The 54621-nt window shown below is 55.9% G+C and carries 64 protein-coding genes and 4 tRNA genes (1 of these 68 only partly in view); 59 read left to right on the forward strand and 9 right to left on the reverse strand.

Translation table 11 applies throughout. The features are described 5' to 3' along the window. Positions 1–259: 259 nt before the first annotated feature. The 49 genes from birA to bfr all read left to right on the forward strand — a co-directional run bounded on the left by birA (position 260) and on the right by bfr (position 35687). Positions 260–1207, forward strand: coding sequence for a bifunctional biotin--[acetyl-CoA-carboxylase] ligase/biotin operon repressor BirA (birA, locus tag WG29040_RS21410; RefSeq protein WP_010655447.1), 948 nt, complete (start codon positions 260–262; stop codon positions 1205–1207). Then, positions 1197–1940, forward strand: coding sequence for a pantothenate kinase (locus WG29040_RS21415; protein WP_127196855.1), 744 nt, complete (start codon positions 1197–1199; stop codon positions 1938–1940). Before birA ends, WG29040_RS21415 begins: the two co-directional genes overlap by 11 nt. Positions 1941–1947: 7 nt before the next feature. After that, the gene (locus WG29040_RS21420) at positions 1948–2391 is read left to right on the forward strand and encodes a hypothetical protein (RefSeq protein WP_003444401.1); all 444 of its coding nucleotides are present in this window, start codon (positions 1948–1950) and stop codon (positions 2389–2391) included. 143 nt (positions 2392–2534) lie between these two features. After that, a tRNA-Tyr gene (locus WG29040_RS21425) sits at positions 2535–2619 on the forward strand. Between the two features lie 25 nt (positions 2620–2644). Next, positions 2645–2718, forward strand: a tRNA-Gly gene (locus tag WG29040_RS21430). Between the two features lie 26 nt (positions 2719–2744). Next, positions 2745–2820 (forward strand) — tRNA-Thr (locus WG29040_RS21435). 249 nt (positions 2821–3069) lie between these two features. Continuing rightward, positions 3070–3145 (forward strand) — tRNA-Trp (locus WG29040_RS21440). A 45-nt stretch (positions 3146–3190) separates the two neighbouring features. Next, entirely contained in the window at positions 3191–3559 is a 369-nt protein-coding gene (gene secE / locus WG29040_RS21445; protein WP_003444399.1) for a preprotein translocase subunit SecE, read from the forward strand. Positions 3560–3568: 9 nt separating this feature from the next. Beyond that, positions 3569–4102 carry a transcription termination/antitermination protein NusG gene (gene nusG, locus WG29040_RS21450; RefSeq protein WP_003444397.1) on the forward strand — a complete coding sequence of 178 codons (534 nt, stop codon included), beginning with the start codon at positions 3569–3571 and terminating at the stop codon, positions 4100–4102. Between the two features lie 116 nt (positions 4103–4218). After that, on the forward strand, positions 4219–4650 hold the full coding sequence (gene rplK / locus WG29040_RS21455; RefSeq protein WP_003444395.1) for a 50S ribosomal protein L11: 432 nt from the start codon (positions 4219–4221) through the stop codon (positions 4648–4650). After that, the gene (gene rplA, locus WG29040_RS21460; RefSeq protein WP_003444394.1) at positions 4650–5345 is read left to right on the forward strand and encodes a 50S ribosomal protein L1; all 696 of its coding nucleotides are present in this window, start codon (positions 4650–4652) and stop codon (positions 5343–5345) included. The genes rplK and rplA overlap by 1 nt, the downstream gene beginning before the upstream one ends. A 195-nt stretch (positions 5346–5540) precedes the next feature. Then, on the forward strand, positions 5541–6041 hold the full coding sequence (gene rplJ, locus WG29040_RS21465) for a 50S ribosomal protein L10 (RefSeq protein ID WP_127196856.1): 501 nt from the start codon (positions 5541–5543) through the stop codon (positions 6039–6041). Between the two features lie 80 nt (positions 6042–6121). Continuing rightward, complete coding sequence (rplL, locus tag WG29040_RS21470; RefSeq protein WP_003444390.1) at positions 6122–6487, forward strand: 50S ribosomal protein L7/L12; 366 nt, start codon at positions 6122–6124, stop codon at positions 6485–6487. Positions 6488–6707: 220 nt separating this feature from the next. Next, the gene (gene rpoB / locus WG29040_RS21475) at positions 6708–10781 is read left to right on the forward strand and encodes a DNA-directed RNA polymerase subunit beta (protein ID WP_003444388.1); all 4074 of its coding nucleotides are present in this window, start codon (positions 6708–6710) and stop codon (positions 10779–10781) included. A 64-nt stretch (positions 10782–10845) separates the two neighbouring features. Then, positions 10846–15045: a DNA-directed RNA polymerase subunit beta' gene (gene rpoC / locus WG29040_RS21480; protein WP_127196857.1), complete on the forward strand. Its 4200-nt coding sequence runs from the start codon at positions 10846–10848 to the stop codon at positions 15043–15045. A 216-nt stretch (positions 15046–15261) separates the two neighbouring features. After that, positions 15262–15633: a 30S ribosomal protein S12 gene (rpsL, locus tag WG29040_RS21485; protein WP_002555494.1), complete on the forward strand. Its 372-nt coding sequence runs from the start codon at positions 15262–15264 to the stop codon at positions 15631–15633. Positions 15634–15756: 123 nt separating this feature from the next. Further along, a complete protein-coding gene (gene rpsG / locus WG29040_RS21490; RefSeq protein WP_003444383.1) occupies positions 15757–16227 on the forward strand; it encodes a 30S ribosomal protein S7 in 471 nt (156 codons plus the stop codon). Positions 16228–16257: 30 nt separating this feature from the next. Beyond that, positions 16258–18363, forward strand: coding sequence for an elongation factor G (gene fusA, locus WG29040_RS21495; protein ID WP_003444381.1), 2106 nt, complete (start codon positions 16258–16260; stop codon positions 18361–18363). A 35-nt stretch (positions 18364–18398) separates the two neighbouring features. Further along, the gene (tuf, locus tag WG29040_RS21500) at positions 18399–19592 is read left to right on the forward strand and encodes an elongation factor Tu (protein WP_003444379.1); all 1194 of its coding nucleotides are present in this window, start codon (positions 18399–18401) and stop codon (positions 19590–19592) included. Between the two features lie 143 nt (positions 19593–19735). Then, positions 19736–20047, forward strand: coding sequence for a 30S ribosomal protein S10 (rpsJ, locus tag WG29040_RS21505; protein WP_003186070.1), 312 nt, complete (start codon positions 19736–19738; stop codon positions 20045–20047). 81 nt (positions 20048–20128) lie between these two features. Further along, positions 20129–20764 (forward strand): 50S ribosomal protein L3, encoded by a 636-nt coding sequence (gene rplC, locus WG29040_RS21510; RefSeq protein WP_003444377.1) that lies wholly within the window; start codon positions 20129–20131, stop codon positions 20762–20764. Positions 20765–20776: 12 nt separating this feature from the next. Then, entirely contained in the window at positions 20777–21379 is a 603-nt protein-coding gene (gene rplD, locus WG29040_RS21515; RefSeq protein ID WP_003444376.1) for a 50S ribosomal protein L4, read from the forward strand. Further along, complete coding sequence (gene rplW, locus WG29040_RS21520; RefSeq protein WP_003444375.1) at positions 21376–21675, forward strand: 50S ribosomal protein L23; 300 nt, start codon at positions 21376–21378, stop codon at positions 21673–21675. The genes rplD and rplW overlap by 4 nt, the downstream gene beginning before the upstream one ends. Positions 21676–21689: 14 nt before the next feature. Then, the gene (gene rplB / locus WG29040_RS21525; protein WP_003444374.1) at positions 21690–22514 is read left to right on the forward strand and encodes a 50S ribosomal protein L2; all 825 of its coding nucleotides are present in this window, start codon (positions 21690–21692) and stop codon (positions 22512–22514) included. 16 nt (positions 22515–22530) lie between these two features. Then, on the forward strand, positions 22531–22806 hold the full coding sequence (rpsS, locus tag WG29040_RS21530) for a 30S ribosomal protein S19 (RefSeq protein ID WP_003232420.1): 276 nt from the start codon (positions 22531–22533) through the stop codon (positions 22804–22806). 13 nt (positions 22807–22819) lie between these two features. Beyond that, the gene (rplV, locus tag WG29040_RS21535) at positions 22820–23152 is read left to right on the forward strand and encodes a 50S ribosomal protein L22 (RefSeq protein ID WP_003444373.1); all 333 of its coding nucleotides are present in this window, start codon (positions 22820–22822) and stop codon (positions 23150–23152) included. 13 nt (positions 23153–23165) lie between these two features. Then, positions 23166–23852 (forward strand): 30S ribosomal protein S3, encoded by a 687-nt coding sequence (rpsC, locus tag WG29040_RS21540; protein WP_003176422.1) that lies wholly within the window; start codon positions 23166–23168, stop codon positions 23850–23852. A gap of 12 nt (positions 23853–23864) precedes the next feature. Then, positions 23865–24278: a 50S ribosomal protein L16 gene (gene rplP / locus WG29040_RS21545; RefSeq protein WP_003444372.1), complete on the forward strand. Its 414-nt coding sequence runs from the start codon at positions 23865–23867 to the stop codon at positions 24276–24278. After that, entirely contained in the window at positions 24278–24469 is a 192-nt protein-coding gene (gene rpmC / locus WG29040_RS21550; RefSeq protein WP_003444371.1) for a 50S ribosomal protein L29, read from the forward strand. Before rplP ends, rpmC begins: the two co-directional genes overlap by 1 nt. Positions 24470–24471: 2 nt before the next feature. After that, positions 24472–24738, forward strand: coding sequence for a 30S ribosomal protein S17 (rpsQ, locus tag WG29040_RS21555; protein ID WP_003444370.1), 267 nt, complete (start codon positions 24472–24474; stop codon positions 24736–24738). 23 nt (positions 24739–24761) lie between these two features. Next, the gene (gene rplN, locus WG29040_RS21560) at positions 24762–25130 is read left to right on the forward strand and encodes a 50S ribosomal protein L14 (protein WP_002555479.1); all 369 of its coding nucleotides are present in this window, start codon (positions 24762–24764) and stop codon (positions 25128–25130) included. An 11-nt stretch (positions 25131–25141) separates the two neighbouring features. Further along, positions 25142–25456, forward strand: a complete 315-nt coding sequence (gene rplX / locus WG29040_RS21565; RefSeq protein WP_003444369.1) for a 50S ribosomal protein L24 — start codon at positions 25142–25144, stop codon at positions 25454–25456. Positions 25457–25478: 22 nt separating this feature from the next. Then, a complete protein-coding gene (gene rplE / locus WG29040_RS21570) occupies positions 25479–26018 on the forward strand; it encodes a 50S ribosomal protein L5 (RefSeq protein ID WP_003444368.1) in 540 nt (179 codons plus the stop codon). A gap of 13 nt (positions 26019–26031) precedes the next feature. Next, on the forward strand, positions 26032–26337 hold the full coding sequence (gene rpsN / locus WG29040_RS21575) for a 30S ribosomal protein S14 (RefSeq protein WP_003444367.1): 306 nt from the start codon (positions 26032–26034) through the stop codon (positions 26335–26337). A 212-nt stretch (positions 26338–26549) separates the two neighbouring features. Further along, positions 26550–26942, forward strand: a complete 393-nt coding sequence (gene rpsH / locus WG29040_RS21580; RefSeq protein WP_003444366.1) for a 30S ribosomal protein S8 — start codon at positions 26550–26552, stop codon at positions 26940–26942. A 12-nt stretch (positions 26943–26954) separates the two neighbouring features. Continuing rightward, the gene (gene rplF, locus WG29040_RS21585; RefSeq protein ID WP_003444365.1) at positions 26955–27488 is read left to right on the forward strand and encodes a 50S ribosomal protein L6; all 534 of its coding nucleotides are present in this window, start codon (positions 26955–26957) and stop codon (positions 27486–27488) included. 10 nt (positions 27489–27498) lie between these two features. Then, the gene (rplR, locus tag WG29040_RS21590) at positions 27499–27849 is read left to right on the forward strand and encodes a 50S ribosomal protein L18 (protein ID WP_003444364.1); all 351 of its coding nucleotides are present in this window, start codon (positions 27499–27501) and stop codon (positions 27847–27849) included. 3 nt (positions 27850–27852) lie between these two features. After that, the gene (gene rpsE / locus WG29040_RS21595; RefSeq protein WP_003186035.1) at positions 27853–28353 is read left to right on the forward strand and encodes a 30S ribosomal protein S5; all 501 of its coding nucleotides are present in this window, start codon (positions 27853–27855) and stop codon (positions 28351–28353) included. Between the two features lie 2 nt (positions 28354–28355). Further along, positions 28356–28532 carry a 50S ribosomal protein L30 gene (rpmD, locus tag WG29040_RS21600; RefSeq protein ID WP_003444363.1) on the forward strand — a complete coding sequence of 59 codons (177 nt, stop codon included), beginning with the start codon at positions 28356–28358 and terminating at the stop codon, positions 28530–28532. 3 nt (positions 28533–28535) lie between these two features. After that, on the forward strand, positions 28536–28973 hold the full coding sequence (gene rplO / locus WG29040_RS21605) for a 50S ribosomal protein L15 (RefSeq protein WP_003444362.1): 438 nt from the start codon (positions 28536–28538) through the stop codon (positions 28971–28973). Next, the gene (secY, locus tag WG29040_RS21610; RefSeq protein WP_003444361.1) at positions 28974–30302 is read left to right on the forward strand and encodes a preprotein translocase subunit SecY; all 1329 of its coding nucleotides are present in this window, start codon (positions 28974–28976) and stop codon (positions 30300–30302) included. Positions 30303–30330: 28 nt separating this feature from the next. Beyond that, complete coding sequence (gene rpmJ, locus WG29040_RS21615) at positions 30331–30447, forward strand: 50S ribosomal protein L36 (RefSeq protein WP_002555468.1); 117 nt, start codon at positions 30331–30333, stop codon at positions 30445–30447. Positions 30448–30576: 129 nt separating this feature from the next. Then, on the forward strand, positions 30577–30933 hold the full coding sequence (rpsM, locus tag WG29040_RS21620) for a 30S ribosomal protein S13 (protein ID WP_003444360.1): 357 nt from the start codon (positions 30577–30579) through the stop codon (positions 30931–30933). A gap of 30 nt (positions 30934–30963) precedes the next feature. Then, complete coding sequence (rpsK, locus tag WG29040_RS21625) at positions 30964–31353, forward strand: 30S ribosomal protein S11 (RefSeq protein ID WP_002555466.1); 390 nt, start codon at positions 30964–30966, stop codon at positions 31351–31353. 18 nt (positions 31354–31371) lie between these two features. Beyond that, a complete protein-coding gene (gene rpsD, locus WG29040_RS21630; RefSeq protein WP_003444359.1) occupies positions 31372–31992 on the forward strand; it encodes a 30S ribosomal protein S4 in 621 nt (206 codons plus the stop codon). A gap of 22 nt (positions 31993–32014) precedes the next feature. Continuing rightward, a complete protein-coding gene (gene rpoA / locus WG29040_RS21635) occupies positions 32015–33016 on the forward strand; it encodes a DNA-directed RNA polymerase subunit alpha (RefSeq protein WP_003176403.1) in 1002 nt (333 codons plus the stop codon). A gap of 42 nt (positions 33017–33058) precedes the next feature. After that, positions 33059–33445: a 50S ribosomal protein L17 gene (gene rplQ / locus WG29040_RS21640; RefSeq protein ID WP_003444357.1), complete on the forward strand. Its 387-nt coding sequence runs from the start codon at positions 33059–33061 to the stop codon at positions 33443–33445. A gap of 173 nt (positions 33446–33618) precedes the next feature. Then, positions 33619–35067: a catalase gene (locus WG29040_RS21645; protein WP_003444355.1), complete on the forward strand. Its 1449-nt coding sequence runs from the start codon at positions 33619–33621 to the stop codon at positions 35065–35067. 155 nt (positions 35068–35222) lie between these two features. Then, a complete protein-coding gene (bfr, locus tag WG29040_RS21650) occupies positions 35223–35687 on the forward strand; it encodes a bacterioferritin (protein ID WP_003444336.1) in 465 nt (154 codons plus the stop codon). A 122-nt stretch (positions 35688–35809) separates the two neighbouring features. Here the strand turns inward: bfr and uvrA are convergent, their stop codons facing one another. Then, the gene (gene uvrA, locus WG29040_RS21655) at positions 35810–38644 is read right to left on the reverse strand and encodes an excinuclease ABC subunit UvrA (RefSeq protein WP_003444334.1); all 2835 of its coding nucleotides are present in this window, start codon (positions 38642–38644) and stop codon (positions 35810–35812) included. 197 nt (positions 38645–38841) lie between these two features. On the opposite strand from uvrA, the gene WG29040_RS21660 reads away from it, so the two are divergent. From WG29040_RS21660 to WG29040_RS21680, 5 genes are all read left to right on the forward strand, one after another. Further along, a complete protein-coding gene (locus WG29040_RS21660) occupies positions 38842–40233 on the forward strand; it encodes an MFS transporter (protein WP_003444333.1) in 1392 nt (463 codons plus the stop codon). A 9-nt stretch (positions 40234–40242) separates the two neighbouring features. Next, positions 40243–40779, forward strand: coding sequence for a single-stranded DNA-binding protein (locus WG29040_RS21665; protein WP_003444330.1), 537 nt, complete (start codon positions 40243–40245; stop codon positions 40777–40779). 293 nt (positions 40780–41072) lie between these two features. Then, complete coding sequence (locus WG29040_RS21670; protein WP_003444328.1) at positions 41073–43181, forward strand: mechanosensitive ion channel family protein; 2109 nt, start codon at positions 41073–41075, stop codon at positions 43179–43181. A gap of 150 nt (positions 43182–43331) precedes the next feature. Beyond that, a complete protein-coding gene (locus WG29040_RS21675) occupies positions 43332–44216 on the forward strand; it encodes a sugar nucleotide-binding protein (RefSeq protein WP_003444326.1) in 885 nt (294 codons plus the stop codon). After that, positions 44209–45138, forward strand: a complete 930-nt coding sequence (locus tag WG29040_RS21680) for an NAD-dependent epimerase/dehydratase family protein (RefSeq protein WP_003444324.1) — start codon at positions 44209–44211, stop codon at positions 45136–45138. The genes WG29040_RS21675 and WG29040_RS21680 overlap by 8 nt, the downstream gene beginning before the upstream one ends. 60 nt (positions 45139–45198) lie before the next feature. Here WG29040_RS21680 and WG29040_RS21685 read toward each other — a convergent pair whose 3' ends face one another. From WG29040_RS21685 to WG29040_RS21705, 5 genes are all read right to left on the reverse strand, one after another. Continuing rightward, complete coding sequence (locus WG29040_RS21685; RefSeq protein WP_003444322.1) at positions 45199–45897, reverse strand: OmpW family protein; 699 nt, start codon at positions 45895–45897, stop codon at positions 45199–45201. A gap of 149 nt (positions 45898–46046) precedes the next feature. Then, the gene (locus WG29040_RS21690) at positions 46047–46565 is read right to left on the reverse strand and encodes a DUF3299 domain-containing protein (RefSeq protein WP_003444320.1); all 519 of its coding nucleotides are present in this window, start codon (positions 46563–46565) and stop codon (positions 46047–46049) included. 16 nt (positions 46566–46581) lie between these two features. Next, positions 46582–47847: an ABC transporter permease gene (locus WG29040_RS21695; RefSeq protein ID WP_010655452.1), complete on the reverse strand. Its 1266-nt coding sequence runs from the start codon at positions 47845–47847 to the stop codon at positions 46582–46584. 1 nt (position 47848) lies between these two features. Further along, positions 47849–48559 carry an ABC transporter ATP-binding protein gene (locus WG29040_RS21700; protein ID WP_127196858.1) on the reverse strand — a complete coding sequence of 237 codons (711 nt, stop codon included), beginning with the start codon at positions 48557–48559 and terminating at the stop codon, positions 47849–47851. A gap of 83 nt (positions 48560–48642) precedes the next feature. Next, positions 48643–49206, reverse strand: a complete 564-nt coding sequence (locus WG29040_RS21705; protein ID WP_003444294.1) for a DUF2796 domain-containing protein — start codon at positions 49204–49206, stop codon at positions 48643–48645. Between the two features lie 136 nt (positions 49207–49342). Here WG29040_RS21705 and WG29040_RS21710 point away from each other — a divergent pair, with 136 nt between their 5' ends. Then, the gene (locus WG29040_RS21710; RefSeq protein ID WP_127196859.1) at positions 49343–49684 is read left to right on the forward strand and encodes a hypothetical protein; all 342 of its coding nucleotides are present in this window, start codon (positions 49343–49345) and stop codon (positions 49682–49684) included. Positions 49685–49751: 67 nt separating this feature from the next. Here WG29040_RS21710 and WG29040_RS21715 read toward each other — a convergent pair whose 3' ends face one another. From WG29040_RS21715 to WG29040_RS21725, 3 genes are read right to left on the reverse strand one after another with little or no spacing between them, the layout of a single operon-like run. Next, positions 49752–50630, reverse strand: coding sequence for a co-chaperone YbbN (locus tag WG29040_RS21715; protein WP_127196860.1), 879 nt, complete (start codon positions 50628–50630; stop codon positions 49752–49754). A gap of 31 nt (positions 50631–50661) precedes the next feature. Further along, complete coding sequence (locus WG29040_RS21720) at positions 50662–51351, reverse strand: methyltransferase (RefSeq protein ID WP_003444287.1); 690 nt, start codon at positions 51349–51351, stop codon at positions 50662–50664. Next, entirely contained in the window at positions 51348–51797 is a 450-nt protein-coding gene (locus WG29040_RS21725; RefSeq protein WP_003444285.1) for a YbaY family lipoprotein, read from the reverse strand. Before WG29040_RS21725 ends, WG29040_RS21720 begins: the two co-directional genes overlap by 4 nt. Positions 51798–51935: 138 nt before the next feature. On the opposite strand from WG29040_RS21725, the gene nrdR reads away from it, so the two are divergent. The 4 genes in view from nrdR to ribBA are tightly spaced (at most 46 nt apart) and all read left to right on the forward strand, a layout consistent with a single transcriptional unit that may run on beyond the window. Continuing rightward, positions 51936–52400 (forward strand): transcriptional regulator NrdR, encoded by a 465-nt coding sequence (gene nrdR / locus WG29040_RS21730; RefSeq protein WP_003444283.1) that lies wholly within the window; start codon positions 51936–51938, stop codon positions 52398–52400. Further along, positions 52397–53530, forward strand: coding sequence for a bifunctional diaminohydroxyphosphoribosylaminopyrimidine deaminase/5-amino-6-(5-phosphoribosylamino)uracil reductase RibD (gene ribD, locus WG29040_RS21735; RefSeq protein WP_029612150.1), 1134 nt, complete (start codon positions 52397–52399; stop codon positions 53528–53530). Before nrdR ends, ribD begins: the two co-directional genes overlap by 4 nt. A gap of 46 nt (positions 53531–53576) precedes the next feature. Further along, on the forward strand, positions 53577–54239 hold the full coding sequence (locus WG29040_RS21740) for a riboflavin synthase (protein WP_127196861.1): 663 nt from the start codon (positions 53577–53579) through the stop codon (positions 54237–54239). A 16-nt stretch (positions 54240–54255) separates the two neighbouring features. Further along, positions 54256–54621, forward strand: partial view of a bifunctional 3,4-dihydroxy-2-butanone-4-phosphate synthase/GTP cyclohydrolase II gene (gene ribBA / locus WG29040_RS21745; protein ID WP_003444277.1) — the 5' portion only. It continues 726 nt past the right edge of the window; the window shows 366 of its 1092 coding nt (coding positions 1–366); the start codon lies at positions 54256–54258; its stop codon lies off the right edge, out of view.

Raw genomic sequence — 54621 nt, forward strand, 5'->3', positions numbered from 1 at the left:
TCAGAAGTGAAACGATGCATCGCCGATGGTAGTGTGGGGTTTCCCCATGTGAGAGTAGGTCATCGTCAAGATTAAATTCCAAACCCCCTGTCTGCTCACGCAGACAGGGGGTTTGTTTTTGTGCCGAAAAAAACATCGGTGCAACGCCTGCACAAAGCGTTTCTACAGGTGGATTTTGGCTTGCGACAACTCTCGGGCTTTCTATGCAATAGCTCTGCTCATGGCTATTATGCGTGCCTGATTGTGAGGCGGTACTTGCATGCTGACGTTGTTGAAACTACTCAAAGATGGTCGATTTCATTCAGGGCAGGCGCTGGGAGCTGCGCTCGGCGTCAGCCGTAGTGCTGTGTGGAAACAGCTTCAGCACCTGGAGTCAGAATTGAACTTGTCGATTCACAAGGTTCGTGGTCGTGGCTACCAGCTGGCAGCTCCTCTCGAGCTGCTCGAGCACGAACAAATGGCTGCCGGTCCCTGGCCAGTCTCTATCCATGAATCCCTTGACTCAACGAATGCCGAGTCCTTGCGCGCCATTGATCGCGGTCAGACTGCTCCCTTCGTCATTCTGGCTGAGCGTCAACTTGCTGGGCGGGGACGTAGGGGGCGCAAGTGGGTCAGCCCTTTCGCAGAGAATATTTATTACAGTCTGGTTCTGCGGATGGACGGCGGCATGCGCCAGCTAGAAGGCCTCAGCCTGGTGGTCGGCTTGGCAGTTTTGAGTGCTCTTCGAGAAATGGGTATCGAGAGGGCGGGGCTCAAGTGGCCAAATGACGTGTTGGTCGGTAATAAAAAGATCGCCGGAATTTTGCTTGAGCTGGTGGGTGATCCTGCCGATGTCTGTCACCTGGTGATTGGTATTGGTATCAATGCCAATATGCGGGTCGCCAGTGAGGTGGATCAGGCATGGACCTCGGTTTTTCTGGAGTCTGGCAAAGCCATAAACCGTAATTCGCTGGTGTCCAGCCTTAATCAGAGTTTGCTCACATACCTTAAGCGCCATGAGTCGTCCGGGTTTGCAGCGATCCAGGCAGAGTGGGAGAGCAATCATTTGTGGCAAGGGCGTGAAGTGTCGTTGATTGCTGGAGTGCATCAGGTGGATGGGACGGTCATGGGTATTGATCAGCAGGGTGCGCTTCGCTTGCGCGTAGAGGGCGAGGAGAAGGTGTTTAGCGGTGGCGAGCTTAGCCTGAGGTTGCGCCATGATTCTTGAACTGGACTGCGGCAACAGCTTTATAAAGTGGCGTGTGCTCGATGGTGGCAGAGTCGCTGGTGGAGGGGTCGTAGATTCCGACATCGGTCTGATAGCTTCGGTGCGAGCTGTTCCTGCATTGAATGTCGTCCAGTGTCGCCTGGTCAGCGTGCGTACCGATGAAGAGACCGCCAGCCTGGTAGCTGGCATAGCCTCGGCTTTCGGGGTCGGGGTTGCATGCGCCATGCCGGCCAGGAGCGTTTCGGGTGTGAGCAATGGTTACGAAGATTTTTCCCGCTTGGGGCTGGATCGTTGGCTTGCTCTCGTCGGTGGATATGAGTTGGCAAAGGGTGCGTGTCTGATCCTGGATTTTGGCACCGCTGTAACGGCAGATTTTGTCGCGCCAGATGGCAGCCATTTAGGTGGCTTTATTTGCCCGGGAATGCCCTTGATGCGTGATCAGCTGCGCACGCACACACGACGAATCAGGTATGACGATTTTTCTGCCGAGCAGGCGCTGCTTTTACGGGCTCCTGGTCGTACAACGGCTGAGGCCGTAGAGCGCGGCTGCTTGTTGATGATGCGGGGATTTGTCTTGACCCAGTTGGAATTGGCGCGTGATTACTGGGGGCAAGAGTTTGAGGTTTTTCTCACGGGAGGTGACGCTAGCCTGGTGAGCGATATGGTCCCGGGCGCCCGATTGGTGCCGGATCTTGTATTTGTCGGCTTGGCTGTAGCTTGTCCCTTCTCCTGAGGTTCTTATGCGTTGGCTGTTTCTGTTGCTGGTTGTTCTGAATGTTTTCTATTACATATGGCATCAGCAAGAGGCGCCTGTCAGGGCCAAGGAGGTTGTTTCATTGTCGTTGTACAAGGGGAGTCAGCAGGGTATCAGTCTGCTCAGCGAGGCTCGCCCCTCGTTAGCCGTCGCTGAGCCCCAGGCTGCACCTGGGGCGGGTGCGGAGTGTATCTACCTGGGGAATATCTCCAGTGAGGATCAGCTGGACAGGGTCCAGCGCAGGCTCGCCGATATGGATATCCGTACGCAAAGAGCTGATGTCGCTGCGGGGGATCTGGCTGGATATGCCATTCAAATCAATCCCGAGAGCAGCGCCAGGGTCAATGAAATGCTGTTGCAGAACCTTGCTAATGAATTCAATGAGTTAAAACTCAAAAAAATGCACTGTGAGGGCTTGCAGCTACCCTGATCTTTGCATAGAATGGCGCCCGCTCCACAGTGAACGCCAAACAGGCTTTGAAGTGTGAAGTGAGTCAAGTTGCTAACTTCCTGAATTACTTGAAGAAAGCGCTTGACAGAAGGGTAGAATGATGTAGAATTCTGCCTCGCTTAGGAGGGGTTCCCGAGCGGCCAAAGGGATCAGACTGTAAATCTGACGTCTACGACTTCGAAGGTTCGAATCCTTCCCCCTCCACCATATTTAAGCTCGGATAGCAAGATTTGCGGGTGTAGTTTAGTGGTAGAACCTCAGCCTTCCAAGCTGATGATGCGGGTTCGATTCCCGCCACCCGCTCCAGTCTTGCTGTTTTTGCGATGTGTTTTGCTCTTGTAGCTCAGTTGGTAGAGCACACCCTTGGTAAGGGTGAGGTCAGCGGTTCAAATCCGCTCAAGAGCTCCATATAACAAGGCAGATATGAAAATATCTGCCTTTGTTTTAACAGGTGCATAGCCTGTCCGGAGTGTTTGCCGGTGGTGCCAGGTGTTTTGGGTGTCGCTGCTCTGGTTGGTGTTACTGTTGTGATCAGCTCGCATTCTGCTGTTCACAGGGTCGTAAGTTTGGTGTTGCCAGGCTTGAGGCAAAAGTAATTGCATTGGTTGTTGAAAAGTCTCTCTCGTGCCTGCATAATTCGCGGCTCGATAATGTTTTAGGTCAGTAGCTCAATTGGCAGAGCGACGGTCTCCAAAACCGTAGGTTGGGGGTTCGATTCCCTCCTGACCTGCCAGATTCGCTCATTGCGTCTGGCTTTCTTTTCACAGGATCCTCTTAGATGACTCCCAAGGCTGAAGTTCAAGGCTCTCGCTTCGATCTCCTCAAGTGGCTTGTAGTGGTTGCTCTTGTGGTGGTTGGCGTTGTTGGGAATCAGTATTATTCTGGTTCGCCGATCCTGTATCGTGTCATTGCACTTCTTGTGATTGCTGCTGTTGCTGCCTATGTGGGCTTGCAGACGGCAAAAGGCAAGTCGTTCTCTGTCTTGGTGAAGGAAGCTCGTACTGAGATTCGTAAAGTCGTATGGCCAACTCGCCAAGAAACTACGCAGACCACGTTGATCGTGGTGGCTGTTGTTCTAGTTATGGCGTTGCTGTTGTGGGGTTTAGATTCCCTGCTCGGCTGGCTCGTTTCCTTGATTGTTGGCTAAGGGTGTCCCGTGGCTAAGCGTTGGTACGTAGTGCATGCTTATTCGGGTTACGAAAAGCATGTTATGCGCTCTTTGATTGAGCGTATTAAGCTGGCAGGCATGGAAGAAGGCTTCGGCGAAATTCTGGTTCCCACTGAAGAAGTGGTTGAAATGCGTAATGGCCAGAAACGCAAAAGCGAACGCAAGTTCTTCCCTGGCTATGTGCTGGTACAAATGGACATGAGCGAAGGGACTTGGCACTTGGTCAAGGATACCCCTCGCGTAATGGGCTTCATTGGTGGTACCGCCGATAAACCGGCGCCAATCACCGATAAAGAGGCAGAAGCAATTCTGCGTCGTGTTGCTGATGGTAGCGACAAGCCCAAGCCGAAAACACTGTTCGAGCCAGGTGAAGTTGTTCGTGTCACCGATGGCCCGTTCGCTGATTTCAATGGCACCGTTGAAGAAGTTAACTACGAAAAGAGTCGCATCCAAGTGGCAGTGCTCATTTTCGGTCGCTCTACTCCGGTAGAGCTAGAGTTTAGCCAGGTCGAAAAGGTCTAGCTGAACACGAATCCCAACCCCATGGCTTAGGCTGTGGGGTTTTGTCGTCACTGGGATAAACGCGCAAGTAACCGGGGAGCCTTTCTAGGCGTCTGAACCCGTAATTGGAGTGCCTCATGGCCAAGAAGATTACCGCTTACATCAAGCTGCAAGTGAAGGCCGCTCAGGCCAACCCAAGCCCACCTGTCGGCCCGGCTTTGGGTCAACACGGTGTGAACATCATGGAATTCTGCAAGGCTTTCAACGCCCGTACTCAGGGTATTGAAGCTGGCCTGCCGACTCCAGTGATCATCACTGTATACAGCGACCGTAGCTTCACATTCGAAACCAAATCGACTCCTGCTTCGGTTCTGCTGAAGAAGGCTGCCGGTTTGACTAGCGGTTCCGCTCGTCCAAACACCGTTAAGGTTGGCACTGTTACCCGTGCTCAGCTGGAAGAAATCGCGAAAACCAAAAACGCGGATCTGACTGCAGCTGATATGGAAGCAGCCGTGCGTACCATCGCCGGTTCTGCTCGTAGCATGGGCCTTAACGTGGAGGGTGTGTAATGGCTAAGCTGACTAAGCGTCAAAAGGCAATCGCCGGTAAAATTGAAGCTGGCAAGTCTTACAACTTTGTAGACGCTGCTGCTTTGCTGGCTGAGCTGTCCACTGTCAAGTTCAGCGAGTCTTTTGACATCGCTGTTAACCTGGGCGTAGACCCACGTAAATCTGACCAGGTTGTTCGTAGCGCTACTGTGCTGCCACACGGCACTGGCAAGACTGTACGTGTAGCTGTGTTCACCCAGGGTCCAGCTGCTGAAGCTGCTTTGGCTGCCGGCGCTGATCGCGTTGGTATGGACGACCTGGCTGCCGAAATGAAAGGCGGCGACCTGAACTATGACGTAGTTATTGCATCCCCGGACGCAATGCGTGTTGTAGGTCAGCTGGGTCAGATCCTTGGTCCACGTGGTCTGATGCCTAACCCTAAGGTTGGTACTGTAACTCCAGACGTAGCTACTGCGGTTAAGAACGCAAAAGCTGGTCAGGTTCGTTATCGCACTGACAAAAACGGTATCATTCACACTTCCGTTGGCAAGATCGGCTTTGATGCCGTCAAGCTGAAGGAAAACGTTGAAGCCCTGATCGCTGATCTGAAGCGTATCAAGCCAGCTTCCTCGAAAGGTATTTACGTTAAGCGCGTTACCCTGAGCACCACTATGGGCCCGGGCCTGGTCATCGACCAGGGTTCTCTGGACGCGTAAGACAAATTGGCGTGGCTTGCCGCGCCAATGAAAGATTGGGGTCCCTGCCTGGCGGGGGCTATCCAAGACCGTAGGCGGCGAAAGCCTTAAACCTCAAGCCTACGCAGATGGTGCTCCCGGTTCCTTACCGAATCAGACACCAAAACGACATCCGGCTCAGGCCAGATGAAACGGTAACAAGCAGGAGTTAAACCCGTGGCAATTAAACTCGAAGACAAGAAGGCCATCGTCGCTGAAGTCAACGAGGCTGCCAAAGTTGCCCTGTCTGCTGTTGTGGCTGATGCCCGCGGCGTGACAGTAGGCGCTATGACCGGACTCCGTAAAGAGGCTCGTGAAGCTGGCGTTTACGTACGTGTTGTACGTAACACCCTGCTCAAGCGCGCTGTTGCTGACACTGACTACAGTGTTCTCAACGACGTGTTCACCGGCCCGACCTTGATCGCATTCTCCAACGAACATCCAGGTGCTGCTGCCCGTTTGTTCAAAGAGTTCGCTAAAGGTCAGGATAAGTTCGAGATCAAGGCAGCTGCGTTCGAGGGCAAGTTCCTCGCAGCTAATCAGATCGACGTACTGGCAAGTCTGCCGACCCGTGACGAAGCAATTTCTCAGCTGATGAGCGTGATTCAAGGCGCTACCAGCAAATTGGCTCGTACTCTGGCGGCACTTCGCGACCAGAAAGAAGCTGCTGCAGCCTAAGGCTGAGCTACTCCTTTCAGCGTTTATTGTTTATTTCGATAGCCGCCTAGGCTGTCACCCCAATACAGGAATTTATAGTCATGTCTCTGACTACTCAAGAAATCATCGACGCAATCGGTTCGAAATCCGTTCTGGAAATCGTTGAGCTGATCAAGGCAATGGAAGAAGCATTCGGCGTTTCCGCTGCTGCTGCTTCTGCTGGTCCTGCTGCTGCCGCTGCTGTTGTTGAAGAGCAAACTGAATTCAACGTCATGCTGCTGGAAGCTGGCGAGAAGAAAGTTAACGTGATCAAGGCTGTTCGCGAGCTGACTGGTCTGGGCTTGAAAGAAGCCAAGGCAGTAGTAGACAGCGCTCCTAGCGTTGTTCTGGAAGCTGTTGCGAAAGACGCAGCTGACAAAGCCAAGGCTGCCTTGGAAGAAGCAGGCGCTAAAGTCGAGCTGAAGTAAGCCTCGACCTTGCGTCTCCAGCCCAAGCGTTAAGCAGAAGGCTGATGGCTGGTGGCTCTTGCCACCGGCCTTTTTCCGTTATTGGCTGCCGACTGGGTCGGCGCCTCTAACGTGCTGTAACCACCCTGTGCGGTGGAGCAAACCAAGGGGTTTGCACGATTTTCTGGCTGCTCCCGTCGGGAGAGGCCAAACAAGCAGGTGACCAAGCTGGGGAACGCTGATGGCTTACTCATATACTGAGAAAAAACGTATCCGCAAGGACTTTAGCAAGTTGCCGGACGTCATGGATGTGCCGTATCTCTTGGCAATCCAGCTGGATTCGTATCGTGAATTCTTGCAGGCGGGAGCGACTAAAGATCAGTTCCGCGACGTGGGCCTGCATGCGGCCTTCAAATCCGTTTTCCCGATCATCAGCTACTCCGGCAATGCTGCGCTGGAGTACGTCGGTTATCGCTTGGGCGAGCCGGCATTTGATGTTAAAGAATGCGTGTTGCGCGGTGTAACTTACGCCGTACCTTTGCGGGTAAAAGTTCGTTTGATCATTTTCGACAAAGAATCGTCGAACAAAGCGATCAAGGACATCAAAGAGCAAGAAGTCTACATGGGTGAAATCCCCCTGATGACTGAAAACGGTACCTTTGTAATCAATGGTACCGAGCGTGTAATCGTTTCCCAGTTGCACCGTTCCCCGGGCGTGTTCTTTGACCACGACCGCGGCAAGACGCACAGCTCCGGTAAACTGCTTTATTCCGCGCGTATCATTCCTTACCGCGGTTCGTGGTTGGACTTCGAGTTCGATCCGAAAGACTGCGTGTTCGTCCGTATTGACCGTCGTCGCAAGCTGCCTGCATCGGTACTGCTGCGCGCGCTGGGTTATACGACTGAGCAGGTGCTGGACGCGTTCTACACCACCAACGTATTCCACGTTCAGGGCGAAAGCATCAGCCTGGAACTGGTACCTCATCGCCTGCGCGGTGAAATTGCGGCCATCGATATTACCGATGACAAAGGCAAGGTGATTGTCGAGCAAGGTCGTCGTATTACTGCTCGTCACATCAACCAGCTGGAAAAAGCCGGTATCAAAGAGCTCGTTATGCCTCTGGACTATGTCCTGGGTCGCACAACGGCCAAGGCTATCGTGCATCCGGCTACCGGCGAAATCATTGCTGAGTGCAACACCGAGCTGACCACCGAGATTCTGGCGAAAGTCGCCAAGAGCCAGGTTGTTCGTATCGAAACGTTGTACACCAACGATATCGACTGCGGTCCGTTCGTCTCCGACACTCTGAAGATCGACTCCACCAGCAACCAATTGGAAGCGCTGGTCGAGATCTATCGCATGATGCGTCCAGGCGAGCCGCCAACCAAAGACGCTGCCGAGACTCTGTTCAACAACCTGTTCTTCAGCCCTGAGCGCTATGACCTGTCTGCGGTCGGCCGGATGAAGTTCAACCGTCGTATCGGTCGTACCGAGATCGAAGGTTCGGGCGTGTTGTGCAAAGAAGACATCGTCGCGGTACTGAAGACTCTGGTCGACATCCGTAACGGTAAAGGCATCGTCGATGACATCGACCACCTGGGTAACCGTCGTGTTCGCTGTGTAGGCGAAATGGCTGAAAACCAGTTCCGCGTTGGCCTGGTGCGTGTTGAACGCGCGGTCAAAGAGCGTCTGTCGATGGCTGAAAGCGAAGGCCTGATGCCGCAAGACCTGATCAACGCCAAGCCAGTGGCTGCGGCGGTGAAAGAGTTCTTCGGTTCCAGCCAGCTCTCGCAGTTCATGGACCAGAACAACCCGCTGTCCGAGATCACCCACAAGCGCCGTGTATCTGCACTGGGCCCGGGCGGTCTGACGCGTGAGCGTGCAGGCTTTGAAGTTCGTGACGTACACCCGACTCACTACGGTCGTGTATGCCCGATTGAAACGCCGGAAGGTCCGAACATCGGTCTGATCAACTCCCTGGCCGCCTATGCGCGCACCAACCAGTACGGCTTCCTTGAGAGCCCGTACCGCGTGGTGAAAGACGCTCTGGTCACCGACGAGATCGTATTCCTGTCCGCCATCGAAGAAGCTGATCACGTGATCGCTCAGGCCTCGGCCACGATGAACGACAAGAAAGTCCTGATCGACGAGCTGGTAGCTGTTCGTCACTTGAACGAATTCACCGTCAAGGCGCCGGAAGACGTCACCCTGATGGACGTTTCGCCGAAGCAGGTTGTGTCGGTTGCAGCGTCGTTGATTCCGTTCCTCGAGCACGATGACGCCAACCGTGCGTTGATGGGTTCGAACATGCAGCGTCAAGCTGTACCTACCCTGCGCGCTGACAAGCCGCTGGTTGGTACCGGCATGGAGCGTAACGTAGCCCGTGACTCCGGCGTTTGCGTCGTGGCTCGTCGTGGTGGCGTGATCGACTCCGTTGATGCAAGCCGTATCGTGGTACGTGTTGCAGATGACGAAGTAGAAACTGGCGAAGCCGGTGTCGACATCTACAACCTGACCAAATACACCCGCTCCAACCAGAACACCTGCATTAACCAGCGTCCGCTGGTTCGCAAGGGTGATCGAGTGCAGCGCAGCGACATCATGGCCGACGGTCCGTCCACCGATATGGGTGAGCTGGCTCTGGGTCAGAACATGCGCATCGCGTTCATGGCCTGGAACGGTTACAACTTCGAAGACTCCATCTGCTTGTCGGAACGGGTTGTTCAAGAAGATCGCTTCACCACGATCCACATCCAGGAACTGACCTGTGTGGCACGTGACACCAAGCTTGGGCCTGAAGAGATCACTGCAGACATCCCGAACGTGGGTGAAGCTGCACTGAACAAACTGGACGAAGCCGGTATCGTTTACGTTGGTGCTGAAGTTGGCGCGGGCGACATTCTGGTAGGTAAGGTCACTCCGAAAGGCGAGACCCAGCTGACTCCGGAAGAGAAGCTGTTGCGTGCAATCTTCGGTGAAAAAGCCAGCGACGTTAAAGACACCTCCCTGCGTGTACCTACCGGTACCAAAGGTACTGTCATCGACGTGCAGGTCTTCACTCGCGACGGCGTTGAGCGTGATGCTCGTGCACTGTCCATCGAGAAGACCCAGCTGGACGAGATCCGCAAGGATCTGAACGAAGAGTTCCGCATCGTTGAAGGCGCCACTTTCGAACGTCTGCGCTCTGCACTGGTCGGCCGTATTGCCGAAGGTGGAGCCGGTCTGAAGAAAGGCCAGGAAATCACCAATGAGGTCCTGGACGGTCTTGAGCATGGTCAGTGGTTCAAACTGCGCATGGCTGAAGATGCTCTGAACGAGCAGCTTGAAAAAGCCCAGGCTTACATCATCGATCGCCGTCGTCTGCTGGACGACAAGTTCGAAGACAAGAAGCGCAAACTGCAGCAGGGCGATGACCTGGCTCCGGGCGTGCTGAAAATCGTCAAGGTTTACCTGGCAATCCGTCGTCGCATCCAGCCGGGTGACAAGATGGCTGGTCGTCACGGTAACAAAGGTGTGGTCTCCGTGATCATGCCGGTTGAAGACATGCCGTACGATGCCAATGGCACCCCGGTGGATGTGGTCCTCAACCCGTTGGGCGTACCTTCGCGTATGAACGTTGGTCAGATTCTCGAAACTCACCTGGGCCTCGCAGCCAAAGGTTTGGGCGAGAAGATCAACCTCATGATTGAAGAGCAGCGCAAGGTTGCTGACCTGCGCAAGTTCCTGCATGAGATCTACAACGAGATTGGCGGTCGTCAAGAAAGCCTGGATGACTTCTCCGACCAGGAAATCCTGGACCTGGCGAAGAACCTTCGTGGCGGTGTGCCGATGGCTACCCCGGTGTTCGACGGTGCCAAGGAAAGCGAAATCAAGGCAATGTTGCGCCTGGCAGATCTGCCGGACAGCGGCCAGATGACGCTGACTGACGGCCGTACCGGCAACCAGTTTGAACGTCCGGTTACTGTTGGCTACATGTACATGCTGAAGCTGAACCACTTGGTAGACGACAAGATGCACGCTCGTTCTACCGGTTCTTACAGCTTGGTTACCCAGCAGCCGCTGGGTGGTAAGGCACAGTTCGGTGGTCAGCGTTTCGGGGAGATGGAGGTTTGGGCGCTGGAAGCTTACGGCGCGGCATACACTCTGCAAGAAATGCTCACAGTGAAGTCGGATGATGTGAACGGTCGTACCAAGATGTACAAAAACATCGTGGACGGCGATCACCGTATGGAGCCGGGCATGCCCGAGTCCTTTAACGTGTTGATCAAAGAAATTCGTTCCCTCGGCATCGATATCGATCTGGAAACCGAATAACACGTGACGTGAATCGAGAGTGGGGCGGTATTGCCCGCTCTCTGCTCCGCCAGGAGGAAAGGCCTTGAAAGACCTACTGAATTTGCTGAAAAACCAGGGTCAAGTCGAAGAGTTCGACGCCATCCGTATTGGATTGGCATCGCCTGAGATGATCCGTTCGTGGTCGTTCGGTGAAGTTAAAAAGCCGGAAACCATCAACTACCGTACGTTCAAGCCTGAGCGTGACGGCCTGTTCTGCGCCAAAATCTTTGGCCCGGTTAAGGATTACGAGTGCCTGTGCGGTAAGTACAAGCGCTTGAAGCACCGCGGTGTGATCTGTGAGAAGTGTGGCGTTGAAGTCGCACTGGCCAAGGTCCGTCGCGAGCGCATGGCTCACATTGAACTGGCATCGCCGGTTGCTCACATCTGGTTCCTGAAATCGCTGCCGTCCCGTATCGGCTTGCTGATGGACATGACCCTGCGTGATATCGAACGCGTTCTCTACTTCGAGAGCTATGTCGTTATCGATCCGGGCATGACCACTCTGGAAAAAGGTCAGCTGCTGAACGATGAGCAGTACTTCGAAGCGCTGGAAGAGTTCGGCGACGACTTTGATGCCCGTATGGGTGCTGAAGCTGTCCGTGAACTGCTGCACGCTATCGATCTGGAACACGAGATTGGCCGTCTGCGCGAAGAGATTCCGCAAACCAACTCCGAAACCAAAATCAAGAAACTGTCCAAGCGCCTGAAGTTGATGGAAGCCTTCCTGGGCTCCGGCAACCTTCCGGAGTGGATGGTACTGACCGTTCTGCCGGTTCTGCCGCCAGATCTGCGTCCTTTGGTTCCGCTGGATGGTGGTCGTTTCGCGACTTCCGACCTCAACGATCTGTATCGTCGAGTGATCAACCGTAACAACCGCTTGAAGCGCCTGCTTGATCTGTCCGCTCCGGACATCATCGTGCGTAACGAAAAGCGTATGTTGCAAGAAGCGGTCGACGCATTGCTCGACAACGGCCGTCGTGGCCGCGCTATCACCGGTTCCAACAAGCGTCCTCTGAAATCCCTGGCTGACATGATCAAGGGTAAGCAGGGTCGTTTCCGTCAGAACTTGCTCGGTAAGCGTGTTGACTACTCGGGTCGTTCGGTAATTACCGTAGGTCCGACCCTGCGTCTGCACCAGTGCGGTCTGCCGAAAAAAATGGCTCTCGAGCTGTTCAAGCCGTTCATCTTCGGCAAGCTTGAAATGCGCGGTCTCGCGACCACCATCAAAGCCGCCAAGAAAATGGTTGAGCGCGAATTGCCAGAGGTTTGGGACGTTCTCGCAGAAGTCATTCGCGAACACCCGGTTCTCCTCAACCGTGCACCGACCCTTCACCGTCTGGGTATCCAGGCGTTTGAACCGGTACTGATCGAAGGTAAGGCTATCCAGCTGCACCCGTTGGTCTGTGCTGCGTACAACGCCGACTTCGACGGCGACCAAATGGCCGTGCACGTACCGCTGACGCTGGAAGCTCAGCTGGAAGCGCGTGCGTTGATGATGTCGACCAACAACATTCTGTCGCCAGCCAACGGTGAGCCAATCATCGTTCCGTCGCAGGACGTTGTATTGGGTCTGTACTACATGACGCGTGAAGCGATCAACGCCAAAGGCGAAGGTCGTGTGTTCGCGGATCTGCAGGAAGTTGACCGTGTGTTCCGTGCCGGCGAAGCCGCACTGCACGCCAAGGTCAAAGTGCGTATCCACGAAACCGTCAACGACCGTGACGGCGGCAGCGTGAGCAACGTTCGTATTGTCGACACCACTGTCGGCCGTGCCTTGTTGTACCAGGTTGTGCCAAAAGGTCTGTCGTACGATGTCGTCAACCTGCCGATGAAGAAAAAGGCGATCTCCAAGCTGATCAACCAGTGCTACCGCGTGGTTGGTTTGAAAGAGACCGTGATTTTCGCTGACCAGTTGATGTACACCGGTTTTGCTTACTCGACCATTTCCGGCGTTTCCATCGGTGTTAACGACTTCGTTATCCCGGATGAAAAAGCCCGCATCATCGCGGCTGCAACCGATGAAGTGAAAGAGATCGAAAGTCAGTACGCCTCGGGCCTGGTAACACAGGGCGAGAAGTACAACAAAGTAATCGACCTTTGGTCGAAAGCTAACGACGAAGTCTCCAAGGCAATGATGTCGAACCTCTCGAAAGAGAAGGTTATTGACCGTCACGGCGTTGAGGTTGAGCAAGAGTCGTTCAACTCGATGTACATGATGGCCGACTCCGGCGCGCGGGGTTCTGCAGCGCAGATCCGTCAGCTGGCCGGTATGCGTGGTCTGATGGCCAAGCCGGATGGCTCCATCATCGAAACGCCGATTACTGCGAACTTCCGTGAAGGTTTGAGCGTACTTCAGTACTTCATCTCTACTCACGGTGCTCGTAAGGGTCTGGCGGATACCGCCTTGAAAACTGCTAACTCCGGTTACTTGACGCGTCGTCTGGTAGACGTTGCGCAGGATCTGGTTGTGACTGAAGTCGACTGCGGGACCGAACACGGTCTGCTGATGACTCCGCACATTGAAGGCGGTGACGTTGTTGAGCCGTTGGGTGAACGCGTACTGGGTCGAGTAATCGCCCGTGACGTATTCAAGCCGGGTACCGATGAAATCATCGTTCCTGCTGGCACCCTGGTCGACGAGAAGTGGGTTGAATTCATCGAGCTGAACAGCATCGACGAAGTAATCGTACGCTCGCCAATCAGCTGCGAAACCCGCTTCGGTATCTGTGCCAAGTGCTACGGTCGCGATCTGGCCCGTGGTCACCAGGTGAACATCGGTGAAGCTGTCGGCGTAATCGCTGCCCAGTCGATCGGTGAGCCGGGTACACAGCTGACCATGCGTACGTTCCACATCGGTGGTGCGGCAAGCCGGACCTCTGCTGCTGACAGCGTTCAGGTGAAGAATGGCGGTACTGTCCGTCTGCACAACCTGAAGCACGTTGAGCGGGTAGATGGTTGCCTGGTAGCAGTATCCCGTTCCGGTGAGCTGGCAATCGCTGATGACTACGGTCGTGAGCGCGAGCGCTACAAGCTGCCGTACGGTGCCGTGATTTCGGTTAAAGAAGGTGACAAGGTCGACGCTGGCTCTATCGTAGCCAAGTGGGATCCGCACACTCACCCAATCGTTACCGAAATGAAAGGTACCGTGACCTACGTGGGCATGGAAGAAGGCATCACGATCAAGCGTCAGACTGACGAATTGACCGGTATGACCAACATTGAAGTACTTGATGCCAAAGACCGTCCAGCTGCCGGCAAGGACATCCGTCCAGCCGTCAAGATGGTTGGTGTTGATGGCAAGGATCTGCTGTTGCCAGGTACCGACGTACCGGCTCAGTACTTCCTGCCGGCGAACGCCCTGGTCGGTGTAGCGGATGGTGCGGAAATCGCGATCGGTGACGTTATCGCTCGTATTCCGCAAGAAACTTCGAAAACTCGAGACATCACCGGTGGTCTGCCACGGGTTGCTGACTTGTTCGAAGCCCGTCGTCCGAAAGAAGCCTCGATTCTGGCTGAAGTCAGCGGCACCATCGCGTTCGGTAAAGAGACCAAGGGCAAGCGCCGTCTGGTCATTACTCCGAACGACGGTACTGATCCGTACGAAGAGCTGATTCCAAAGTGGCGTCACCTGAACGTCTTCGAAGGCGAACAAGTGAACCGCGGCGAAGTTATCTCCGACGGTCCGAGCGATCCACACGACATCCTGCGTTTGCTGGGTGTGAGTGCGTTGGCCAAGTACATCGTTAACGAAATTCAAGACGTTTACCGTCTGCAAGGCGTAAAAATCAACGACAAGCACATCGAGACCATTCTGCGTCAGATGCTGCGTAAAGTTGAGATTGCCGAGTCTGGCGATTCCACCTTCATCAAGGGCGACCAGATGGAGTTGACGCATGTACTGGTCGAGAACGAGCGCCTGGGCAACGAAGACAAGTTCGTGTCCAAGTTCACTCGCGTTCTGTTGGGTATCACCAAGGCGTCGTTGTCGACTGAATCGTTCATCTCCGCGGCCTCTTTCCAAGAGACCACCCGCGTACTGACCGAAGCAGCGGTAACCGGCAAGCGCGATTACCTGCGCGGCCTGAAAGAAAACGTGGTCGTGGGTCGTTTGATCCCGGCTGGTACCGGTCTGGCATACCACAGCGAGCGCAAGCGTCGTCGTGAGGCTGACAAACCGTTGCGCGTAAGCGCCAGTGAAGTGGAAGCTGCACTGACCGAAGCACTGAACTCGAGCGGTAACTGAGTTCTGAGCTGATTGAAAGGTAGGCCCCGGTCGTTCCGTTCATCGAATCGAGACATTTTGTCTTGGTTAGATGAGTGGGAAGGTCGGGGCCTTGCCTTGACTGGGGACAAGATCCTCTTTAGACTCTTGTACCCCTAAATTTGGCGGGAATTCGTTCCTGCCATTTTGCTTTTCTTGCAAGACAATAGCGTCGCAAGACAACAGTGGAGCTAGTAGATGGCAACTATCAACCAGCTGGTACGTCAGCCGCGTAAGCGTATCGTCGAGAAATCCGACGTGCCTGCGCTGCAAAACTGCCCGCAACGTCGTGGCGTATGCACCCGTGTGTATACAACTACGCCGAAAAAACCTAACTCGGCACTGCGTAAAGTATGCCGTGTGCGCCTGACCAACGGTTTCGAGGTTTCCTCGTACATCGGTGGTGAAGGTCACAACCTGCAAGAACACAGCGTGGTACTGATTCGTGGCGGTCGTGTAAAAGACTTGCCAGGTGTTCGTTATCACACCGTTCGCGGTTCGTTGGATACTTCCGGTGTTAAAGGTCGTAACCAGGGTCGTTCGAAGTACGGTACCAAGAAGCCGAAGTAGTTTTCGGTCGCTTGTAAATAATGCAGATTTCTTTTTTTCTGAGTCGATAAGAGTAAGGTCGGACGTGCATCCTCTGGGTGTAATGGTTCCGAGCTAACCTGAAGACCGTTTGAGGGCTTATCCATGCCAAGAAGACGCGTAGCAGCCAAGCGCGATGTGCTTGACGATCCAAAATACGGAAGCCAAATCCTGGCCAAGTTCATGAACCACGTGATGGAAAGCGGCAAGAAAGCCGTTGCCGAGCGTATCGTTTATGGCGCGCTGGACAAGGTTAAAGAACGCAAGAACAGCGATCCCCTGGAAATCTTCGAGAAAGCTCTCGACGCCATCGCTCCGCTGGTCGAAGTGAAGTCGCGCCGTGTAGGCGGTGCTACTTACCAGGTTCCGGTCGAAGTTCGCCCGTCCCGTCGTAACGCCCTGGCAATGCGCTGGTTGGTAGACTTCGCCCGCAAGCGCGGCGAGAAGTCTATGGCTCTGCGCTTGGCTGGCGAACTGTTGGATGCTGCTGAAGGCAAGGGCGCAGCAGTTAAGAAGCGTGAAGACGTGCACCGTATGGCTGAAGCTAACAAAGCTTTCTCGCACTACCGCTTCTAATTTCAGCGCTACTCATTTTGCGAGGGCTTTATGGCTCGTACTACACCGATTAACCGCTACCGTAACATTGGTATCGTTGCTCACGTGGATGCTGGTAAAACCACCACCACCGAGCGCGTCCTTTTTTACACTGGCAAAAGTCACAAGATGGGCGAGGTGCATGATGGCGCCGCGACCACAGACTGGATGGTTCAGGAGCAGGAGCGTGGTATTACCATTACTTCTGCTGCTATTACCGCCTTCTGGAAAGGTTCTGCCAAGCAGTACAAAGACGAGCATCGCTTCAACGTAATCGATACCCCGGGCCACGTTGACTTCACTATTGAAGTTGAACGTTCCCTGCGTGTACTCGATGGCGCGGTTGTTGTGTTCTGCGGTACTTCGGGTGTTGAGCCTCAGTCGGAAACCGTATGGCGTCAAGCCAACAAATACGGCGTTCCGCGTCTTGTTTACGTAAACAAGATGGACCGTGCCGGTGCTAACTTCCTGCGCGTGATTGAGCAGATCAAGAAGCGTCTTGGTCACACTCCGGTTCCAATCCAGCTGGCTATCGGTTCTGAAGACAACTTCCAGGGTCAGATTGATCTGATCAACATGGAAGCTGTTTACTGGAACGATGCTGACAAAGGTATGGTTCCTGTTCGTAAGCCTATCCCTGCTGAACTGCAGGAACTGGCTGACGAATGGCGCGACAACATGGTTCAGGCTGCTGCCGAAGCCAATGAAGAGCTGATGAACAAGTACCTCGAAGGTGAAGAATTCACCATCGAAGAAATCAAGGCTGCTCTGCGTCAGCGTACTATCGCTGGTGAGATCGTCTTGGCTGTTTGCGGTTCTTCCTTCAAGAACAAGGGTGTTCCCCTGGTTCTCGACGCCGTTATCGACTTCCTGCCTGCACCTACCGATATTCCTGCCATCAAGGGTACTGACCCGGATGACGAGACTATCGAACTGGAGCGTCATGCAGACGACAGCGAGCCGTTCTCGGCTCTGGCGTTCAAGATCGCTACCGACCCATTCGTGGGTACCTTGACCTTCGTTCGAGTTTACTCGGGCGTGTTGAACTCCGGCGACGGCGTAATCAACTCGGTTAAAGGCAAGAAAGAGCGCGTGGGTCGTATGGTGCAAATGCACGCAAACGCCCGTGAAGAGATCAAGGAAGTACGCGCTGGTGACATCGCGGCCTTGATCGGCATGAAGGACGTCACCACTGGTGAAACCTTGTGCAACGCTGACAAGCCAATCATCCTGGTTCGTATGGACTTCCCGGAGCCGGTTATTTCGGTTGCCGTTGAGCCAAAGACCAAAGATGACCAGGAAAAAATGGGTGTCGCTCTGGGCAAACTTGCTCAGGAAGATCCATCTTTCCGCGTAAAAACTGATGAAGAAACTGGTCAAACGATCATTTCTGGCATGGGCGAGCTGCACTTGGACATCCTGGTTGACCGGATGCGCCGTGAGTTCAACGTCGAAGCCAACATCGGTAAGCCTCAGGTTTCGTATCGTGAGCGCATCACGAAGAGCTGTGAGATCGAAGGCAAGTTCGTTCGTCAGTCCGGCGGTCGTGGCCAGTTTGGTCACTGCTGGATCCGTTTTGCTCCTGCTGACGAAGGTCAGGAAGGTCTGCAATTCGTGAACGAAGTGGTAGGTGGTGTGGTTCCTAAGGAATACATCCCGGCTATCCAGAAGGGTATCGAAGAGCAGATGAAGAACGGTGTTGTTGCCGGCTATCCGCTGATCGGCCTGAAGGCTACCGTGTTTGATGGTTCTTACCACGACGTCGACTCCAACGAGATGGCGTTTAAGGTGGCTGCTTCCATGGCTACCAAGCAACTGGCCTCCAAAGGCGGCGGTGAGTTGCTTGAGCCGATCATGGCGGTAGAGGTTGTTACACCTGAAGACTATATGGGTGACGTGATGGGCGACTTGAATCGTCGTCGCGGCATGATCCAGGGTATGGAAGATACGGTCTCCGGCAAAGTAATTCGTGCTGAAGTTCCGTTGGGTGAAATGTTCGGTTATGCGACCGATGTTCGTTCCATGTCTCAGGGTCGCGCAAGCTACTCTATGGAATTCAAAAAATACGATACAGCTCCGTCGCACATCGTCGAAGCTGTTACTAAAAAACAAGGCTGATTTAGTTCAGTCCTTTAGGCAAGGAGTTAATTGTCGTGGCTAAAGAAAAATTTGATCGTTCCCTACCGCACGTCAACGTTGGCACTATCGGTCACGTTGACCATGGTAAAACCACGCTGACCGCAGCTCTGACTCGTGTTTGCTCCGAGATTTTCGGTTCGGCCATCGTTGACTTCGATAAAATCGACAGCGCGCCAGAAGAAAAAGCTCGTGGTATCACCATCAACACTGCGCACGTTGAATACAACTCGCTGATCCGTCACTACGCTCACGTTGACTGCCCAGGTCACGCTGACTATGTGAAGAACATGATCACCGGTGCTGCCCAGATGGACGGCGCGATCCTGGTTTGTTCGGCCGCTGATGGTCCGATGCCACAAACTCGTGAGCACATCCTGCTGTCCCGTCAGGTTGGCGTTCCGTACATCGTGGTCTTCCTGAACAAGGCTGACCTGGTAGACGACGCTGAGCTGCTGGAACTGGTTGAGATGGAAGTGCGCGATCTGCTGAGCACTTACGACTTCCCGGGCGACGACACTCCGATCATCATCGGTTCTGCTCGTATGGCGCTGGAAGGCAAAGACGACAACGAAATGGGCACCACTGCCGTTCGTAAACTGGTTGAAACTCTGGATACTTACATTCCGGATCCAGTTCGTGTTATCGACAAGCCGTTCCTGATGCCAATCGAAGACGTATTCTCGATTTCGGGTCGCGGTACTGTTGTAACCGGTCGTATCGAGCGCGGTATCGTTCGCGTTCAAGATCCGCTGGAAATCGTTGGTCTGCGTGACACTACTGTTACCACCTGCACCGGCGTTGAAATGTTCCGTAAGCTGCTCGACGAAGGTCGTGCTGGCGAGAACTGCGGCGTGCTGCTGCGCGGCACCAAGCGTGACGACGTAGAGCGTGGCCAGGTTCTGGTTAAGCCGGGTTCGGTTAAGCCACACACTACCTTCGAAGCTGAAGTGTACGTGTTGAGCAAAGAAGAAGGCGGTCGTCACACTCCGTTCTTCAAAGGCTACCGTCCACAGTTCTACTTCCGGACCACTGACGTGACCGGTAACTGCGAACTGCCGGAAGGCGTTGAAATGGTAATGCCAGGCGACAACATCAAAATGGTTGTCACCCTGATCAAAACCATCGCAATGGAAGACGGTCTGCGTTTCGCAATCCGTGAAGGCGGTCGTACCGTTGGCGCTGGCGTTGTAGCCAAAATCATCGCGTAAGTGATGATTGCCTGAAAAAGCCCCCGCTCAGCGGGGGCTTTTTTTATTGAGTTGACACCTACTGGGGTCGTCTATAGAATTGCGCCTCCTTTTAACGGGCGTATTGCGCTCGGTGGGAATAGCAATCTGGAGTCTGAAATCCAATGCAAAATCAGCAAATCCGTATCAGGTTGAAGGCTTTTGACCATCGCCTGATCGACCAATCAACCCAGGAAATCGTGGAAACCGCGAAACGTACTGGTGCTCAAGTGCGTGGTCCAATTCCACTGCCTACCCGTAAAGAGCGGTTCACCGTTCTGGTCTCCCCGCACGTCAACAAAGACGCGCGTGACCAGTACGAGATCCGTACTCATAAGCGCGTACTGGACATCGTCCAACCAACGGATAAAACCGTTGATGCACTTATGAAGCTTGATCTTGCGGCCGGTGTGGAAGTGCAGATCAGCCTCGGCTAAGACTTGGGTCTTAGTCGTGTAACGCTCTGAAATGGGCGGCCATAGCGGGTGAAAGCCCCGTACACTCATGAGGTTTACAACATGACTATTGGTGTAGTCGGTCGTAAATGCGGTATGACCCGTATTTTCACCGAAGAAGGTGTCTCCATTCCGGTCACGGTCATTGAGATCGAACCGAATCGCGTCACCCAGTTCAAAACTGAAGAAACCGATGGCTATCGTGCAGTGCAAGTCACTGTCGGCGAGCGTCGCGCTTCGCGTGTAACTGCTGCTCAAGCGGGTCACTTCGCTAAAGCAAACGTTGCAGCTGGTCGTACCGTAATGGAATTCCGCCTTGAAGAAGGCGAGTACCAGGCAGGCGATCTGATCAACGCTGAAATCTTCACCGCAGGTCAGATGGTCGATGTGACCGGTCAGTCCAAAGGTAAAGGCTTCCAGGGTACGATCAAGCGTTGGAATTTCCGTGGCCAAGATAACACTCACGGTAACTCCGTTTCCCACCGCGTCCCGGGCTCTATTGGCCAGTGCCAGACTCCTGGTCGTGTATTCAAGGGCAAAAAAATGTCCGGTCATATGGGCGCTGAGCGCGTGACCGTGCAGTCCCTCGAAGTAGTGCGCGTCGACGCTGAACGCAATCTGTTGTTGGTCAAAGGTGCTGTTCCTGGCGCTACTGGCGGCAACCTGGTTGTACGTCCGGCGGCCAAGGCTCGCGGTTAAGGGGAAGCTGACATGCAATTAAACGTAAATGACGCTCAAGCGATCGAAGTTTCCGAACTGACATTTGGCGGCGAGTTCAACGAGACGCTGGTTCACCAAGCAGTCGTGGCCTACATGGCCGGCGGCCGTCAAGGTAGCAAGCAGCAAAAGACCCGTTCCGATGTTCGTGGTGGCGGTAAGCGCCCATGGCGTCAGAAAGGTACTGGCCGTGCTCGTGCCGGTACTATCCGTAGCCCAATCTGGCGTGGCGGCGGTACCACTTTCGCAGCTCGTCCGCAGGATCACTCTCAGAAGCTCAACAAGAAGATGTACCGCGCAGCAATGCGTTCCATCCTTGCTGAACTGGTTCGTACTGATCGTCTGATCGTGGTTCAGGACTTCGCAGTTGAAGCACCGAAGACCAAAGATCTGCTGAACAAACTGAATGGCATGGGTCTGACAGACGTCCTGATCGTGTCCGAAGTTGTTGATCAGAACCTGTACCTGGCTGCTCGCAACCTGCCACACGTTGATGTACGTGACGTGCAAGGTTCCGATCCAGTTAGTCTGATCGCATACGACAAGGTGTTGATCACCGTGTCGGCCGTGAAGAAATTCGAGGAGCTGCTGGGATGAACCAGGAACGCGTATTTAAAGTTCTGCTTGGCCCGCACGTTTCCGAGAAGGCTACGGTTCTGGCAGACAAGAAAGGCCAGTTCGTTTTCAAGGTTGCTACTGATGCAACCAAGCTGGAAATCAAGAAGGCCGTCGAAAGCCTGTTCAGCGTGAAAGTTGAGCGTGTTACTACCCTGAATGTTCTGGGTAAAAGCAAGCGCACCGCTCGCGGCGTGGGCAAGCGTAATGACTGGAAGAAGGCAGTAATCTCCCTTCAGCCAGGCCAAGATCTCGATTTCAGCAGCAGTGCTGAGTAAGGAAGGGGTGCATCATGGCAATCGTTAAATGCAAACCGACTTCCCCTGGCCGCCGTCATGTGGTCAAGGTGGTCAACCAGGAGCTGCATAAAGGCGCTCCTCACGCACCGCTGCTCGAGAAGAAATCGAAGACTGGTGGTCGTAACAACAATGGCCGTATTACCACGCGTCACATCGGTGGTGGTCATAAGCAGCATTATCGTTTGGTCGACTTCCGTCGCAACGACAAAGATGGCATTCCAGCCACTGTTGAGCGTATCGAATACGATCCAAACCGTACTGCTCACATTGCTCTTATGTTGTACGCAGACGGCGAGCGCCGCTACATCATCGCCCCTAAAGGCGTGAGTGCCGGTGACCAGCTGATCGCAGGTGCTTTGGCACCGATCAAGCCGGGCAACGCTCTGCAACTGCGCAACATTCCAGTTGGTAGCACCGTACACGGCATCGAATTGAAGCCGGGTAAAGGCGCGCAAATCGCACGTTCCGCTGGTGCTTCGGCTCAGCTGGTCGCTCGTGATGGTGTCTATGTGACCCTGCGTCTGCGCTCTGGTGAAATGCGTAAAGTATTGGCTGAATGCCGTGCAACGCTTGGCGAAGTCTCGAACTCCGAGCACAGCCTGCGTTCCCTGGGTAAAGCTGGTGCCAAACGCTGGCGTGGCGTTCGCCCAACCGTTCGTGGTGTTGCCATGAACCCGGTTGACCACCCACATGGTGGTGGTGAAGGTCGTACCTCTGGTGGTCGTCATCCGGTATCGCCATGGGGCTTCCCGACTAAGGGCGCGAAGACTCGTGGTAATAAGCGTACCGACAAAATGATCGTCCGTCGTCGCAAGTAAATAGAGGGATACGACAGTGCCACGTTCTCTGAAAAAAGGTCCTTTTATTGATCTTCACCTACTGAAGAAGATCGAAGTGGCGGCGGAAAAGAACGATCGCAAACCGGTGAAAACCTGGTCGCGCCGTTCTATGATCCTGCCACAAATGGTCGGTCTGACCATCGCTGTGCATAACGGTCGTCTTCATGTCCCAGTTCTTGTGAACGAAGACATGGTTGGCCATAAACTAGGCGAGTTTGCCGGTACCCGCACTTATCGTGGGCACGTGGCAGACAAGAAAGCCAAGCGTTAAGGGGTAAGGAACGATGGAAGTAGCCGCTAAGTTGTCGGGCGCTCGAATCTCCGCCCAGAAAGCCCGCTTGGTCGCCGACCAGATCCGCGGGAAGAAGGTGGGCGAAGCGCTCAACCTGTTGGCTTTCAGCAACAAGAAAGCCGCCGAGATCATCAAGAAAGTGCTGGAGTCGGCCGTAGCCAACGCCGAGCATAACGAAGGCGCAGACGTTGACGACCTTAAAGTCGCTACCGTTTTCGTCAACGAAGGGCGTTCGCTGAAGCGCATCATGCCGCGTGCCAAAGGCCGCGCTGATCGCATCGTCAAGCGGTCTTGCCATATCACTGTCAAGGTTGCTGACAAGTAACGGAGTCGAAGAGATGGGTCAGAAAGTACATCCCATTGGCATTCGCCTGGGAATCGTCAAGGAGCACACCTCCGTCTGGTACGCAGACGGCCGGACTTATGCGGACTATTTGTTCGCTGATCTGAAGGTGCGTGAATACCTCCAAGACAAACTAAAAAGCGCGTCCGTAAGCCGTATCGATATCCATCGTCCGGCTCAGACTGCACGTATCACCATCCACACTGCTCGTCCTGGTATCGTTATCGGGAAGAAAGGTGAAGATGTTGAGAAACTGCGTCAGGACCTGACCAAGCAAATGGGTGTGCCTGTGCACATCAATATCGAAGAGATCCGCAAGCCGGAACTCGACGGTATGCTGGTTGCGCAGAGCGTAGCTCAGCAGCTGGAGCGTCGTGTAATGTTCCGTCGCGCGATGAAACGCGCTGTACAGAACGCTATGCGCATTGGTGCCAAAGGCATCAAAATCCAAGTGAGCGGTCGTCTCGGCGGTGCTGAAATCGCACGTACTGAATGGTATCGCGAAGGTCGTGTGCCACTGCACACCCTGCGTGCCGACATCGACTATGCCAACTACGAAGCTCACACCACTTACGGTGTGATCGGTGTAAAGGTTTGGATCTTCAAAGGCGAAGTAATTGGTGGTCGCCAAGAAGAACTGAAGCCACAAGCACCAGCGCCTCGTAAAAAAGCTGCTAAGTAAGGGGTACGCCAAATGTTACAACCTAAGCGTACGAAGTTCCGCAAGCAGATGACAGGCCACAACCGTGGCTTGGCATTGCGCGGTAGCAAAGTCAGCTTCGGCGAATATGCGCTGAAGTCTGTTGCTCGTGGTCGTCTCACCGCTCGTCAGATCGAATCAGCGCGTCGTGCACTGACCCGTCACGTTAAGCGTGGCGGTAAGATCTGGATCCGTGTATTCCCGGACAAGCCTGTAACCAAAAAGCCACTCGAAGTTCGGATGGGTAAAGGTAAGGGTAACGTGGAATATTGGGTTGCCCAGATTCAGCCAGGCAAAGTCCTGTATGAAATCGAGGGTGTTACTGAAGAGCTGGCGCGTGAGGCTTTCGCCCTGGCTGCTGCAAAGCTGCCGCTCGCCACCTCCTTTGTTAAACGGACGGTGATGTGATGAAAGCGAATGAACTTCGTGAAAAATCCGCACAGCAGCTGAACGAGCAACTGCTCGGCTTGCTGCGCGACCAGTTCAATCTGCGCATGCAGAAAGCAACTGGCCAGTTGGGGCAGTCGCATCTGCTCTCGCAAGTTAAGCGTGACATCGCTCGCGTGAAGACTGTGCTCAAACAGCAGGCAGGTAAGTAATCATGGCTGAAGCCGAAAAAACTGTCCGTACGCTGACTGGCCGTGTTGTCAGCGACAAGATGGACAAGACCATCACCGTACTGATCGAGCGTCGCGTTAAGCACCCGATCTACGGTAAATATGTTAAGCGTTCGACTAAGCTGCACGCGCACGACGAAACCAATCAGTGCCACATCGGCGACAAGGTCACTATTCGTGAAACTCGTCCGCTGGCCAAGACCAAGTCTTGGGCATTGGTTGATATTCTCGAACGCGCTGTGGAAGTCTAAGGACTAGGGGTCGGAGAAATTATATGATTCAGACTCAATCCATGCTCGATGTGGCCGATAACAGCGGCGCACGCCGCGTTATGTGCATCAAGGTGCTGGGTGGCTCCCATCGTCGTTACGCTGGTATCGGTGACATCATCAAAGTTACCGTGAAGGAAGCAATTCCTCGCGGTAAAGTGAAAAAAGGCCAAGTGATGACTGCTGTTGTAGTCCGCACTCGTCACGGCGTACGTCGTGCTGATGGCTCCATTATCCGCTTTGATGGCAACGCTGCTGTTCTTCTGAACAACAAGCAAGAGCCGATCGGCACCCGTATCTTTGGGCCAGTGACCCGTGAACTTCGTACTGAGAAGTTCATGAAGATCGTCTCGCTCGCCCCAGAAGTGCTGTAAGGAGATCCGACATGCAAAAGATTCGTCGTGACGACGAGATCATCGTGATCGCCGGCAAAGACAAAGGTAAGCGCGGTAAGGTGCTTAAGGTTCTCGCTAACAACCGTTTGGTTATTGGCGGTCTGAACCTGGTTAAGCGTCATACCAAGCCTAACCCTATGTCGGGCGTGCAAGGCGGTATCGTCGAAAAAGAAGCTCCACTGGACGCTTCTAACGTCGCCATCTTCAACGGCGAAACCAACAAGGCTGACCGCGTTGGTTTCAAAGTAGAAGAAGGCAAGAAAATTCGTGTCTTCAAGTCGACCCAAAAAGCGGTTGATGCTTGAACACTGCTAGGTAGATAAGACCATGGCACGACTAAAAGAGATTTACCGGAAGGAAATCGCTCCGAAACTTAAGGAAGAACTTAAGCTTTCGAACGTGATGGAAGTTCCGCGCGTTACCAAAATCACCCTGAACATGGGTTTGGGCGAAGCGATCGGTGATAAGAAAATCATCGAGCACGCTGTAGCTGATTTGGAAAAGATCACGGGTCAAAAATGTGTTGTGACCTACGCTCGCAAGTCCATCGCAGGCTTTAAAGTTCGCGAAGGCTGGCCGATCGGCGTTAAAGTTACTCTGCGCCGTGAGCGTATGTACGAATTCCTGGATCGTCTGCTGTCGATCTCCCTGCCTCGGGTACGCGACTTCCGCGGCCTGAATGCCAAGTCCTTCGATGGTCGTGGTAACTACAGCATGGGCGTGAAAGAGCAGATCATCTTCCCGGAAATCGACTACGACAAGATCGATGCCCTTCGCGGTCTGGACATTACCCTGACCACCACTGCTCGGACAGATGATGAAGGTCGCGCCTTGTTGCGTGCTTTCAAATTCCCGTTCCGCAACTGATTGGAGTAGGAAAATGGCCAAGATGAGCATGAAAAACCGCGAGCTGAAGCGTCAGCTCACGGTTGCCAAGTTCGCCAAGAAGCGTGCAGCACTGAAAGCCATCATCGTGGATCTGAACGCAAGTCCAGAAGCACGTTGGGAAGCTCAGGTAGCTCTGCAGAAGCAGCCACGTGACGCAAGCGCTGCGCGCATGCGTAACCGCTGCCGCCTGACTGGTCGTCCGCATGGTGTTTACCGCAAGTTCGGCCTTGGCCGTAACAAATTGCGTGAAGCAGCAATGCGCGGTGACGTACCAGGTCTGGTTAAAGCCAGCTGGTAAGGCGTACAGGCAAAGTTGTCACTGTCAGGATCGCAAGATCCTGACAGTCGGTGACCTTGAATATGAATCAAGCCCCTATTGGGGCTTGATTCATTTCTGGCGTGTGTCTAGAATGACCGGCTCGCCTGAGCCCGTGCTTTTTAAGCATTGAGTCACTCGGCGACAGATGTAGCCGCGAGGCTAATTATTTTTGTAACAGGAGCGTCTAGCCCATGAGTATGCAGGACCCGTTAGCGGACATGCTAACTCGAATCCGTAATGCCCAGATGGCTGAAAAGTCCGTCGTAAGCATGCCATCTTCCACGTTGAAGGTAGCTGTAGCCAAAGTTCTCAAAGACGAAGGTTACATCGCGGATTATCAGATCAGCAGCGAAATCAAACCACTGCTGTCTATCGAGCTGAAATACTTCGAAGGCCGTTCGGTTATCGAAGAAGTGAAGCGCGTTAGCCGTCCAGGCCTGCGTCAGTACAAGTCCTCCGAAGATCTGCCGAAAGTTCGTGGCGGTCTTGGTGTGTCTATCGTCTCCACCAGCAAAGGTGTGATGACGGATCGTGCTGCGCGCGCTGCCGGTGTCGGCGGCGAAGTTCTTTGCACTGTGTTCTAAGGGGGGATAAGCATGTCACGCGTCGCTAAGAACCCCGTTAAGCTGCCAGCTGGTGTCGAAGTAAAATTCGCCGGCCAACAGCTTTCGGTGAAGGGTGCCAAGGGCACTCTAGAACTGAACATCCATTCGTCCGTTGAGATCGTTGAAGAAGCTGGTGAGCTGCGTTTCGCTGCTCGCAATGGCGATCAACAAACTCGCGCAATGGCTGGTACCACTCGTGCGTTGGTAAACAACATGGTCCAAGGCGTAAGCCAAGGCTTCGAGCGCAAGCTCCAGCTGGTCGGTGTTGGTTACAAAGCGCAAGCAAAAGGCACAGTGCTGAACCTGGCTCTTGGCTTCTCGCACCCAGTGGATTACGAACTGCCGGAAGGCATCACCGCTGAGACTCCTAGCCAAACCGATATCCTGATCCGGGGTATTGATAAGCAGCTGGTAGGTCAGGTGGCCGCTGAGATCCGCGGTTTCCGTCCGCCAGAGCCTTATAAAGGTAAGGGTGTACGTTACGCGGACGAAGTCGTCCGTCGTAAAGAAGCCAAGAAGAAGTAGGGCATAGCAAATGACCGACAAAAAAGTTACTCGCCTGCGTCGCGCTCGCAAAGCACGTCTGAAAATGCACGAACTCGAAGTCGTGCGTCTCTGCGTGTTCCGCTCGTCGCAGCATATATACGCCCAGGTCATCTCGGCCGACGGCAGCAAAGTCCTGGCAAGTGCCTCGACTTTGGACAAAGAACTGCGTGATGCTGCTACTGGCAACATCGACGCGGCCACAAAGGTTGGCCAGCTGGTCGCTACGCGTGCAAAAGCCGCTGGCGTCTCGCAGGTGGCTTTCGACCGCTCTGGCTTCAAGTACCACGGCCGCGTGAAAGCGCTGGCTGAGGCTGCTCGTGAAGCTGGGCTGGAGTTCTAAGTTATGTCAAATAACGACCAAAAGCGCGACGAAGGCTACATTGAGAAGCTGGTTCAAGTTAACCGCGTAGCCAAAACCGTTAAAGGCGGCCGTATCTTCACTTTCACCGCGTTGACCGTGGTTGGTGATGGTAAAGGGCGCGTTGGCTTCGGCCGTGGCAAGTCACGTGAAGTGCCTGCTGCGATCCAGAAGGCAATGGAAGCTGCTCGCCGCAACATGATCCAAGTTGACCTGAACGGCACAACTCTGCAGTACGCAATGAAGTCCGCTCATGGCGCTTCGAAGGTGTACATGCAGCCTGCTTCTGAAGGTACCGGTATCATCGCTGGCGGCGCTATGCGTGCTGTCCTCGAAGTTGCTGGCGTTCAGAACGTTCTGGCCAAGTGCTACGGCTCGACTAACCCGGTAAACGTGGTTCACGCCACTTTCAAGGGTTTGAAGGCTATGCAGTCTCCTGAGTCTATTGCCGCTAAGCGTGGCAAAAGCGTTAAGGAGATCTTCTGATCATGGCTACCGTTAAAGTAACGCTGATCAAAAGCATGACCGGCCGCATCCCTAATCACAAACTGTGCATTAAGGGTCTGGGTCTGCGTCGCATCGGTCACACTGTAGAAGTACTTGATACTCCCGAGAATCGCGGGATGATCAACAAGGCTTACTACATGCTGCGTGTAGAGGGTTAATCGATGAAACTCAATGATCTGAGTCCAGCGCCGGGTTCCCGTCGCGAAAAGCATCGTCCGGGCCGTGGTATCGGTAGCGGTTTGGGTAAGACTGGTGGCCGTGGTCACAAAGGTCAGTCCTCCCGTTCCGGTGGCACAATTGCTCCAGGCTTTGAAGGCGGTCAACAGCCGCTGCATCGCCGTCTGCCTAAGTTCGGTTTCGTTTCCCTGAAAGCCATGGATCGCGCAGAAGTGCGTTTGTCCGAGCTGGCTAAAGTGGAAGGCGACATCGTTACTGTGCAGACCCTGAAAGATGCCAACGTGATCAACGTCAACGTACTGCGTGTGAAAATCATGCTGTCCGGTGAAGTTACTCGCGCTGTCACAATCGGCAAGGGAATCGGCGCCACCAAAGGTGCGCGTTCGGCTATCGAAGCAGCTGGCGGCAAGTTCGAGGAATAAATGGCTAAGCAAGGTGCTCTCTCAGCGCTCAGCAAAGGCGGGTTATCCGAGCTCTGGGCTCGTCTGCGTTTTCTATTCCTGGCGATTATCGTCTACCGAATAGGCGCACACATCCCAGTTCCAGGTATTAACCCGGACCGGTTGGCGGACCTGTTTCGACAGAATGAGGGGACCATTCTTAGCTTGTTCAACATGTTTTCCGGCGGCGCGCTGGAGCGGATGAGTATTTTTGCGCTGGGGATCATGCCGTACATTTCGGCATCGATCATCATGCAGCTTATGTCCGCTGTCAGCCCGCAGCTGGAGCAGTTGAAGAAGGAAGGTGAAGCTGGTCGTCGCAAGATAAGCCAGTACACCCGCTACCTCACTGTCGCTCTTGCTCTTGTTCAGGCTATTGGCATGTCCATAGGTCTGGCAGGGCAAGGCGTAGCGTTCACTGGTGACCTGGGCTTCCATTTCGTTGCAGTAACCACTTTTGTGGCTGGTGCAATGTTCATGATGTGGCTGGGTGAGCAGATTACTGAGCGTGGTGTTGGCAACGGTATCTCGATGTTGATTTTTTCGGGTATCGTCGCCGGTCTTCCGAGAGCAATTGGGCAGTCTTTCGAGTCTGCGCGTCAGGGCGATATCAATATCTTCGCTCTGGTTGCTATCGGTTTGCTGGCAGTAGCGATTATCGGTTTCGTGGTGTTCATTGAGCGTGGTCAGCGTCGTATTGCTGTTCACTACGCCAAGCGTCAGCAGGGCCGCAAGGTGTTTGCTGCGCAGACTAGCCACCTACCGCTGAAAGTGAATATGGCCGGTGTTATTCCGGCTATTTTTGCGAGCAGCATTTTGCTGTTCCCGGCTTCGCTGGGTGCCTGGTTCGGTCAGTCTGAAGGTATGGGCTGGTTGCAGGACATCTCGCAGTCGATCGCTCCTGGTCAGCCGTTGAATATTCTGCTGTTTAGTGCAGGGATTATTTTCTTCTGCTTCTTCTATACGGCGTTGATGTTCAATCCGAAAGACGTAGCGGAAAACCTGAAGAAGTCCGGTGCCTTTATTCCGGGTATCCGTCCAGGTGAGCAGTCGGCGCGCTATATTGATGGCGTTTTGACTCGTTTGACTCTGTTCGGTGCTCTTTATATGACGGCCGTATGTCTGTTGCCCCAGTTCCTGGTGGTTGCGGCAAACGTTCCGTTCTACCTTGGCGGGACCTCGTTGCTGATCGTGGTCGTGGTTGTTATGGACTTCATGTCCCAAGTACAATCGCACCTCGTTTCGCACCAGTACGAATCCCTGATGAAGAAAGCCAACCTGAAGGGCTACGGCAGCGGCATGCTTCGCTGAAGTACCCATAAGGTGAGAGGAGTTGGTGATGAAAGTTCGTGCATCGGTGAAAAAGCTGTGCCGTAACTGCAAGATTATTCGCCGCGAAGGTGTTGTTCGGGTAATTTGCAGCGCGGAACCACGTCACAAACAGCGCCAAGGCTGAGTGTGATCTGTTTGAAGCCCAGCAGCTAGTGCGCTGCTGGGTTGATTATTTGTTATTACAGCGATATTATCTCGCGCCCTATTTCTTGGCTTCCGGGGCGTAGGTAGCTGTCAATTGGAGTCCCACTGAATGGCCCGTATTGCAGGCGTTAACATTCCAGATAACAAGCACACTGTTATCTCGCTGACCTACATCTTTGGTGTTGGTCGCACTACTGCGCAGAAAATTTGCGCAGAGACTGGGGTAAACCCAGCCGCTAAGATCAAAGATCTGAGCGACGAGCAGATTGAGTTGCTGCGTGGCGAAGTGGCAAAGTTCACCACTGAAGGTGACCTGCGTCGTGAAGTCAACATGAAAATCAAACGCTTGATGGATTTGGGCTGCTACCGCGGTCTGCGCCATCGTCGTGGTCTTCCAGTACGCGGTCAGCGTACCAAGACCAACGCGCGTACTCGCAAAGGTCCGCGTAAGCCGATCCGCAAGTAATCGCACCAGCGAATCGACAGGAATTTAGTCATGGCAAAACCTGCTGCTCGTCCTCGTAAAAAAGTCAAAAAGACAGTGGTTGATGGCATCGCCCACATCCACGCGTCTTTCAACAACACAATCGTGACCATCACCGACCGTCAGGGTAACGCGCTTTCTTGGGCTACCTCCGGTGGTTCGGGTTTCCGCGGTTCTCGCAAGTCCACCCCGTTCGCTGCTCAAGTAGCTGCTGAACGTGCTGGTCAAGCTGCGCTGGAATATGGCCTGAAAAACCTTGACGTTAACGTTAAAGGTCCAGGTCCAGGTCGTGAGTCCGCTGTCCGTGCTTTGAACGGCTGTGGCTATAAGATCGCCAGCATCACCGACGTGACGCCAATCCCGCACAACGGGTGCCGTCCGCCGAAGAAGCGCCGCGTGTAATCCAGGAGACTGTAAAGAATGGCTCGTTACATTGGTCCAAAATGCAAACTGGCACGTCGTGAAGGCACCGATCTCTTCTTGAAGAGTGGTGTGCGCGCTATCGAATCGAAGTGCAATATTGAAGCTGCTCCAGGCATCCACGGCCAACGCCGCGGTCGCCAATCCGACTACGGCACCCAACTGCGTGAAAAGCAGAAGGTCCGTCGTATCTACGGCGTTCTCGAGCGTCAGTTCAGCGGCTACTACAAACAAGCTGCTGGCAAGAAAGGTGCAACTGGCGAAAACCTGTTGCAACTGCTCGAATGCCGCCTGGATAACGTCGTATACCGTATGGGTTTCGGTTCTACTCGTGCCGAATCCCGTCAGTTGGTATCGCACAAGTCGATCAGCGTAAACGGTCAGACCGTTAACGTTCCGTCTTACCAGGTACGTGCTGGTGACGTGGTCGCTATCCGCGAGAAAGCAAAGAACCAGCTTCGCATTGTCCAAGCTCTCGATCTGTGTGCCCAACGTGGCCGCGTAGAATGGGTAGAAGTAGACACTGAGAAGAAGTCGGGCGTTTTCAAGAACGTTCCTGCTCGCAGTGATCTGTCCGCCGACATCAACGAAAGCCTGATTGTCGAGCTCTACTCCAAGTAAGGGCTAGAAAATAGGTGCATCCATGCAGATTTCGGTAAATGAGTTCCTGACACCTCGCCATATTGATGTGCAAGTTGTCAGTCCAACCCGCGCTAAAATCACACTCGAGCCTCTCGAGCGTGGTTTTGGCCACACCCTGGGCAACGCGCTGCGACGCATCCTGTTGTCCTCAATGCCAGGCTGTGCAGTAGTCGAGGCCGAGATTGATGGTGTGCTCCACGAGTACAGCGCCATCGAAGGTGTACAGGAAGACGTAATTGAAATCCTGTTGAACCTTAAAGGTCTGGCTATCAAGCTGCACGGCCGTGACGAAGTTACGCTGACCTTGTCGAAGAAGGGTTCGGGGGTGGTTACCGCTGCCGATATTCAGCTGGATCATGATGTCGAGATCGTTAATCCCGATCACGTAATCGCCAACCTGGCGTCTAACGGCGCCTTGAACATGAAGCTCACTGTAGCTCGTGGTCGTGGTTATGAACCAGCAGACTCGCGTCAGAGCGATGAAGACGAAAGCCGCAGCATTGGTCGCTTGCAGCTTGACTCTTCGTTCAGCCCGGTTCGCCGTATCGCATACGTGGTGGAAAACGCCCGTGTCGAGCAGCGTACTAACCTGGACAAGCTGGTTATTGATCTGGAGACCAACGGTACACTGGATCCTGAAGAGGCTATTCGTCGTGCTGCAACCATCCTGCAACAGCAGTTGGCTGCATTCGTCGACCTCAAAGGTGACAGCGAACCAGTGGTTATCGAACAGGAAGACGAGATCGATCCGATCCTGCTTCGTCCGGTTGACGATCTGGAACTGACCGTGCGTTCGGCCAACTGCCTTAAGGCGGAGAACATTTACTACATCGGTGACCTGATTCAGCGCACCGAAGTAGAACTGTTGAAGACTCCGAACCTGGGCAAGAAATCCTTGACTGAAATCAAGGACGTTCTGGCCTCCCGTGGTCTGTCCCTCGGCATGCGCCTCGACAACTGGCCGCCTGCAAGTCTTAAGAAGGACGACAAGGCGACTGCCTGATCGTCGTAATCACCGAACGTTGTGTTTGGTAAGGAATGAACCATGCGTCATCGTAAAAGTGGTCGTCACCTGAGCCGCACTAGCTCCCACCGCAAGGCTATGTTTCAAAACATGGCAGTGTCGTTGTTTGAGCACGAGCTGATCAAAACGACTCTGCCGAAAGCCAAAGAATTGCGTCGCGTTGCTGAGCCGCTGATTACTCTGGCCAAGAATGATTGTCTGGCTAACCGCCGTCTGGCATTCGACCGTACGCGTTCGAAAGCCATCGTTGGTAAGCTGTTCAACGATCTGGGCAAGCGTTATGCAACTCGTGAGGGTGGCTACCTGCGCATCCTCAAGTGCGGTTTCCGTGCTGGCGACAACGCGCCTATGGCGTACGTCGAGTTGGTTGATCGTCCAGTTGGCGGTGAAGCTGTATCCGCTGAGTAAGACGTCAGTCTCTACAAAGAACCGGGCCTAGTGCCCGGTTTTTTGTGTCTGATTAATTATTATTTTCTATTGATCGTGATCAATTAATGAATTTGCCCGCGTAGAGTTCATGGTCAATACTCCTCCTCAGCCGATTAGCCGGCAGTACAAAGACTTACTGAGGAAGCAAAAGCATGAGCCAGACCAAAACGCTTACGACCGCCAGCGGCGCTCCAGTTGCTGACAACCAGAATTCTCGTTCTGCTGGCCCCCGTGGCCCATTGTTGCTCGATGATTTTCATCTGATCGAAAAGCTTGCTCACTTCAACCGTGAAAACATTCCGGAGCGTCGTGTCCACGCCAAGGGTTCGGGTGCACATGGCACCTTCACGCTGACCCGTGACATGGCTCAACTCAGCAGCGCCAAGCTGTTCGATACCGTAGGCAAGCAAACCCCGACCTTTCTGCGTTTCTCTACCGTAGGCGGCGAGCGCGGCTCGGCAGACACTGCCCGTGATCCACGTGGTTTTGCCCTCAAGTTCTATACCGAAGAAGGCAACTGGGACATCGTGGGTAACAACACCCCGGTATTCTTCATTCGTGATCCGTTGAAGTTTCCTGACTTTATCCACACCCAAAAACGCCTTCCGCAGAGCAATCTGAAAAGTGCACAGATGATGTGGGATTTCTGGTCACATTCCCCTGAATCCCTGCACCAGGTCACCATCCTGTTTTCCGATCGTGGCATCCCGGATGGCTATCGCCACATGCACGGGTTCGGCAGCCACACCTACAGCCTGATCAATGCGGCCGGTGAGCGTCACTGGGTCAAATGGCACTATAAAACCATGCAAGGCATCAAGAACCTGCCGCCAGCGGAAGCCGAGCGTCTTGCAGGCAGTGATCCGGACTACGCGCAGCGTGATCTGTTTGATGCCATCGAGCGGGGCGATTTCCCGAAATGGCGCGTATGCATGCAAGTCATGACTGAAGCCCAGGCTGCGGCCCACTACGAAAACCCGTTTGACGTGACCAAAACCTGGTCGCAGAAAGAGTTCCCGCTGATTGAAATTGGCGAGCTGGAGTTGAATCGCAATCCGCTTAACTACTTTGCCGAGGTAGAGCAGGCTGCATTTGGTCCAAGCAACATGGTTCCGGGTGTCGGTCTGTCGCCAGATCGCATGCTGCAAGGCCGTGTGTTCGCTTACGCGGATGCCCATCGTTACCGTATAGGCACCAACCACCAGCACTTGCCGATCAACGCTGCGCGGGTGCCTGTGCATAACTACCAGCGCGATGGCTCGATGGCTTTTGGCAACAACGGTGGCGCTGCACCCAACTATGAACCCAACAGCTATGCCGATGCGCCCAAGCAGGCGCCGCAGTATGCAGAGCCGCCTTTGGCCCTGAGTGGCGCGGCCGATCGTTACGATCATCGGGTTGACAGCGATTACTACAGCCACGCCGGTGCGCTGTTCCGTCTGATGAATGACCAGCAGAAAACCCTGCTGATAAACAATATTGCAGGCGCCATGGACGGGGTTACGCCAGATGTTGTGCAGCGTCAGCTGCAGCATTTCTACAACGCCGATCAGGCTTACGGTGACGGTGTTGCCAAAGCACTGGGTGTAAAGGCTAAGTAAGTCTAAGTGAGAAGCAGAACCGCCCTCAATTGGGCGGTTTTTGCGTTATTTAGCTCTGTTTTCTCTACAAATGCAGGATTTTATAGCGATTGAGTCGTGACCTCCCGGTCAGCTTGGTTCAAACTACAGACTTTCAAGCAGGGAGATGTGCGGCGATGCAAGGGCACCCGGACGTAATCGATTATCTCAACACGTTGCTCACCGGCGAGCTGGCTGCACGTGACCAATACTTTGTCCATTCCCGTATGTACGAGGACTGGGGCTTTGCCAAGCTGTACGAGCGTATCAACCACGAAATGGAAGAAGAGGCACAACACGCTGATGCGTTGATGCGCCGGATTCTGATGCTCGAAGGCACTCCGCGCATGCGCCCGGATGATCTGGATGTCGGTACCACAGTGCCTGAGATGTTTGCTGCCGACTTGCGTCTTGAGTACAAGGTTCGCGCAGCCCTCTGCAAGGGCATCGCTCTGTGCGAGCAGCACAAGGATTACGTGAGCCGCGACATGTTGCGCATTCAGCTGGCAGACACTGAAGAAGATCACACCTACTGGCTGGAAAAGCAGTTGGGCCTGATCAAGGCCATCGGCCTGCAAAACTACCTGCAATCGCAGTTCTGACCGACCTCGATCTGTAGGCGCGCACTTGCCCGCGAGCCGTTAAAAGATTGCGAGCAGAAGTCTGACCCATGAAAAAGCCCCTGCCACTTCACAATGGCAGGGGCTTTTTTCATGCCCGGGATTTAATCCCTGTCGCGGATCAGCAGCGGCTTCAAATAGAAGCCTGTATGGGATTGCGCCATCTCAGCCACGTCTTCCGGTGTGCCGACCGCTATGATCTGCCCACCTTTGGAGCCGCCTTCTGGCCCAAGATCCACCAGCCAGTCAGCAGTCTTGATGACGTCCAGGTTGTGTTCGATCACCACCACCGTATTGCCGTGGTCTCGTAGTCGATGCAGCACATCCAGCAATTGCTGGATGTCAGCAAAGTGCAGGCCTGTTGTAGGTTCATCGAGGATATACAGGGTCTTGCCGGTATCGCGCTTGGACAGCTCGCGGGACAGTTTGACCCGTTGCGCCTCGCCGCCTGACAGCGTCGTGGCGGACTGCCCCAGCTTGATGTACGACAGACCTACATCCATCAGTGTCTGCAGCTTGCGCGCCAGCGCAGGCACCGCGTCGAAGAACACACGGGCTTCTTCGATCGTCATCTCCAGCACTTCGTGAATGCTCTTGCCCTTGTATTTGATTTCAAGGGTTTCACGGTTGTAGCGCTTGCTCTTGCACACGTCACAAGGAACATAGATGTCGGGCAGAAAGTGCATTTCCACCTTGATCAGGCCATCGCCCTGACATGCCTCGCAGCGTCCGCCCTTCACGTTGAAGGAGAAACGCCCTGGCCCGTAGCCCCGGGAGCGGGATTCCGGTACGCCGGAAAACAACTCGCGGATAGGCGTGAACAGCCCGGTGTACGTTGCCGGGTTGGAACGAGGGGTACGACCGATCGGGCTCTGGTCGATATCGACCACCTTGTCCAGATGCTCAAGGCCTTTGATGCTGTCGTGCGCCGCGGCCTCCAGGGTGGTCGCGCCATTCAGGGCGGTAGCACTGAGCGGGTAGAGCGTGTTGTTGATCAGCGTCGACTTGCCCGAACCCGAAACCCCGGTCACACAGGTCAGCAGCCCCAGAGGGATTTCCAGATCCACGTTGCGCAAGTTGTTGCCGCGGGCGCCCTTGAGCGACAGCGTCATCTTCTTGTTGCGCGGCGTACGTTTGGCCGGCACGGGAATTTTCACACGGCCCGACAGGTACTTACCGGTCAGCGAATCCGGATGCGCCATCACCTCGGCAGGCGTGCCTTGGGCAACGATGTGTCCGCCATGCACCCCGGCGCCCGGGCCGATATCAACCACATAGTCCGCCAGACGAATCGCATCCTCGTCATGCTCCACCACAATCACTGTGTTGCCGATGTCGCGCAGATGCTTGAGGGTGCCGAGCAGGCGATCGTTATCGCGCTGATGCAGACCGATGGAGGGCTCGTCGAGGATGTACAGCACCCCGACCAGACCTGCGCCGATCTGGCTGGCTAGACGGATACGTTGCGCCTCACCGCCAGACAGGGTGTCAGCACTGCGATCCAGCGACAGATAGTCCAGGCCCACGTTCACCAAAAACTGCAGGCGTTCGCGAATTTCCTTGAGGATCTTGTCGGCGATTTCCCCGCGGCGCCCGGTCAGGCTCAGGGTGCTGAAATACTCGGTTGCATCCCCGATCGGCATATTGGTCACGGCCGGCAGGGTTTTCTCGCCGACCCAGACGTGACGGGCTTCGCGACGCAGGCGGGTACCGCGGCAATCCGGGCAAGACTGAGTGCTCAGGAACTTGGCCAGCTCTTCGCGCACAGTGGCCGATTCGGTTTCGCGATAGCGGCGCTCCAGGTTGGGCACGATGCCTTCAAACGGGTGCGAGCGCTTGACGATATCGCCCCGATCATTCAGATAGCGGAAATCAACGTTATGGGTGCCGCTGCCATACAAAATGACTTTTTGCTTGTCGGCCGGGAGTTCACCGAAGGGCACTTCCAGACTGAAGTCGTAATGCTTGGCCAGCGCCCCGAGCATCTGGAAGTAATAAACGTTACGCCGGTCCCAGCCGCGTATGGCGCCTTCGGCCAGCGTCAGCTCGCCATTGACCAGGCGTTTGATATCGAAAAACTGCTTGACCCCCAAACCGTCACAGGTCGGACACGCCCCGGCGGGGTTGTTGAAGGAAAACAGTTTGGGCTCAAGTTCGCTGATGGCATGGCCGCAGATCGGGCAGGCGAAGCGCGCGGAGAAGATCATCTCTTCGCCCGGCTCGTCGTCCATAGGTGCAACCAGAGCAATGCCGTCGGCCAGCTTCAGCGCGGTCTCGAATGACTCGGCCAGGCGCTGTTGCAGGTCAGGCCGAACCTTGAAGCGGTCAACCACTACATCAATAGTGTGCTTCTTCTGCTTGTCGAGCTTGGGCAGCTCGTCCAGTTCGCAGAGTCTGCCATTGACCCGGGCCCGCACGAAACCTTGAGCGCGCAGCTCTTCAAAAACCGAAAGGTGTTCACCTTTGCGCTCGCGAATCACGGGGGCCAGGAGCATCAGCTTGCTGCCTTCCGGCTGCGCCAGTACCAGGTCGACCATTTGGCTGACGGTTTGGGCTTCAAGCGGGATGTCGTGATCGGGGCAGCGGGGGATGCCTACGCGGGCATACAGCAGGCGCAGGTAATCATAAATTTCGGTGATGGTGCCGACAGTGGAACGCGGGTTATGGGATGTTGATTTCTGCTCGATGGATATCGCCGGTGACAGACCTTCGATGGTATCGACGTCAGGCTTTTCCATCATCGACAAGAACTGCCGGGCATAGGCCGACAGCGACTCGACATAACGGCGTTGGCCTTCAGCGTACAGCGTATCAAACGCCAGGGATGATTTGCCGGAGCCAGACAGTCCGGTGATGACGATCAGCTTGTCCCTGGGCAGGGTCAGGTCGATGTTCTTCAGGTTGTGGGTTCGTGCCCCACGTATCAGGATCTTGTCCACTGCGGCCTCGCTTGGCGGGCATAACGTAAACGAATGAGTATACGGATCTGTACGAAAGCTGTGCAGGCTCTTAATGGCATGTTGGTATTAATGAGCCTTTATAACTTTTACGTGACAAAGCGTCGCGCCTCTCTCGTGTGTGTGCTGTTACTCGATGGGACTGGTAGAATCGCCGCCGGTTCACATGAGGTTATTCCATGCACGATCCCCACAGCGACCGCATGAGTGGTAGCGAGACCCGGGCAGCAAGCGGTCTGGCCCTTGTGTTCGCCTTCCGTATGCTTGGCATGTTTATGGTGTTGCCGGTTCTGGCGACCTATGGGATGGACCTCGCCGGTGCGACGCCAGCCCTGATCGGCCTGGCCATAGGCGCATACGGCCTGACTCAGGCAATTTTTCAGATTCCTTTCGGGGTTATTTCTGACCGTATTGGTCGGCGTCCGGTTATTTACCTTGGGTTGATCGTCTTCGCCCTCGGTAGTGTGCTGGCAGCCAACTCGGACTCGATCTGGGGCGTCATTGCCGGTCGGATCCTGCAGGGTGCAGGCGCAATCTCTGCCGCCGTAATGGCGTTGCTTTCAGACCTCACTCGCGAACAGCACCGCACCAAAGCCATGGCCATGATCGGCATGACCATTGGCTTGTCGTTTGCGGTGGCGATGGTCGTAGGCCCGTTGTTAACCCGGGCCTTCGGGTTGTCGGGCCTGTTCCTGGCCACCGGCGGCATGGCGCTGGTCGGGATCGTCATCGTCATGTTCATGGTGCCGCGCTCAACCGGTACCTTGCAGCACCGCGAGTCGGGGGTCGCCAGGCAGGCATTGCTGCCGACCTTGCGGCACCCTGACCTGCTGCGTCTGGACCTGGGGATTTTCGTACTGCACGCCATGCTGATGTCGAGTTTCATCGCATTGCCGCTGGCGCTGGTCGAAAAAGCCGGCCTGCCCAAAGAGCAACATTGGTGGGTGTACCTGACTGCCTTGCTGATTTCTTTCTTCGCCATGATTCCGTTCATCATCTACGGCGAAAAGAAACGCAAAATGAAACGAGTTTTACTCGGCGCCGTCGTGACGTTGATGCTCACTGAGCTATTCTTCTGGAAGTTCGGCGACAGCTTGCGAGCGTTGGTGATAGGTACCGTGGTGTTTTTCACCGCGTTCAACCTGCTCGAAGCTTCATTGCCTTCGTTGATCAGCAAGGTATCTCCGGCGGGTGGCAAGGGTACGGCGATGGGGGTTTATTCCACCAGTCAGTTCCTCGGTTCGGCACTGGGCGGCATACTCGGCGGCTGGTTATTTCAGCATGGCGGTTTGTCGGTTGTGTTCCTTGGATGCGCAGGTCTGGCTGCACTCTGGCTGGTCTTTGCTGTTACCATGCGTGAACCGCCTTATGTGACAAGCTTGCGCTTGCCGCTATCGCCTGAAGCGCTTCGCGAAGCAGGTCTGGCCGAGCGTTTAAAGGCTGTTACAGGCGTTACAGATGCAGTGGTGGTAGCACAAGAGGCTGCCATTTATATCAAATTGGACACCGAACTATTGGATCGCGCGACACTCGAGCAGTTGGTTAACCCAGCGCCGACGTGCGAAGCCTAGGAGAACGTTATGGCCCGTGGGGTTAACAAAGTTATATTGGTCGGCACGTGCGGCCAGGATCCCGAAGTTCGCTACTTGCCTAACGGTAATGCCGTGACCAACCTGAGTCTGGCAACCAGCGAACAGTGGACCGACAAGCAAACCGGCCAGAAAGTCGAAAAGACTGAATGGCACCGTGTATCGATGTTCGGCAAGGTTGCCGAGATCGCTGGCGAATACCTGCGCAAGGGTTCGCAGGTGTACATCGAAGGCAAGCTGCAAACCCGTGAGTGGGAAAAAGACGGTATCAAGCGTTACACCACCGAAATCGTGGTCGACATGCAAGGCACCATGCAACTGCTGGGCGGCCGTCCGCAGGGCGACCAACAAAACCAGGGCGGTGGTAACAACTACCAGCCACAGCAGTCTGCACCGCGTCAGCAGGCTCAACGCCCTGCGCCGCAGCAGCAACAGCCTCAACAGCAGCAGTCGCGCCCAGCGCCGCAGCAGCAGGCACCTCAACCTGCACCGGACTTCGACAGCTTTGATGACGATATCCCGTTCTAGAGACTAGCCTTCGGGCGACATACTCAGAACCAACAAAGGCCCGTCGCTGATTCAGCAACGGGCCTTTTGTTTGGGGCCGGAAATGGCTGCACGGTGCAGGGCGCTGACAACAGTCAGATCCGTCCTGCAAAAAAATGGCAACCGGGCTGATCCGGGCAGTCCAGGTCAAAAGCCTGCGTGTTACGCCAGGCGCCTGGCGCTTCATTGACTACGCTGTACTGATCTCAAGTACCGGCGGGCCAACTGGCCAACGTCAGCGGTTCCGTCAAAGATGTCCAGGAGGACTCCCGGGTTTGTTCAATTTCAAAGCAGCGATTGTGCTTCTCATCCTGTTGCTCTCAGGCAACGGCATTCTCCAGGCAGCCCCCACGCTGGCCTCGGTTATCAAGGCAGAAGAGACGGATGGCAAGCCCCCGGTGCTGGTCGATGGCGGCTTGCTGGGTGCCTTGGGCGAGGGTATGGACCAGATCCAGGAACGGCTCGGCCTGAGCGCTCGTCTGCTGGGCTCCTGGAGTTTGCGCTCAGAGCTTGCGGTGGATGAAGTCGGTGAACTGGTCGAACAGGCATCGGCTCATCCCTCATGGGGCGCCTTGGGGGACTTCGTCCTGTTGCCAGCCATCTGGTTCGGGGCTTTTTTCGGGCTGATGCTGGCGGGGCGCTTGCTGGTGCGATACCTGGATATGACGCGTGCGATCAACACCAGGCCGCGCATACAGGCACTTGTCGGTTATGTGGTGCAGTACCTTTTGCCTGCAGTGATAAGTCTGGTGCTGACCTTGTATGCCAGTCGTTATCTGCAAGACACCATTGGCCGTTCGCTGGGGATGACCCTGACCTATGCGGGCAGTGCCGGGGTGTTCAGTGTGGCGCTGGTGCTGGCACTCAGTGCGATGTTTGAAGTCGGACACAAGCGGATTGCAGTTCAGATCATTCGCAAGTATTCGCGCCGGCCACTGTTCCTGATCGGCTTTTTTGCCGCGCTGAGTGACGGGATGAACAGCCCGCAAATTGCGCTGCAAATTGGCGATAACATTGCGAGCTGTCTGTCGGTTTTTGCCGGGTTGCTGGCGTGCATCATTTTTGCCTTTCTGGCCATACGGTTGCGTCGCCCCGTGGCGCACCTGATTCGGGACCGTGCACTGGCGCAGCGTCTTGGTCAGCCTGCACTGCAGGAGTCGTTGCGTATTTTTTCGGCGTTGTGGTACTGGCCGATACTGCTGATGCTGGTGGTCACGGCGCTCAATCTGCTGGGAATTGGCGAGGGCAGTGAGCGTGCCATGCGCGGTGCGCTGCTGACTTCAGGATTGATCATCGGCGCGGTTTTTTTAAGTACGATTTTGCACCACTCATTTCGTACGCCGACCCGCCGTACAAGCATCTATCGAGAGCGTTTACTGAATGTGCTTTATGCATTGCTGCGTATTGCTCTGGCTGTGACCTTTATCGAGCTCCTGTCCCAGATCTGGGGGTTCTCCCTGCTGGCGTTCGCCTCGGACAGCAACACCGGCAAGGTCATCAGCGATTCGCTGGGACGCATCCTGTTGATCCTGCTGGTGACATGGCTGGCCTGGGTGGTGCTCGATACCGCCATCCAGCAAACGCTGGAACCTACAGTGACCCGACATGGCACCCGCGAGCCGAGCACCCGCGTCAAAACCATCCTGCCGCTGATGCGCAATGCAATAAAAGTAATTCTGGTGGTGGTCTGCACCATCACCACCATGGCCAACCTGGGTGTCAACGTCGCGCCTTTCCTCGCTGGTGCCGGGGTCATCGGGCTGGCGATCGGCTTTGGTTCCCAGCAGCTGGTACAAGACGTCATTACGGGGCTGTTCATTATTATTGAGGACACCATCTCGGTCGGCGACTGGGTGGTGGTCGACTCCAACCATGCGGGTACCGTTGAGGGGCTGACCATTCGCACCTTGCGCCTGAGGGACTCGCGGGGCTTCGTGCATTCGGTGCCCTTTGGTCAGATCAAGGCGGTGATCAACCATTCCCGGCAGTTTGCGTACGCATTTTTCTCGGTTCAGTTCACCTACGATACCGACACCGATCAGGCCATCGACATGATCCGCCAGGCCGGAAGCCAGATCAGTGACGATCCTTTGCTCAGTCTCAGCCTGCAGGGCTCGCTGACGGTATTCGGGGTCGACAGCATGAATCTCGATGGCGTAACCATTACCGCTCAGTTCAGAACCATGTCCGGCGCCCAGAGCTCCGTCAGTCGGGCTTTCAATGACCGGCTCAAAAAGCTTGTGGATAAGTGTGACGATGTCCACTTTGCGCAACATTATCCACAGGGATTCCTGATGCCCGTACGCGATACCGGCGAACCGGCACCCGCTGCCGGGCAGCCGCCTTCCAGGTTGCTGCTCACTGACATGCCGCCGCAGCTGTAGTGAGCCCGTTGACCCGCAGGGGTGCAGTTTGTCAGTGACGGCGGGCCCATAAACCCGCAAAATACGGAGGTCTTGATCATGGCCAGCAGCTTTCACCGTTGGTTTTCTGGTATACATCACCGTTCTGAATAGACTGAGTCTGCACACTCTATGCGAATGCGCCTTATGTTATTGGGCGGCGGAAATGCTCTCGGGCAGGCGCTGATTCGTCAGGGTGCCGAGGAAGACATTAATTTCCTCGCCCCGCGTCCGCCGCAAGACGGCTGGGACGCTGCGAGCCTTACGCAGCTGCTGGATGACACCCGCCCGGATGCGGTCATCAACCTCGCGTATTACTTCGACTGGTTTCAGGCGCCGACAGTCAGCGAGTCCCGACTTGCTGGCCAGGAGCGCTCTGTCGAACGTTTGGCCGAGTTGTGCCAGCACCACAACATCATTTTGCTGCAACCTTCCAGCTATCGGGTTTTCGACGGTTCGCGGGCGACGGCCTACAGCGAAAAGGACGAACCCGTTCCGCTGGGGTTACGCGGTCAGGCACTGTGGCGAATAGAGCAAAGTGTGCGGGCCATCTGCCCGCAGCACGTGCTGCTGCGTTTTGGCTGGCTGCTGGATGACAGCCCGGAAGGTCTGCTCGGGCGGTTTCTGACCCAGGCTGAGAAGCCGGGAGAATTGTTGCTTGCCGATGATCGCCGGGGCAATCCGACACCGGTAGATGACGCCGCACGGGTGATTATCTCAGTGCTCAAGCAGCTGGATTGCGCCGCGCCGCTGTGGGGTACTTATCACTACGCGGGGCACGAGGCGACCACGCCGCTGGCGCTGGGGCAGGCGATCCTGAGCGAAGCGCGCACCCTGCACCCACTGGCTGTCGAAGCACCTGTACCGCAGGCGCATGCGGCATGCCCGGACGCGGCTGAAGAGCCCCAGCATGCTGTGCTGGCCTGCAAGAAAATCTTACACACCTTCGGGATCAAGCCTCGCGCCTGGCGTGCGGCACTCCCGACATTACTGGACAGACTTTATCGTCATGGCTGATTCACCCGTTTTAGTGACCGGCGGCGCCGGATTTATCGGTTCCAATCTGGTTGATGCCTTGTTGGCCAAGGGGCATGCCGTACGCATTCTCGACGACATGTCCACCGGCAAGCGCTGCAATCTGCCAATGGACAACCCCAAGGTCGAGCTGATCGAAGGCGACGTGGCGGATGCTGCCCTGGTTGCCAGGGTCATGGCCGGTTGCAGTGCCGTGGTTCACCTGGCGGCAGTTGCCTCGGTGCAAGCCTCGGTGGACGACCCGGTACGTACCCATCAAAGCAATTTCATCGGCACCCTTAACGTGTGCGAAGCCATGCGTGAATCCGGGGTCAAACGGGTTGTTTTTGCCTCTAGCGCTGCTGTGTATGGCAATAACGGTGAAGGTGAATCGATTGTCGAAGACACCCCCAAGGCGCCGCTGACGCCTTATGCGTCCGACAAACTGGCCAGTGAATACTATCTGGACTTTTACCGTCGCCAACACGGGCTGGAACCGGCGATTTTCCGTCTGTTTAACGTCTTTGGCCCGCGCCAGGACCCGTCATCGCCGTACTCCGGGGTGATCAGCATCTTCAGCGAACGCGCGGTAAAGGGCCTGCCCATCACCATTTTCGGCGATGGCGAGCAAACCCGTGACTTCATCTACGTCGGCGACCTGGTGAACATCCTGGTTCAGGCTGTCGAAGCCCGGCAGGTTGAAGAAGGCGCGGTCAACGTTGGCCTGAACAAAGCCACCACCCTCAAGCAAATGCTCGAGGCGCTGGGCGACGTGGTCGGTGGACTGCCGCCCATCAGCTACAGTGCGGCCCGCTCCGGCGATATCCGCCATTCACGGGCAGACAACAGCCGCTTGCTGCAACGCTTCAAGCTTGGCGAAACCACACCCATGAGTGTTGGTCTGGCGCGTTTGCTCGGACGCTGACAAGCCCCTGGCTACAAAAAAAGGCGCCTCCAGGGCGCCTTTTTTGATGTTGTTTGTCGCTTAAAACTTGTAACCCAGACCTACCATGTAAACGAACGGATCCACGTCTACATTGACCTTGGCGCGGGTGCCAGGCGCTACTGCGTTGTTTTCCACCGTGGCGCGGGTATCGATATCGATATAGCGTGCCTGGGCGTTGATCATGATGTTATCGGTCAGCATGTAGTCAGCACCGACCTGGAATGCCATGCCCCACGAGTTCTTTGCCTTGAAGTTGTCAAAGCCTGCCGCGCTGGCGCTGCTGCCAACGTGCTCGTCATAGATCCAGGTGTAGTTGATACCGGCACCCACGTAAGGCTGGAACGCCGACTTGGAGTCCAGCGGGTAGTACACAACACTCAGGGTTGGCGGCAAGTGCTTGAGGCTGCCCAGCTTGCCGTTTGCCGCAGACAAGGCGGTGCCTTTAAGTTTCACGTCATGCTCAAACGGCGTGGCTGCCAGCAGTTCAATACCTACATGGTCGGTGATCATGTAGGCGAAGTTGAGGCCCAATTGCGTGTCGCTGCTCATGGTCGCCTTGCCACCCAGATCCGCGCCCGCCAGCGGGCCCTGATCAACCTTGACGCTGGAGCTGTCGGCCTTCGGGTTTACCGTGATCGCACCGGCACGCAGAATGATGTCACCTTCAGTGTGGGCGTGGGCAAGCGGGGCGACGACGGCGAGCGCAAGCGCGGCTGCGCTGAGCAAAGACTTGTGCATGGGAGCTCCATTGGGATATTTGAAATTTATATAACCAATGGTAAAGAGCGCCATGTCGCGCTCAGTTGACCCAGCTCAATGAACGGTGAGTTTGTGAAAATTTCGTGAGCCGGCCCGTGCTCATCGTCCCTGCAGGAGCGATGGGGGGGTTACTCCGGCAGTTCGTACACAACGATTTTTTGCGCATCCATCTGGTAGCCCGCATCTGCCAGTTCACTGGTACTGGATTTGACCTGCATCGCGCCTTCGATCCAGTACGGCTGGTACAGCTCATCGACTTGCACCCCGACCTTGCTGGTGACATGCACGATCTGGTTCGACGGCGGAGGCGGCACGTGGATACAGGCGCCGAAGTAGGGCACCAGCAAAAATTCGGTGGTGCGGCCTTCTTCATTGACTTCAAGGGGCACGATATAGCCCGGCAAGCGAATCAACTGACCGTCCAGCGTCGTCACCACCGGCGCATTGGGCAAGTCCTGCCTGGCTGCCGGGGCGGCCTCCATGTCGCCCATCTGTGACAGGTCGTGCAGCGGTGCCATGTCTGGCACTTCAGCCGGCGCGTCGGGCGGAATCATCTCCGACCACGTCAACTCTTTCGGCTCTGCTGCCCACAAAGGAGTAGTGATCAGCACAAGCAGTGCCAGCAGCACGCGTGGCAACACGGACATTGTTATAACCCCGGGTTCATAAACGAATGGACAGACCATCGGCCAGCGATTGTCGGTAGGCGCGCCATGCCGGCACGCAGCCCATCAGCAGGGCGGCCGCAAGAATACCGCCAAGCAGCGCCCATTCATATTCGCTTGGCCAGGCCAGCGGTAAATACAGCCCGTAGTTCGATTGCACATAACCCTGGGCCACGGCGATACACAGGTACAGCAACCCCACGCCGGCCACTACACCGGCCAATGCCAGGGCAAGGGCCTCGAAGACCAGCAAGGTTGCGATATGCCATGGCCGGGCACCGACCGAACGCAGAATGGCCATCTCGCGCCGACGTTCATTGAGGCTGGTCAAAATCGCAGTGAGCATGCCGATCAAGCCGGTCAGCACCACAAACAGCGACACCACGAACAATGCTTTTTCAGCGGTGCTCATCAGGCTCCAGAGTTCCTGCAGCGCCACCCCGGGCAAAATCGCCATCATCGGTTCACCGCGGAAATCATTGATTTCACGCTGCAAGGCAAAGGTCGAGATCTTGCTGTTCAGACCCAGCATAAAGGCGGTGATGGCCTGCGGGGTGAGGTCCATGTTGCGCGCCTGATCGGCACTTACCCGCCCGGCGCCACGGGCCGGAACACCGTTATGCCAATCGACATGTATCGCTTCCATACCGCCCAGGCTGATATGCAGGGTACGGTCAACCGGGGTGCCGGTGCGTTTGAGAATTCCGACCACGGTGAACGGTTTGTCATCATGCTTGACCAGACTGACCGCGGCCACGCCGTGGGCCAGCACCAGCTTGTCACCCAGTTTGTAGTGCAGTGCATCCGCCACTTCGGCGCCCAGCACCACCTCAAAAGGGTCGGTGGCAAACGCCCGGCCTGCAGCCAGTTCCAGGTTCTGCCGACGGCCGTATTGATAGTGCTCGAAATACGCCTCGCTGGTGCCCATCACCCGATAACCGCGATGGGAGTCGCCCAGTGACATGGGAATCGCCCATTTCACTTTCGGGTTGTTGGCGAAGTGCTCAAAGCTGTCCCAGCGAATATTGTTGGTGGCATTGCCAATGCGAAATACCGAGTACAGCAGCAGATTGACCGAGCCGGAGCGGGCGCCCACGATCAGGTCAGTGCCGCTGATGGTGCTGGCAAAGCTGGCGCGGGCTTCGGTGCGCACCCGCTCGACCGCCAGCAACAGGCACACCGACAGGGCGATGGCGAAGGCGGTCAGGATCGCGGTGAAGCGACGGTTAGCCAGGCTGGCCAGGGCTAGTCGAAACAGATACATCTCAGACCTCTGCCGACGTGGCGGCACGATTGAGTTCGGACAACGACAGATTTCGGTCGAAGAGGGGGGCCAGACTTTGATCGTGGCTTACAAACAGCAGGCTGGCGCCCGCCTCGCGGCATTCAGCAAACAGCAACTGGATAAACGCTTCGCGGGCGTCAGCGTCGAGGGCCGAGGTCGGCTCGTCGGCAATTACCAGCTCGGGCTGGCCGATCAGGGCGCGGGCAGCGGCGACCCGTTGCTGCTGGCCAATCGACAGGGAGTCTGCACGTCGCTCCAGCAAAGCCGGGTCTTTGAGACCCAGGTGCGACAGCAGGGTTTGCGCGGCGTTATCCACACTGCCGTGGCGTTGCACGGCGCGGCTGGCGCGCAGTCTGGAAAAGTGGCAAGGCAGTTCAACGTTCTCGCGTACCGATAAAAACGGCAGCAAATTGAATTGCTGAAAGATATAACCGGTGTGATCGACCCGAAAGCGATCGCGGGCGCCCGAGCCGAGTTCGCCCAGTTCTTGGCCGAGCAGGCGGATCGTGCCGCTATCGGCTTTTTGCACGCCGCCGAGCAGGCCCAGCAACGTGGTTTTACCGCTGCCGCTGGGGCCCTTGAGGAACAGGGTTTCGCCCGGCTCAAGGCGAAATTCCGGAATATCCAGCAACACGGGCTGCCCCGGCCAACTGAAACTCAGGTCATTGAGTTCGATAAGTACTTGGGTCATGGGGAAGAGAAATCGCCTGTATGGGGTGCGAATAGCGGGCCGGTACCTGCAGGAGCAAGCTCGCTCCTGCAGGTTCAAGCCAGTCAGAACTTGACGGTGGGGGCTTGAGGTGTGGCTTCTACACCTTGCTGACCACTTGCGCCAATCAGTTGTACCTTGATTTTATGGGTGCCCGGGAACGTCTTGAAGAACGTGCTCAGATCCAGCGTCTTCAGCGCCTCGGGTTTGCTGCAGGTGAAGGCATAGTGGGCTTCGATATCGCTGTGATGGTGCTCGCCTTTTGCCACGCCGGCAGCTTCTTCAGGGGCGGCTTCAAATAGTGGGCTCTGCAGGTCCTGGGCTTCAACGCTGCACTCGGCAGCTTTGGGCAGGTTGAACAACACCAGCGGATTGCCCAGCTGGGCCTGGGCTGCCGCGACTTTGGCTTTGTCAGCGTCGGTAGTGGCAAGGTGCTCAAATCCGACCAGGTTCATTGACGGGCCATCCAGGTCAAGTTCCAGAGTCTGGCCATCGAGAGCCACATCGAGGCTGCCTGCGCCATGCTCGTGGGCTCCCAGGCTGGCGTGTTCATGGTCGTGATCATCTGCAGCATGGGCCATGGCCAGCGGCAACAGGGCAAACGGTATAGCAAGAAGCAAACGGCGCATAGCGTGACTCCAGCAGAAGGGTGAGGACCAGTTTGTTATGTGATCTTATAACAATATTTGCGAGAGTTTGCCCGTGTGCTTGGCGTTACGCAATACGCATGGGAGCATGGTTTGATGAAACTTGAGGAGTAGAGCGATGGTGCGCATTCGCGGAACAATCGGCGACTGGCCGGTGGATTTGACGGTGGAACTGGATGCCGGCGACTGGGCTGCACTGGGTGCACAGTTGCAGGTCAGTGACGCGCCTGTCAGCCAGCCCCCTGCCAGACCGGTGAATCATGACGATGCCGTGTGGGAAACGACTAAAGACTTGTTGCGCAAGGCCGGGCAGATCAGCGGGCCTGAGCTGCTCGGGCAGCTGCAAGCCCTGACCGGCAGCACCGGCGCGGGCAAGCGGCTGCTGGTACGCCTGCGTCATTGCCCCGAGGTGAAAGTGGTGAGCGGCACAGACTCACCGATTTACAGCTGGATCGAATAGCAAAGATGACGCAAGACCCGCAGGCGCGAGTTTGCTCGTGAGCAAACGCGCTCCTGCAGCCCGATGCCTAGTACAGCGCAGCAAACAATTTGCGGCGGTAGGTGGTCACCAGCGGATGATCATTGCCCAACAAGTCGAAGACCTGCAGCAAGGTCTTGTGGGTGATGCCTTCGCTGTAGCTGCGGTTGCGGGTGAACAGCTTCAGCAACCCGTCCAGAGCACCTTCATATTGCTGGCGCGCCAATTGCTGGATCGCCAGTTGGTAAGCGGCTTCGTCGTCCTGCGGGTTTTGTGCAACGCGGGTTTTCAAATCCGCCACATCCGGCAAATCCGCGGCCTGACCCAGGAACGTCAGTTGCGCCTTGGCCCCGGCCAGTTCGGCTTTGTGCTCGTCACTTTTAACCGCGTCCAGCACGGCTTGTGCTTCGGTGAGTTCACCGCGTTCGGCGAGGCAGCGGGCATACAGAATCAGTGCGCCGGCGTTGCTGTTGTCATCGGTGAGGATGTTTTTCAGCAGGGCTTCGGCGTCAGCAAAGCGGCTTTCGGAAAACAGTGCCCGGGCTTGCAGCATCGGGTCTTCGGCCTCTGGCTCGGGCATCACGACATGGGGCGCGAGCATCGCGCGGATCGCCGATTCGGGTTGCGCTTCCTGGAAGCCATCCACCACTTTGCCGTCTTTAAACAGCACTACTGTGGGCAGGGTTTGAATGCCGATACGGCCCACGATGTCCTGCTCGACTTCGCAATTGACCTTGGCCAGTAACAACTCGCCCTGATAGTCCACCGCGATCTGTTCCAGAATCGGCAGCATCACCTTGCACGGTGCACACCAGTCGGCCCAGAAATCCACCAGAACGGGCTGCTCAAAAGAGGCCTGGACAACCAGTCTGTCGAAGTCCGCGGAGGTTACGTCGAAGCTATGGGAAGAAGGCGTAGGCTGATTCATTAGGTGTCTCGAAACAGGTAAATGAGGGCAACTATAAAGGCTGTACGGGCAGGCCGAAAGCCATAGGCTCGCGTTGCGCGTGATACAGGCTCACGTTACGAAATTCATGGGGCTCGGCCAGATCGGGCAAGGTCAATGCCTTGAGGCTGTCCAGCTGGCGGTACAGCGGATGCTTGAAGTCGCGCACCCGGGAATCGGCGACCAGGACCTGTTGGCCACGGGTTAAAAACTGATCCAGCAGTGGCAGGTTTTCGCGGTCGTAAAGCACGTCCGCCACCAGGATCAGGTCGAAGCGGTCGGCTTCGGCGAAAAAGTCGCTGGAATAATGGAGCTGCACATCATTGAGCTCGGCATTCGCCCTGCAGGCAGCCAGCGCCAGCGGGTCAAGATCGCAAGCCAGCACCTCGAGCGCCCCGGCCCTGGCCGCTGCAATTGCTGCCACTCCGGAACCTGCGCCAAAATCCAGCACGCGCTTGCCTTGCACCCAGTGCGGCTGCTCGGCCAGATAACGTGCCAGAGCCAGACCGCTGGCCCAGCAAAACGCCCAGTACGGTGGCTCGTAAAGGATGCGCCGGGTCTCGTCGGCCGTGAAGCAACGATCCATCCGTTGCGGGTCAAGCAGCCATAACTTGAGTGTCGTGTCCGGCAAATCCGTAATGATCAGCCGGGCATCGCCCACCAACTCGCTCAATGACTGTTGCAGATGCAGCGGTGTATTCATGGTGCCTGGACAAAGGCCAGGGTGCCCATGGCCTGGGTCGCAGGCTGGCTGATGATTTTTGAAGGTAGATGCAGGATCAATTGCCCGGACTGGCTGGCGCGTCCGCGCAGTTCAACCCGCGCTCCGGCGGGGAAGGCTTCGGGGTTAAAACGCAGCTTGAACGGCAGCGGCTGGCTATTGCCGATGATCTTGCTGCTGGCCATCAGGCCTTGGGGGCGTCCACGTTCGTCAATGATCAGCATCGCCAGTTCAACCTCGGCCCCTGCGGGTACGCCGGTCAACACGCCGCTGAGTTCACGCTGATAGGCCGGCAGTGGTCCGAGGTCTTTTGGAGCATCAGTTTTTGGCTGTGCCAGCACCTGAGTCTGCACCGGTTTTGGCGGTTCGCTGCTACAGGCGCCCAGGAAACCGGCGAGGCACAACAAAAAAAGCGTTCGTAGCGACATGGAAGGCTCCAGCGGCAGGTCTGTCGATGTATCAGATGGGTGAAACATAGTAGGCGGACTGTATACCGTAAAGGCTATGGCTTGTCTTGCCAGTGGGATGCGCTACCATGGCACTCCCCATTTTTTGTTGCCGCCACCATGCACTGTCCTTTCTGCGGTGCCAACGACACTAAAGTCATCGACTCGCGTCTGGTCGCCGAGGGCGACCAGGTGCGCCGCCGGCGTGAATGCCTGGCCTGTGGTGAGCGTTTCACCACCTTTGAAACAGCCGAGTTGGTGTTACCGCGCCTTATCAAGCAAGACGGCAGTCGTCAGCCTTTCGACGAAGAAAAACTGCGTGCCGGCATGCAGCGGGCGCTGGAAAAGCGCCCGGTCAGCGTCGAGCGACTCGAAGCCGCGCTGGCCCATATCAAGAGCAAGCTGCGCGCCACCGGTGAACGCGAAGTCAAATCGCTGGTTGTCGGTGAGCTGGTCATGGGCGAGCTGCAAAAGCTCGATGAAGTGGCCTATATCCGTTTTGCCTCTGTCTATCGACGCTTCCAGGATCTCAACGAGTTCCGCGAAGAAATCGACCGACTCGCCCGTGAGCCCTCCAAAGAATGACTGTGACTACGCAACAATCAATTTTAGACGCCCATTACATGGCGCGTGCCATCGAACTGGCGCGTAACGGCCTGTATACGACCCATCCCAACCCGCGAGTCGGTTGCGTGATAGTGCGTGACGGACAGATTGTCGGCGAAGGCTGGCACGTGCGCACGGGTGAACCCCACGCCGAAGTCCACGCCTTGCGTGCGGCGGGCGAGCTGGCCCGTGGCGCCACGGCTTACGTCACGCTGGAACCGTGCAGCCACCATGGCCACACTCCGCCCTGTGCCGACGGCTTGCGCCATGCCGGCGTGGCGCGGGTGGTGGCGGCCATGCAGGACCCCAACCCGGAAGTTGCCGGCCGCGGCCTCAAGCGTCTGGCTGACGCCGGGATTGAAGTGTGCAGCGGCGTGCTCGAAAGCGAAGCGCGGGCGCTGAACCCGGGCTTCCTCAAACGTATGGAGCACGGCCTGCCGTTTGTGCGGGTCAAGCTGGCGATGAGTCTTGATGGCCGCACGGCCATGGCCAATGGCGAAAGCCAATGGATCACCGGCCCTGCGGCACGCTCTGCGGTGCAGCGGCTGCGGGCGCAGGCCAGTGTGGTGCTGACCGGTGCCGACACGGTTCTGGCCGATGGCGCGCGCCTGACCGTGCGCGGTCCGGAGCTGGGCCTGAGCCCCGAGCTCACGGCGCTGGCATTGAGCCGTCCTCCGCTGCGGGTATTGATTGACGGGCGTTTGCGGGTGCCGCTGGATGCGCCGTTTTTCAAGGCAGGTCCGGCGCTGGTTGCCACCTGCGTACCTCCCGCCGAGCAATACCGCACGGGGCCGGAATGCCTGGTGATCCACGGTGCCAACGGCCAGGTCGATTTACGCAAGTTGCTGGTTGCACTGGCCGCACGCGGGGTGAACGAAGTATTGGTGGAGGCCGGGCCGCGTCTGGCCGGGGCTTTTGCCGAACAGGGACTGGTGGATGAATACCAGATTTTCATCGCCGCCAAGTTCCTCGGCTCTACTGCCCGGCCATTGCTTGAGCTGCCGTTGACCCATATGAGCGAAGCGCCTTTGCTCAAAATCATTGAAATGCGCGCGGTGGGTGATGACTGGCGAGTCACCGCCATACCTGTGCCATCCGCGAGCGTATAATTCTCAGCCTCCGTTCTACGCAGGTTCTGTTCTCAAGGGGAACGCCATGTTTACCGGCATCATTGAATCCATCGGCAGCATCCGTGCACTGACCCCCAAAGGCGGCGATGTGCGGGTTTATGTAGACACCGGCAAGCTCGACCTGAGCGACGTCAAACTCGGCGACAGTATTGCAATCAATGGCGTGTGCCTGACTGCCGTGGAACTGCCGGGCAACGGTTTTATGGCTGACGTCAGCCGCGAGACCCTCGACTGCACCGCGTTCAACGATTTGAAAAGCGGCAGCCGGGTCAACCTGGAAAAGGCCCTGACCCCGACCACGCGTCTGGGTGGTCACCTGGTGAGCGGGCACGTTGACGGTGTGGGTGAAGTGATCTCGCGGGAAGAGAACGCCCGGGCTATCGAGTTCCGCATCCGCGCTCCCAAAGAGCTGGCCAAGTACATCGCCCATAAAGGCTCGATCACCGTCGACGGCACCAGCCTGACCGTGAACGCGGTCAATGGCGCCGAGTTCTCGCTGACCATTATTCCCCACACCCTGAGCGAAACCATCATGGCCGACTATCGTCCGGGTCGCCGGGTGAACCTCGAAGTGGACCTGCTGGCGCGTTACCTTGAGCGTCTGCTGCTGGGCGATAAAGCCGCCGAGCCGACTTCGGGCGGCATCAGTGAAAGTTTTCTGGCCGCCAACGGCTACCTCAAATCCTGAATTAAGGGGGTGCCGCGTGGCGCTCAACAGCATCGAAGAACTGGTTGAAGACATCCGCCAAGGCAAGATGGTCATCCTGATGGATGACGAAGACCGCGAGAACGAAGGCGACCTGATCATGGCTGCCGAGTGCTGCCAGGCCGAGCACATCAACTTCATGGCGCGCTTTGCCCGTGGCTTGATTTGCATGCCCATGAGCCGCGAGCGTTGCGAGCTGCTGCAACTGCCATTGATGGCGCCGCGCAACGGTTCCGGCTTTGGCACCAAGTTCACTGTCTCGATCGAAGCGGCTACCGGTGTGACCACCGGCATCTCGGCAGCGGACCGTGCGCGCACCGTGCAAGCGGCTGCGGCCAGGGACGCGAAAGCAGAAGACATCGTG

This window comes from Pseudomonas sp. PAMC 29040, from assembly GCF_003994535.1.
Lineage (GTDB): Bacteria > Pseudomonadota > Gammaproteobacteria > Pseudomonadales > Pseudomonadaceae > Aquipseudomonas > Aquipseudomonas paraversuta.

Bases quoted from the DNA above. Each gene is read 5' to 3' on its own strand.
- birA (WP_010655447.1), top strand. From the start codon at position 260: ATGCTGACGTTGTTGAAACTACTCAAAGATGGTCGATTTCATTCAGGG.
- WG29040_RS21415 (WP_127196855.1), top strand. From the start codon at position 1,197: ATGATTCTTGAACTGGACTGCGGCAACAGCTTTATAAAGTGGCGTGTG.
- WG29040_RS21420 (WP_003444401.1), top strand. From the start codon at position 1,948: ATGCGTTGGCTGTTTCTGTTGCTGGTTGTTCTGAATGTTTTCTATTAC.
- secE (WP_003444399.1), top strand. From the start codon at position 3,191: ATGACTCCCAAGGCTGAAGTTCAAGGCTCTCGCTTCGATCTCCTCAAG.
- rplK (WP_003444395.1), top strand. From the start codon at position 4,219: ATGGCCAAGAAGATTACCGCTTACATCAAGCTGCAAGTGAAGGCCGCT.
- rplA (WP_003444394.1), top strand. From the start codon at position 4,650: ATGGCTAAGCTGACTAAGCGTCAAAAGGCAATCGCCGGTAAAATTGAA.
- rplL (WP_003444390.1), top strand. From the start codon at position 6,122: ATGTCTCTGACTACTCAAGAAATCATCGACGCAATCGGTTCGAAATCC.
- rpoB (WP_003444388.1), top strand. From the start codon at position 6,708: ATGGCTTACTCATATACTGAGAAAAAACGTATCCGCAAGGACTTTAGC.
- rpsL (WP_002555494.1), top strand. From the start codon at position 15,262: ATGGCAACTATCAACCAGCTGGTACGTCAGCCGCGTAAGCGTATCGTC.
- rpsG (WP_003444383.1), top strand. From the start codon at position 15,757: ATGCCAAGAAGACGCGTAGCAGCCAAGCGCGATGTGCTTGACGATCCA.
- fusA (WP_003444381.1), top strand. From the start codon at position 16,258: ATGGCTCGTACTACACCGATTAACCGCTACCGTAACATTGGTATCGTT.
- rpsJ (WP_003186070.1), top strand. From the start codon at position 19,736: ATGCAAAATCAGCAAATCCGTATCAGGTTGAAGGCTTTTGACCATCGC.
- rplC (WP_003444377.1), top strand. From the start codon at position 20,129: ATGACTATTGGTGTAGTCGGTCGTAAATGCGGTATGACCCGTATTTTC.
- rplD (WP_003444376.1), top strand. From the start codon at position 20,777: ATGCAATTAAACGTAAATGACGCTCAAGCGATCGAAGTTTCCGAACTG.
- rplW (WP_003444375.1), top strand. From the start codon at position 21,376: ATGAACCAGGAACGCGTATTTAAAGTTCTGCTTGGCCCGCACGTTTCC.
- rplB (WP_003444374.1), top strand. From the start codon at position 21,690: ATGGCAATCGTTAAATGCAAACCGACTTCCCCTGGCCGCCGTCATGTG.
- rplV (WP_003444373.1), top strand. From the start codon at position 22,820: ATGGAAGTAGCCGCTAAGTTGTCGGGCGCTCGAATCTCCGCCCAGAAA.
- rpsC (WP_003176422.1), top strand. From the start codon at position 23,166: ATGGGTCAGAAAGTACATCCCATTGGCATTCGCCTGGGAATCGTCAAG.
- rplP (WP_003444372.1), top strand. From the start codon at position 23,865: ATGTTACAACCTAAGCGTACGAAGTTCCGCAAGCAGATGACAGGCCAC.
- rpmC (WP_003444371.1), top strand. From the start codon at position 24,278: ATGAAAGCGAATGAACTTCGTGAAAAATCCGCACAGCAGCTGAACGAG.
- rpsQ (WP_003444370.1), top strand. From the start codon at position 24,472: ATGGCTGAAGCCGAAAAAACTGTCCGTACGCTGACTGGCCGTGTTGTC.
- rplN (WP_002555479.1), top strand. From the start codon at position 24,762: ATGATTCAGACTCAATCCATGCTCGATGTGGCCGATAACAGCGGCGCA.
- rplX (WP_003444369.1), top strand. From the start codon at position 25,142: ATGCAAAAGATTCGTCGTGACGACGAGATCATCGTGATCGCCGGCAAA.
- rplE (WP_003444368.1), top strand. From the start codon at position 25,479: ATGGCACGACTAAAAGAGATTTACCGGAAGGAAATCGCTCCGAAACTT.
- rpsN (WP_003444367.1), top strand. From the start codon at position 26,032: ATGGCCAAGATGAGCATGAAAAACCGCGAGCTGAAGCGTCAGCTCACG.
- rpsH (WP_003444366.1), top strand. From the start codon at position 26,550: ATGAGTATGCAGGACCCGTTAGCGGACATGCTAACTCGAATCCGTAAT.
- rplF (WP_003444365.1), top strand. From the start codon at position 26,955: ATGTCACGCGTCGCTAAGAACCCCGTTAAGCTGCCAGCTGGTGTCGAA.
- rplR (WP_003444364.1), top strand. From the start codon at position 27,499: ATGACCGACAAAAAAGTTACTCGCCTGCGTCGCGCTCGCAAAGCACGT.
- rpsE (WP_003186035.1), top strand. From the start codon at position 27,853: ATGTCAAATAACGACCAAAAGCGCGACGAAGGCTACATTGAGAAGCTG.
- rpmD (WP_003444363.1), top strand. From the start codon at position 28,356: ATGGCTACCGTTAAAGTAACGCTGATCAAAAGCATGACCGGCCGCATC.
- rplO (WP_003444362.1), top strand. From the start codon at position 28,536: ATGAAACTCAATGATCTGAGTCCAGCGCCGGGTTCCCGTCGCGAAAAG.
- secY (WP_003444361.1), top strand. From the start codon at position 28,974: ATGGCTAAGCAAGGTGCTCTCTCAGCGCTCAGCAAAGGCGGGTTATCC.
- rpmJ (WP_002555468.1), top strand. From the start codon at position 30,331: ATGAAAGTTCGTGCATCGGTGAAAAAGCTGTGCCGTAACTGCAAGATT.
- rpsM (WP_003444360.1), top strand. From the start codon at position 30,577: ATGGCCCGTATTGCAGGCGTTAACATTCCAGATAACAAGCACACTGTT.
- rpsK (WP_002555466.1), top strand. From the start codon at position 30,964: ATGGCAAAACCTGCTGCTCGTCCTCGTAAAAAAGTCAAAAAGACAGTG.
- rpsD (WP_003444359.1), top strand. From the start codon at position 31,372: ATGGCTCGTTACATTGGTCCAAAATGCAAACTGGCACGTCGTGAAGGC.
- rpoA (WP_003176403.1), top strand. From the start codon at position 32,015: ATGCAGATTTCGGTAAATGAGTTCCTGACACCTCGCCATATTGATGTG.
- rplQ (WP_003444357.1), top strand. From the start codon at position 33,059: ATGCGTCATCGTAAAAGTGGTCGTCACCTGAGCCGCACTAGCTCCCAC.
- WG29040_RS21645 (WP_003444355.1), top strand. From the start codon at position 33,619: ATGAGCCAGACCAAAACGCTTACGACCGCCAGCGGCGCTCCAGTTGCT.
- bfr (WP_003444336.1), top strand. From the start codon at position 35,223: ATGCAAGGGCACCCGGACGTAATCGATTATCTCAACACGTTGCTCACC.
- WG29040_RS21660 (WP_003444333.1), top strand. From the start codon at position 38,842: ATGCACGATCCCCACAGCGACCGCATGAGTGGTAGCGAGACCCGGGCA.
- WG29040_RS21665 (WP_003444330.1), top strand. From the start codon at position 40,243: ATGGCCCGTGGGGTTAACAAAGTTATATTGGTCGGCACGTGCGGCCAG.
- WG29040_RS21675 (WP_003444326.1), top strand. From the start codon at position 43,332: ATGCGAATGCGCCTTATGTTATTGGGCGGCGGAAATGCTCTCGGGCAG.
- WG29040_RS21680 (WP_003444324.1), top strand. From the start codon at position 44,209: ATGGCTGATTCACCCGTTTTAGTGACCGGCGGCGCCGGATTTATCGGT.
- WG29040_RS21685 (WP_003444322.1), bottom strand. From the start codon at position 45,897: ATGCACAAGTCTTTGCTCAGCGCAGCCGCGCTTGCGCTCGCCGTCGTC.
- WG29040_RS21690 (WP_003444320.1), bottom strand. From the start codon at position 46,565: ATGTCCGTGTTGCCACGCGTGCTGCTGGCACTGCTTGTGCTGATCACT.
- WG29040_RS21695 (WP_010655452.1), bottom strand. From the start codon at position 47,847: ATGTATCTGTTTCGACTAGCCCTGGCCAGCCTGGCTAACCGTCGCTTC.
- WG29040_RS21700 (WP_127196858.1), bottom strand. From the start codon at position 48,559: ATGACCCAAGTACTTATCGAACTCAATGACCTGAGTTTCAGTTGGCCG.
- WG29040_RS21705 (WP_003444294.1), bottom strand. From the start codon at position 49,206: ATGCGCCGTTTGCTTCTTGCTATACCGTTTGCCCTGTTGCCGCTGGCC.
- WG29040_RS21710 (WP_127196859.1), top strand. From the start codon at position 49,343: ATGGTGCGCATTCGCGGAACAATCGGCGACTGGCCGGTGGATTTGACG.
- WG29040_RS21715 (WP_127196860.1), bottom strand. From the start codon at position 50,630: ATGAATCAGCCTACGCCTTCTTCCCATAGCTTCGACGTAACCTCCGCG.
- WG29040_RS21720 (WP_003444287.1), bottom strand. From the start codon at position 51,351: ATGAATACACCGCTGCATCTGCAACAGTCATTGAGCGAGTTGGTGGGC.
- WG29040_RS21725 (WP_003444285.1), bottom strand. From the start codon at position 51,797: ATGTCGCTACGAACGCTTTTTTTGTTGTGCCTCGCCGGTTTCCTGGGC.
- nrdR (WP_003444283.1), top strand. From the start codon at position 51,936: ATGCACTGTCCTTTCTGCGGTGCCAACGACACTAAAGTCATCGACTCG.
- ribD (WP_029612150.1), top strand. From the start codon at position 52,397: ATGACTGTGACTACGCAACAATCAATTTTAGACGCCCATTACATGGCG.
- WG29040_RS21740 (WP_127196861.1), top strand. From the start codon at position 53,577: ATGTTTACCGGCATCATTGAATCCATCGGCAGCATCCGTGCACTGACC.